This is a genomic window from Sporolactobacillus sp. KGMB 08714, from assembly GCF_036598985.1.
Taxonomy (GTDB): domain Bacteria; phylum Bacillota; class Bacilli; order Bacillales; family Sporolactobacillaceae; genus Sporolactobacillus.
In genome coordinates this window covers 1-57,671 of record NZ_JAUUBW010000001.1, presented here as the reverse complement: position 1 = coordinate 57,671, position 57,671 = coordinate 1, and the positions used below count along the sequence as shown (strand labels likewise).

The window sequence follows — 57,671 nt, the reverse complement described above, 5'->3', positions numbered from 1 at the left end:
TTGTATCTCCAAAAAACTCTCTAATACGATCCGGTATAGGACCGTTATACATTGAATGCTGCGTTATCACTCTGCCTACATCTGAATAATGATTGATTAAATCATGTATCATCGTCCTTTTGAAGCGCTCATTACCCACGATCTTGACGCCGTTTTTAGCGCTTGTGACTATTTGTAAGGAATATTTCTTTAGAAATTGGCGCAGATCTCTCATATCTTCGTCTATAGTACTTTTACTGATTTGAAACTTCTTTTGCTCTTGAACGACGAATACCTTTCGGCTTTCATCAAGAAAATCAAAAATAAGAATGACTAAACGTTCCTCAGGCGCCAAATAATCCAGGTCACTTCTTTTTTTCTTTAACTCAGCAAATAAGTCGCCTTTTTGCCGGGCATTCAAAGCAAATGAAACATCACCTCTTTGCAGGACAGTGTTAGGGAGCGAAAGATCATTCAATGTATGATTAATTGTCTGCAGTTCATTGCGTATGGTTCTTTCAGACACATCAAATGATTTGCTTAAAGCTTCTATAGAAGTTTCACCCGAATTGAGCAACTGGCGAATGATTTGTATCGTACGGCTTTTCATTCTCAACCCCCTGGAACTATTATATGTAATCGGATACATGGCAAAAAGTAGATCTTTTTGCAAAGTGATTTTGCAAGAAGATGGTATACGCTTACATTGTGATCCCCCTATTTATTACTTATACCGTCTATTGTATTGACAGGAGAAAGGATCCTAAGCAGATCAAGGCGGGCATTGATTTTCAACATCAAAGAGTCCTTCTGCAGCGGTTTTGATATCCGGGCTCCACTGCTGAAAGCTTTCTGATCCATAGGGTGTCAAAGCCGAGGAAATGCAGAAAGGCATTCCGCAGCCGTTTAGATTTTATCTAATCATGGGAAACAGGCAGTGTATTTACATTTGAAATGTGAACCTGTCAATTCCAGAGAGCGGAAAACACTCTCATCTAGGCCAGATATTAATTAAATATTCATCTTCCCCTGATAGGGTTGTATTTATAAAGCGTACTTCACGTCTTTACTTAGGAGGGAATTTGAGTGGATTTTCTTCATCGGGCATTTTTAAGTATCCGTTCCAAAAAAGGGAGTTTTTTGTTGCAGGCGTTAATTCTCGCTATCGTCGCGTCTCTTATTCTAACAGGGCTATTGATTCAGACTGCTTCCAATAAAGCGACGGCCCTGACAAAAGCTTCGATAGGCAGCACGGTTACCTTTCAGAACAATCCCAATCAGCAGCTGGCAGCGTCGTCCAGCGGCCAACGGCCCACTTTTAAAACTTCTTCGGTTAGTTTATCCGATGCAAAGAAGCTGGCCTCGATCAGCTATGTCGCCAGTTACAATTTTCTTGTCAACGCACAGGCAAATGCCGGTAATTTTACGGCAATAAAATCAAGCAATGACTCCAGTCAGACGTCGTCAAATAATATAGGCGGCCCTCAGCAGTCTAATTCAAACAGGAGCATGCAGACCGGTGATCTGACGATCGAAGGTGTCAGTAATTTAAGTGCCCTCGATGAATTTAAACAAGGTACAAGTAAAATAACGTCCGGAACATCGATCACCTCTTCCTCCGAAGCGGCAGCCGTCATCAATCAGAAACTCGCACAGGAAGACGGATTGAAGGTCGGCGATACGATCAAAATCAAAAATGTTCAGGGAACAAAAACTCTCGCTTTAAAAATCGCCGGTTTCTATCAAACAAGCTCCAGCGGCAGTAATACGGCCAACATGTTTACGTCGATGAATCCATACAATAGAATCTATGTAAACTATAAAGATGCGAATGAATTAAAAGGGACGACGACGAGTATTGATTCGGCTGTATACACGATGGATGACGCCAGCCACATTCAATCATTTGAAAAAAAAGCAAAAGCTATTTCAAGCATTTCCTGGAAAAAATACACGTTAATCTCCAACGATTCTACATATAAGTCACTTGTCAGCTCAATTTCCGGTATCGGATCTTTCTCGAAAAATTTGGTCTATATAGTGACGATCGCCGGCCTTGCCATCATTTCCCTTGTAGTCATGATGCAAATTAAAAACCGGAAATATGAAGTCGGCGTTCTCATGGGAATCGGCGAAGGAAAGGGGAAAATTATTTCACAGTTTGTGCTGGAGACTGTCATGGCGGCCATTCTCGCATTTGTTGTGGCTCTTTCAGTCGGTCAGCCGATTGCTCATGTCGTCTCCGATAAACTGGCAAGCAGCTATTCAAATACTTCGAGCACGACGCAGATGTCCGGAACGGGCCAGGGCGGCGGGCCGGGAAACGCGCCCGCGATGTCTTCAGGCGGTCCGAGAGGCAGTCAGAATGTAACGGCCGCTAAGACAAAACTGACCGTAACGATGAATTATACCGACGGAATAAAAACGGTGGGCATCGCTACCGGAATTGCCGTTCTTTCGGTCCTGCTTCCGTCCATTGCAATCATGCGATTGAAACCGAAAGAAATTCTGACCCGGCAAGAATAAATGGACAAATAAATTAAGGGAGGATTTTAGCATGAATCCGATCACTGAGTATAAAAATGTCAGTTACTGGTACAAATCAAAAGATCAGAAAGTCCTGAGCAACATCTCTTATTCATTTAATAAGGGAACGTTTTACACGCTCTTAGGACCAAGCGGTTCAGGCAAAACAACGTTTATCTCACTGGCGGCCGGACTGGATAATCCTTCGGAAGGAGAGGTTCTGTATGAAGGGACGAGCATTAAGAAGATCGGCCTCGGCGAATTCAGAAAGAAATATGTCTCTATTATTTTTCAACAGCACAATCTGTTAAACTACATGACCGGCATCGAAAACATTGTGAGCGCCATGTCGATTCGAAAAATTCAATCCGACCAGCCGAAGCAACAAGCGCTTAATTTTCTTAAAAGAATCAATATCACCGAGGAAAAGGCCAAGCAGAAAATTTTGACGCTGAGCGGCGGCGAGCAGCAACGAATCGCTATTGCCCGGGCCTTATGTTCGGGCACGGATTTAATTATTGCCGATGAACCGACAGGAAGTCTTGACCCGCAAACAAGCCGTGAAATCATTAATATTTTTATTGAACTGGCGCATCAGGAAAATAAATGCATCATTATGGTAACCCATGATGACCGAATATCCGAGCTTTCCGACTGTCAGCTCAGGCTGCAGGACGGTCATTTGCAAGAAATGCATGCGGCGGAGAAAATCTGAGACGATTGCCCGGCCCCGCCGGCCGGAGCAAGCTCCGTTCACCCGCATAACCGATCCATTCGGCAGAACAGGCGACGCTGCCGGCCGGCATCATTACAGTTTGTATCAGTACGGCTGCCCCGATTTCCGATGCTTACACACGTTCCGGCTGATTCGTTTTTTAGTGTCAGGCAGGCCTTGAATGCCGGGCAATCAAGACGGGATTGATTATAAATTAAATGGATATCAAGCGGGACGTTCTTTTCGTTCCGCTTTTTTTGATATGCATGTATGAAATAGGGTGTGCCGCGAGGATCCGATGCCGGATATCGGTAAAACTCAGATCGACAACTAAGCGAGAAATAACCCGCTTTACAAAGAGCCTGAAGTTATCCCCGCCTTTATCTTCTCAATAAAGAAAAGCGCCCTCCTGCAGGTATCCTGCAATATTATGGATCAGTTACGTACGAGGCAATACTTTAATTTAAACTTGCCCAAAACATTTTCACTCCGAACACGATCAGGCTGCTGCCTATTGCATAATCTATATATCTTAGTTTGTTGGCTTTGACCAGCCAGGTTAGATATTTTCCCGATAAACTTGTTAATCCTAAAAAGAAAAGCGTGGCGGTGACGCAACCCGACGCATAGATCATGGCTGAAGCAAAACCGGCGAGTTTATTTGCCGATATCAATGAGCCAAATGTCCCCGACCAAAATACGATGGTTAATGGATTCATAAGCGTTATTTTGATCCCATAGCTGAAGCTATTTCCCTTAAAAGCTACTGCTTTGTTTGACTTATTTCGGGCACTCTTTATGAAGGTTACGCCAAAATAGATGAGGACGATCATAGCGAAGAAACTGATCATCATTTTTATGTCCGGCATACGAAGCAGAACGGATATGGAAGTAAAAGACAAACAAATATAAAAAGCATCAACTAAGGCAACGGCGCAGGTCATTTTAATCCCTTCCGTAAATCCCCTTTTGATGGATAAATGCAGCACCGTGAAAAATACCGGTCCGACAGACAGTTGAAGCATCAGCCCCAACGTGAATCCCGCTAGGTAATCCACCTGAATCACTCCTACATCTCTTCTTTAATGCTTGAAAGTGCGATTATTGTGTTCGTTTTTCGGACCCCTTTTATTTTTTTCAGCTGCGAAGAAATGAAAGTTTCCAAATCCTTAGTATCCCTGCAAATCACTTTTAATAAATAGTCATACTCACCTGCCAGATGATGGCAGGTTAAAACATTATCCAAGAGCCTGACTGCCCTTCTGAATCCTTCGATATCCTCCGTTCTTTCAATGTTTACAAAAATAAAAGCCAATAACTTATCATTCATCTTTTCATGATTTAACTTAATGGTGTACTTTTCGATTATTCCCTTGGCTTCCAGTTTTTTTATTCTTTCTGAAACTGCCGGTATTGTTAGATGGATGTGCCTGCTAATCTCAGAGAGTTGTATTCTTGCATTTTTCTGTAACATCGCTAAAATATCTGCATCCAGCTGATCCATCTGATCACCCGTCCCCGTTTTCTTTCAAATTTAAATTAATTATATCATTTTCATAAATATTAAAAGGTAAAAACAATAATATACTAATATTATAAACATAAAAGTTCATTTCGCTTTAAAATATTAAATCATTTGCGATTACTGGAAACCGGAGATTAAAAGAATTAACACGATTCCCTTCTTTTTCCTCCCTGCCGGTTCCCTCCCCTTCTCCTTTTTCCCTGATTTCCAATTTATTTCTGATTCAGTTTTCAGCAATACTTGTCTTTAAGCTCGTCCGCCTCAAGGCAGCTCTTCACATGCTTATGATTTTCAAAATACGGGTTCAGCAATCCCTGCCCGGTTCAATTTGACAAACCTGCCATCATCAATTATAGTTTGATGCGTGAACTGTTCGACAGTCTAACTTTAAGGTATCAGAGGGGGGGTAATTTATTGCATGATCTTGCGGAACAATATATTTCACTGGATTACAACATTCATAAAAAGGGAAGGCTGCTGATGAAAAACGAGCTTTCCGACCAACTGACTTATGATCAATTCTGTGCGCTTCGCTATATCTATAAAGAAAGAAAAATCACAGCGACCGATCTGGTTCACGTTCTTTATGTCAATAAAAGTTCAATCAGCACTTTAATCCGCCGAATGGAAGATAAAAAACTGATTGTTCGCGATCAGACACAAACAGACCGCCGAAAAATCTGCCTTTCTCTTTCCGAAAAAGGCAAACACTTATATGAGGCCTGTGAGCAAAGGATCAACGCCCTGGTCAAGGAAATTATTAATTCTTTCACAGAGGAAGAAATTGAGCAGTTTTTTATCTTTAATAAGCGGCTCAATCATTTTTTTGATGAAAAAATACAGCTGATGAAAGGAACCGCAGAATGAGACTGATTTTAAAAGCAAAATGGTGGATTATCGCCGCTTGGATCGTCGTCATTTCCTTATTAGCGATCACACAGCCTAATATGTCTCAATTAATTCATGACAAAGGGGCCGCATCTATTCCGGATTCATATTCCTCCTCCCAGGCCCGCGACTATTTGGACCAATGGCAAAAACAGGCTGGAACGGGCAACATCTCATCCGCCGTTTTAGTGTTTTATGATAAGCACGGTTTATCGGAGACCGATAAAAAAGAGATTAAAAAAGGGATTCAATCGTTAAAAGATCAAAAAAAGGAACTGGCGATTACCGATATACTCGACGTTTACGATCAGCCAAGCCTGAAAAGTCAATTGATCTCAAAAAATAATAAGGCCATGCTCATTAGTCTGAATTTAGACCTGGAGAACAAGGATCAAAAAGTAATTACGGAAAAGCTGAATCAGGCTGTTCAAAACGTACCGGTCGAACATCATTATACAAGTGACTGGATGATCACAAATGACACCGTCCAGAGTTCACAGGACGGCCTGCACAAAACCGAATACTTAACGATCATTTTTATTTTAGTGGTACTTTTCATCGTATTCCGCTCGGCGATTGCACCGTTTATTCCGCTTGTCGCCGTAGGCCTGTCCTTCCTGGCTTCTCAGTCAGTGGTTGCCTTCTTGTCTAAATGGTTTAATTTCCCGATATCCACTTTTACTCAGATCTTTCTGGTGGCAGTTCTTTTCGGTATCGGAACAGATTATTGCATCCTGCTGATCAATCGCTTTAAAGAAGAGATTCCTCTTCATGAAACAATTGACGAAGCGGTCATTCAAACCATTAAGCACGGCGGACGAACGGTGTTCTTCAGTTCATTAACGGTATTCATCGGGTTTGCGACAATCGGATTTTCCACGTTCAATATTTACAGATCGGCAGTCGGTGTCGCTGTCGGCATCGCCTTTCTTATTTTGTCATTAGTCACCGTCGTTCCTATTTTGATGTCTCTTTTAGGAACCCGGCTATTTTGGCCAATGAATAAGAATATCAGCCATAGCCAAAGCCGCCTTTGGAAAGGGGTGGGACATTTTGCATGGACACGCCCGTTCATTTCCCTGATCATTGTTGCCGTCATTATCGTTCCGCTCTTCCTCATGTATAACGGAACACAGTCGTTCAACTCAGTCGGCGAAATGAGCGATAAGTATGATGCCGTCAAAGGATTTAATCTCATATCCCAGAACTTTAACCCCGGAGAATCGATGCCGACAACCATCGTTTTGAAAAACGATGAAAATATGAATCAGCAGAAATACCTGGGAACCATCCAGGCGATCACACAAAATGTTGAAAAAATGGATCATGTAAAGACAGTCCTCAGCGCGACTCAACCCGAAGGCAGTCTGATTAAAGACTTCCTGGTTCCCAGCCAGGCACAGACACTGAGTCAGGGACTGGATCAGACTAATAATGGCGTGCAGAAAATTGCTTCCGGTCTAAACAGTGCCAGCAGTCAATTGAAAAAATCGCAGCCAAAACTGGAACAGGCCACCGGCGGTATCAATCAACTCGTCTCGGGAACGGAATCGCTGAAGAACGGTGTTATCCGGCTGCAGGCGGGTCTCACACAGATCCAGCAGGGCATGGACAGCGGCCATGCCAATTCCCAGGATATAGCAAGCGGATTGCAGAAACTGAAGACAAGTGCCGAAACACTCCTGCAAAATCAGCAGAAATTATTAAGCGGCTATCAGCAGCTTCAAAGCGGACTGAGTGAGATCAGCACGAACTATCACCGCATTAACAGCGGCGTGCAACAATTAAAATCGATAAGCAGCAATTTATCCGCAGCAATCAGTTCGTTAGAAGCGCTTGGACAAACTGATCCCTCCGTCGTGAAAACCCCTCAATATCAGCAGGCATTGGGAATCTTAAAGGGCACGGACGGCGGATTGAATCAGATGCTGAACGGTCAGGGCGGCCAGCCGGGGCTGCTTTCCGCGATGAGCCAGATGGACAGCGGATTAGCGGTTTTAAACAATAATATGAAAACGGCCAATAGCGGCCTGGCACAATTAGTGGCCGGACAGCAGCAGTACAATAACGGATTGCAGCAAGTCATTGCAGGCATTAATCGGCTCAGCGACGGACTGAAGCAGGCAACCGGGAACATCCCTAAACTGTCCGGCGGATTTGATCAAGTGATTAACGGCCAGACACAATTAAAAAATGGATTTTCAGATCTGGGCGGCCAAATGAAACAGCTGACGGACGGACTGGGTACCTCCGCAAACGGCCTCAACCGGATTTCGGGCGGACTGGATGAGACCAACCAATTTGTGAAACAACTTTCGACGAATAATGGTGAACTGAGCGGTTTCTATATTCCCAATCAGGCGCTGCAAAACCCATCATTCGTGCAGTCAATTAACAATTATATGTCAAAGGATCGCAAAATCACAAAACTGAATGTCGTTTTCGATGTCAGCCCCTATTCGCTGACTGCCATCGACCAAATTGATCCGATCAAGTCGACGGTGGAGCGCACCATCAAAAACACTTCTTTAGAGAACGCAAAAGTGGCAATCGGAGGAACGACGAGCGACTTCAATGATCTCAGTCAGATTTCAAGTAAAGATTATGGGCAAACCGTTCGCTGGATGCTGATCGGCATCGGCATCGTACTTATTGTGCTGCTGCGTTCCTTCGTCATGCCAGCGTACATTATCGGCTCGCTGACAGTCACCTATTACGCGGCCATGAGCATTGCCCAGTTTATTTTCCAGCATGTTCTCGGTTATGCCGGCGTCAACTGGGCCATTCCGTTTTTCGGATTTGTGATTCTTGTCGCGCTCGGTGTCGATTACAGCATATTCCTGATGGACCGGTTTAATGAGAACAGGGGACTTCCGATTCGCGAGGCTATGCTTGATTCCATGACGAATATAGGATCCGTGATCATGTCCGCGGCACTTATTCTAATGGGCACATTCGCCGCTATGATTCCTGCAGGCGTCTCGGAATTGACCGAAATTGCTACAATCATCATCACCGGAATTATTATCTATAATGTTCTCATGCTGCCGCTGTTCATGCCGGTCATGGTCCGGATCTTCGGATCGGCAAACTGGTGGCCTTTTAAAAGAGGAGAAGCAGCCGGAAACACTGAAAACGAATAATGTTCCGTGAATTGACATGTGAGAAACTTAACCTGTATCAGAGTTCAGGCAACCTGCAAGGCCGCAGACTTTGTCCAGGAAAACAGGAACTTTTTTCTTAGTAAACTAAGTCGGTGCGACTTCCCAGTGATTCGGTGCGGCTTGGCCCAGATTCGGTGCGACATTTCGGTGATTCGGTGCGACCTCTCTCGTTCGTGCTACATTTCGGTATTTAGGTGCGACTTGGCCCGCATTTGGTGCGACTTCCCGGCGGTTCGGTGCGGCTTGGCCCGGATTCGGTGCGACCGTTCCCGTTCGGTGCGTCCTTGGCTGTATTCGGTGCGACATTTCGGTATTTAGGTGCGACTTGGCCCGCATTTGGTGCGTCTTCCCGGCGTTTTGGTGCGGCTTGGCCGGATTCGGTGCACCTCTGGCTGCATTCGGTGCGGCTTCCCGGCGTTTTGGTGCACCTCTGGCTGCATTCGGTGCGGCTTGCGACCGCTCTTGTTCGGTGCGTCTTCCCGGCGGTTCGGTGCGACTTTGCCTGGATTCGGTGCGTTTTCCCGGCGTTTCGGTGCAACTTGCATACGGGAAAGTCACAGAACTGATACCGTTTTCAAGTGAGATAATAACCACTGTTTATCGGATGCGGGAGAAAACAGTTTTCATCCAGAAAACATAGAATAGCAAGTTCAACAAATTAGAAGGATACAAAAACGGATGCCTCAGCTAACGGGGTAACCGTTCTTTTGTGTTATAAGCAAAAATTTTTAAAGATAGGAATGTAGGCCGGACATAAGCGCCGCGCCCGCACGATTCGGCATGAGACCGCCCTAGTCGCTGCAATTAAAGCCTGTCAACGTTAAAAGTACGACCAAACCGGTTTTCTGATCATCAAGGGCAGAAGCCGTCGCCAAAGATTGCTGATCAGAAGCGACTGGACCAGGAGCGTCCTGAGCGGCGGGATCATAAGCATGAAAAAAATTGCATTCCCCGGAGCTTTAAAATAATTTGCCGCTTTATTAGGATTTTCAGGCCTTTCTTTAGAACCGGAGCATCCTTGTCTGCAAAGAAAAACTTGACTCAATGCGACAAGTTGACTAAACTTTTTTTGATGAGACGATGAAGGGGCTTAATATATGGAGAATAAAATGTTTCAACGCTGTTCTTTCACGGGCATGCTGGTCGCTCTCGGTATTGTGTACGGCGATATCGGCACCTCGCCTTTGTATACGATGAATGCCATTGTCACCGATGCAGGGATAATGCAGGATGCCGTGCCCGAGTATATTATCGGTTCGGTTTCATTGATATTCTGGACACTGATGATCATTACAACGATCAAATACGTCGGCATCGCGATGCGTGCGGATAACAAACATGAAGGCGGCATTTTTGCCTTATACGCCTTGATTCGCAATCGGGGGCGCTGGCTGGTTATCCCAGCGCTCATCGGCGGTGCGGCATTATTGGCGGACGGCACTTTAACTCCGGCCGTGACCGTGACCTCGGCGGTTGAAGGTTTAAAAGGGCAACGGATCGGTTCGCTGACGTTAAGCAACAGTCAGCTGATCGTCGTTTTTGCGGTCACGATCATTTTGCTGGGCATGTTCTTAATTCAGCGGTTCGGAACAGCGGTCATCGGCCGCTCATTCGGACCTATCATGCTGATCTGGTTTGCTTTTATCGGTTTTGCCGGACTGTTCAATTTACTGCAGCATGTCGAAATTTTAAAGGCATTATCTCCGTATTATGCTATTCATATCTTATTCAGCCCCGTAAATAAAGTCGGTATCTTTATCCTAGGCAGTGTATTTCTGGCCACAACCGGTGCGGAAGCTCTCTATTCCGATATGGGGCATGTCGGCAGGAAAAATATTTACGGCAGCTGGGTGTTTGTCTATCTGATGCTGACACTCAGCTATTTCGGCCAGGGCGCGTGGGTGATCGGCCATTACCGGGACGCCGCCTATCGTCATTTGCAAAATATTAATCCTTTTTATGAAATGCTGCCGGTGCAAATGCGGTTATTTGCCATTATCATCGCTACTTTAGCGGCAATTATTGCTTCTCAGGCGCTCATTACCGGAAGCTACACATTGGTAAATGAAGCGATCGGCTTAAAATTCCTACCGAGATTATTGATTAAACATCCTAGCTCGGTTCGCAGTCAGATCTATATTGGAGCTGTCAACTGGCTGCTGTGCCTGGTTACACTAAGCATTGTCTGGCTGTTTCAGACGTCGCAGCATATGGAGGCCGCTTACGGGCTGGCGATCACGATTACAATGCTGATGACCACGATATTGCTTTTCGAATTTATTAGAATGAAAACGAATCGGATCCTGGCCTTCAGCATGGTTTTATTTTTCGGCCTTATCGAAACACTTTTTCTCATGGCCAGTCTCGTTAAGTTTACCCATGGCGGGTACCTGACGATTTTAATTTCCCTCTTAATCCTGTCCGTTATGGTGGTCTGGTATTACGGCAATAAACAACGTGAGAAATATGAACGGACGAGCGAATACGTTTCATTATTGGATTATCGAAAACAGCTGATCCAGTTGAGCAATGATGAAACGGAGCCTCTTTATACGACGAATTTAGTTTATATGACCAAAATCGGACCGCATTATCGCGTCAAACGGACCGTTCCCTACTCCATTCTGGACAAACGTCCTAAGCGGGCAAAGGTTTACTGGTTTGTTACCGTCAATGAAACGGATGAGCCGTATAAACGCTCATACACGGTGGATATGCTGGGCACGCGCAATGTCATCAGCGTTCAGCTTTATCTCGGATTTAAAAATTCACAGCATGTCAACGTCTATATTCGGCAAATCATTAATGATCTCATTGATCAGGATGTTATCGATACACAATATCCCAAATACACGACACTTAAAAATAGGCGGGTCGGCGATTTCAAATTTGTGATTACCAATCAACAATTGATGGACCTGTCGGCAGAAAATTCGGAGATGAAGCATTTCGACCGGTTGTTAATCGGCGGGCGGATTTTTCTGCAGAATAGGACGACCTCTCCGGCCGTCTGGTATGGGCTGAGATTCAGTGAAGTTGTCGAAGAAGCCGTACCGTTAGTCCTTTACGACCCTGAAGTTCTGCGATTATCTCAGAATGAAGTCCGTCATTCCGTGAAAAACACAGAGAAATAGGAGGCTTTACGACCCCGGCCTGCTTTTTCCGTTCAATGATAAAATGAAAAGCCGGATCCGGAGCAAACAAGCAAACGTTCTGGTCGTTTTCGAACGCTGAATGTCCGCTCAAAAATAAAGGAAACCGGTCTCATCATGCATGTCCCACCATTGTGGGACATTTTTTATTTCTGCAGCCTTAGGGCCGCCGGGCAGTGAATGACCTGCATCTTTTGGGGCATGCTAACGATTGATTAATCAATCTGTACAAACAAACTGTGCAGGAATCTGAACAAGATCAGGAGATGCCCGATGCAGACCGTTTGGCTGATGCTCAGTTACTTTTTCCTCCTCATCCTTTTTTTTATTTTTATATTGCTCAGACTGGACACCTGGTCCGCGATCATGATCTATTGCTTAATTTTTTGGGTCACCCTTGTCCCCCTGACTGTCATTTTTTTAGAAGAAAAGAACGATGAGCTGAACGAAATAAAAGAGAATGAGAAAAAATTGAGCGAACACAATCCGAAATGAGAGGCCTCCCCGTTATGTTCTGGAAAAAGAAAAGGCTGAAAGAAGCCGCTCAACATGTCGAGCCGAAAACCATTGTGGATTTATATAATCAGATAAAAGATAATGTGGATTTTATCCAGTTCGAGCACTGTGGAAATCATTTCAGCTGCTGGATCTCCTTTTTTAAAACATTGGTCGATGTCGACTATGTGCACCGGGATGTCCTTTCCTTCCTGTATGAACAGGATGTCGACAGCCTCAATGACATTCAAAAACGGCTTCCTATCGAAAAGATACTTAAAACAACGGATTTGTCGACGATTCAGTATCGGTTGCTTAAGGGATACATCATTATTCAAAAAAACAAATCGGACGCCGAATGCCTGATTATACCGATGACTAACGTTGAGGGACGCCAGATCGGCGAACCGAAAACAGAAACAAGTGTGATGGGGCCAAAGGAATCGTTTGTCGAATCGATCGACACAAATATTAATTTAATGAGAAAACGCCTCCCCATCCCCCAATTCCGTGTTGAAGAAGTCCGGATCGGCAAAATCAGCAAGACACGTGTCTGCACAATGTATATCAGGGGGATCGCGAATGACGAAAATGTCCATACAGTCAGACAAAGACTGCAGGATCTGGAAGTCTCCGATCTGACCGACACGATCTTGCTGGCACAACTGATCGGAGATAACAGTCAATCTCCCTTTCCGCAATTTATTGATTCCGAGCGTCCTGATCGCACGGCGACCGCTATTTATGAAGGGCAAATCGCTGTTTTTATCGACGGATCGCCGAACGCGATCATTTTACCGTCGAGCATTACTAAATTTTTTTCATCGATTGATGACTACTTTCTGCCCTGGTATCTGGCAACCGCTTACCGTGTTTTAAGAGTCGCGGCCGTCAGTCTGTCCACTTTATCATCATCGATTTATGTCGCGCTTCTTACTTACCATTATCAGCTCATCCCGGAAAATTTACTCGGTCCCCTGATCGCTTCGCGAAGCCTCGTTCCGTTTGACCCGGCCACTGAAGCATTGATCTTAGAGGTTATGATTGAGCTGCTTCGCGAAGCGGGCGCCCGCCTGCCGACAAAAGTCGGGCAGACAATGAGTATAGTCGGCGGTATTGTCATCGGCACGGCCTCCGTTCAGGCGGGCATGACCAGTAATGTCCTGCTGATCATCGTTTCCATATCGGCGCTGGGTTCCTTTATTATACCCAACTACCGGATGGCGACAGCGATCCGCTTTCTCCGCTTCCCTTTCATTCTCAGTGCCCAATTACTGGGCCTGCTTGGAATTGCATTTTGCCTGACTTTTCTTACCGCCCATTTGCTGAAGCTGACCTCGCTTGGCCGTCCCTTTTTAGAACCCTATTATCCCTTAAGAGTGACCGACCTGAAGGATACGATTTTCAGAGCACCCAATAAATATCAGACCACTCGCCCCTTGTTCCTTCGCCCGGGTGACGCGGCAAAAAGAAATCAGAACAGAAGCGCGGAAAAGCGTGGAAAGCCTTCCCGGGATATTGATGAATCATAGGGCTTTCTGTTAAAAAAGGAGGGGCCAGCCCTTGTTGCAGGATAAAATTAACGAGACAAATCAGCTTCCCCCCAACAGTGCATTTTTCATCCCCTATTCGATGCAGATGGGGGTCGGGCTGCTCGCCTTTTTGCGGACCATTCCGGCCGAAGCGGGCCGCGATGCCTGGGTCACAGTGATATTATCGGGATTCATAACACTTGCAATCATGGCAATCATTTTCCGTCTGCTCGAAACGGAGCGGAAATTCGGGAGGCCTGACCTCTTCTCCATTCATCAGCGCCTTTTCGGCAAATGGATCGGCGGCCTGCTTAACTTCCTGGCTCTCGTTTATATAGCCATTCACGGGGTGGCTTTTTTGCGGACCTACTTCCAGGTCATCAATGTATGGATCTTTCCGCAATTGCCCGTCTGGGAATTTTCCATTCTTTTTTGTCTGTTATTGTGGTACATCGTGCTCGGAGGCATCCGAGTCATCGGCGGCATTTGCTTTATGAGTTTCATTATATTAGTCATTATGATGCCCACCAATGCCTTCGCCGTGCAATATGCCCACTTTTCCAATTTATTGCCCCTTTTCGAAACATCACCGTTTATGGTTTTGAAATCTTTCATTACCGCTGCCCAAAGTTTCGGCGGCTTCGAAATGATTCTGTTTTTTTATCCGTTCATTAAAAAGCCGGAAGCAGCCAGAAAGTGGGGATATTTTGCTTTGCTGACATCTACCTATACTTACCTGACCATCATGCTTTTAAGCCTCTTATACTTCAATCAGCCGGAGTTGCAGAAACTCCTCTGGCCCATTACGACTTATTGGAAAAGAATTAATTTTCCTCTGTTTTCACACTTCGATATCATCGGCATTTTTTCTATATTCTGGATCCTGCTGCCGAGTATTGCCTTTTCAGTCTGGGCTATTTCAAGAGGGATCAAGCATCTTTTTCCAGTAAAACAAAAAATTGCGTTAATCTTTGTTTTGATCATCTTCGTCGTTCTCTGCCAGATCCCGAAGAACGGCGGAGATTTGATCCTGCTGAATCAACTTTATACGCAGGCGGCATTCTATTTTATGTATGCCTATATTCCGTGTCTTTTCCTCATTCAATGGATCAGCGGCAAAGTGAGGCAGAAAAGCTCTTGAAAAAAAAACTGATTGCCACAATAATGGTGCTCGTTTTCCTAAGCGGGTGCCTCCCCACCAGCATCATTGACAGGATTCTCATCATCGAAGCGGAAAGTTATGATTACATCGGTCAGAATAAAGTATACGGCACCGTTGTTTTTCAGAATAACTTATCGAACGGCGGCACAAGCGGAGGAGGTACTCCGCCGATGACGACGACCATGCGCTCCGTGTCGGGTATGACTTATGACGGCAAATCCCTGGTTGACAGATTCCAGCAGGCAAGTCAGCGTCCGGCAAGGGTCGGGAAACTCAGAATTATGCTGTGTGATAGGAAAATGGCGGAACACGGGCTTGAAAAAACGCTCGAGAACCGTTTGCGCGATGCCGATACGGGAGGCGATATGTATCTGGCCGTTACAGACGGGGACGCGAATCAAATGCTGACCGGCAGTTATCAGACACAATTGCCCATTTCCGATTATTTAACGAATCTGATCGATCAGAGTGAAGAGCAGAATTATCCATCCAGTTCCTTGCACAGTATTTTATACAGCTATTTCGGATCGTATATGGATCCGTTTATGCCGATGATTAAGAAAAGAGGAAAACATCTTGAGATGGACGGCATCGCTTTATTCAAGAAAGGAAAAATGGCAATGTCTGTTCCCGAAGATGACGCGTATATTTTTAAAATGCTGTATGAACCGTTTAATCAAGGTTTCTTTGACTACCAGTACTCATCGAATCAGCATATCGCGCTTCGGAATATCGGTACCGGACATCAATACTCTGTCAAAAAAGGCAACAGCTTCCGGCCCGAAATTTATGCGACTGTCCAGATCCAGGCGCAGGTCAGACAGGTAGCTCCCGGCCTGCTCAAGGAAGGACCGAATAAGGCCCTTGAGCATAAAATTGAACAGGATCTTGAAAAAAGGGCATGCGCCATGGTGAGACGATTTCAGGAAAAAGGAATCGATCCGTTGGGACTAGGCGATCTGACCAGAAGTTATACACGCTATTTTCACGGGAAATCATGGCCGGACCGCTACAAAAACGCGCAGTTTCATTGTCACGTCTCCCTGACCATCACCCAGAACGGCATTTCCATGTAAGAAGTATCACGGAAATAGCCGGTTTAAAGGAACGAATACCAGCCTTTTTAGAAGCAGGAAATGAAGGCATTGCCATCATATCGCCATCTATTATTCATAATAATTTCATACAGCAGTCTTTCTATACCTATACCCCTATATGTATAATAGATTTGTAAGGGAAATTGATCATACGGGAGGAATTGATTATGACTCAGGAACAACAGAAACCATCTTTAGCGATTATTTTAATGTCAGAAGATCTTGAAAAGCTGCATGCCGGCTCGCTGGTCGGTTCCGTCGCTTCCATGTCGGGGATGAAAGTCAGCTTTTTTATAACGATGAATGCTTTGAAAGCGTTTAAAAAAGAGACAGTGGACAAACAGGATTTTAAAACAGGCACAGTAGGCACAGAAATGCTATCAAAGAAAATACCTTTATTCAACGAACTCATCCAAAACGGGAAAGAATTAGGCGACATGTCTGTTTACGGCTGCGCAATGGCCATGGATTTAATGGGATGGAAGAAAGAAGATATGATCGATGTATTTGATGACGTGATCGGTGTCAACAAATTTCTGGGAATGACTCAGAATGCACAGGTTATTACAATGTAAACAGATTTTTTAAGCCGGATAAGCAAGAAACGTTTCAGGGAGGAAGGAATTTGATTATGGTTAAAGTTACGAAACAAATCGATGCAAGAGGATCTTTTTGTCCCGGCCCGTTAATGGAGCTGATCAAGGGAATCAAAAAAGCGTCTGTCGGTGATGTGATTGAGGTTATTTCGACAGACAGCGGATCTAAAGTTGACATTCCTGAGTGGGTGAAAAAAATGGGTCACGAGATTGCGAACGAAAGAGAAGACGGAGAGGATTACTATATAGCCGTTCGTAAAATGAGATAATTGGCCAAATCCGGGGAGGAATTTTTGTGACAAAAAGAATTATTGTTCTTGGCGGGGGGGCGGGCGGCACAATGGCCGCCAATCGGCTTGCCCGTCAGCTTGGGGATGAGATTAAAGCAAAAAAAGCAGAAGTTGTTTTAATCTCGAATACGGATCAGCACATTTACCAACCGGGCTTTATGTATATAGCCCTTGGTGAAAAAGAGCCCGAGCATTTTATCCGCAGAGAAAACAGCATCGTTCATCGCAATGTTGTACTGATCACCGATCGTATCGAAAAAATCGATGTGAAAAAGAAGGTACTGAAATCCAGGCAAAATCATTATCCCTATGATTATTTAGTCATTTCAACTGGATCACGTCCTGATTTTAACAGCCTTCCGGGATTGGCAGAGGGAGCCAGCAATTTCTATACATTGGATGGTGCGATCAAATTACGTGACCAGCTGGCAAATATAGAAAAAGGACGAATTCTGATAACTGTCGATGTGCCCCATAAATGTCCTGTCGCGCCGTTGGAGCTTGTTTTAATGCTCGATGAGTATTTCAGGAAACGAGGTATCCGGGACAAGATCGAATTAAAATATACCTATCCGATAAACCGATTACATTCCCTGGAACCTGTGTCCAGATGGGCCGAGCCCGAATTTGAAAAACGCCATATCCTGTCCGAAACCTTTTTCAATCTTGAAAAAGTCGACCCTAAAGAAAAAGTCGCAATAACTATGGATGGAGAAGAACATCCGTATGATATTCTGATTTCGGTCCCCGCTCATACGGGCGCACAAGTGATTATCGACTCCGGCTTAGGCGACGAAGACGGTTTTATCCCTACAGATCGTCATACATTGAAAATGGAAAATTCCGATTGTGTGTATGTCATTGGTGACGCAACCAATCTTCCGATCAGCAAAGCCGGTTCAACGGCACACTATGAGACGGAGACAGTTGTTCCGAACCTTATGAATCGGATTAAAGGCCGTCCCGAGACAGCTGTCTATGATGGAAAAGTAGCCTGTTTCCTGGAAAACAGCCTGCACGACGCAAGTATGATTGCATTTGATTATAAGAATCCCCCCAAACCGGCTGCCGCCTCTGAATTTATCCATTGGTTTAAGGCTGTATATAATGAGTTATACTGGCTCAATGCCAGAGGAATTCTATAAAGGAGATGACTTTCGATGGAGAGCGTATCTGAAAGGGAATCTAATGAAACCACGGAAAAAATTCAGGATTTGATTAATGGTGCAATGCAGTCGGTCAGCACACCAATGATCGAGGATACGGCGGCGAAAGTCGTCCGGATGATCGAACTCGCGGACGACGTTGCCCAGCCCAAGACAGTTGATCTGATGAAGAAACTGCCCGAGTTGAGCGAAAGTCTGGAAAAGATACTGGACAAAGCAAAACGCCTTGAACAAAGCGGAGCTCTGGATACTTTGTTCCAGCTCAGCGAAATGATCAACGCTATGAAAAAATCAGTAACCGGTCCAATGATCACCGGAGCTGCCGAAAAAATCATCAGGGGCGTAGAGACAGCAGACGATCTGGCGCAAGAAATTCCATTCGATGGAATGATCGCCGCACTGGATACTGCCAAAAAAAGTCGGACAGGCCAAAAACCAATGAGTCTTTTTAAAATCATACGTGCATTATCCGATCCTAATATAAGGCAAGATCTAAGCTTTCTTCTTGCCTTTTTGGAAGAACTCCCGAAAAGTGCGTGACGATCCGGAAAGAAAGAATTCACGCTTCTCGCCAGGTTTTCTTCCCAGGTCAAATGAATAACAGAAAACAATGGACTAGCTTTCATCCGCCGATTCCCGGCAGGTACCTTCGAAGTTCTCTGTGCAAATTCAGAGACTGCATCTTTCAGTTCTTCCCTATAGATAGCGGACAGCCAGTTCAAAGGGAAAAGGTAGCGAACGACCGGCAATTTGCTAAAAGCTCAAGAACCGGAGAGAAATTTGTAAAAAACTTCTCTCCGGTTCTTCTTTGTGGGAAAATAGCTTTTCCACGGGCAAAATCTCTTTCGGCTTTCTTCATCAGATTATCGGCCAGCGTCAGCAAGCCGAATTTGTGGAACTTTATCCGGCTTCACGGGCAGCAAAAATCTATATTCTGTCTCCAGATGGCCAAAGGAACGGTTCCCCTTCTGGTCTTACGGCCATCCAAATAAGCCTAAATACCAGCAATCGTTGTGAAAGCAATATCCTGACAAAAAAAGTTCTTCACTGGCGACTTCTCAGTAAAGAACTTTTTCATATGGCTGTTGATTAATTGGTTAAAATCATTTTATTCATGAACGGATGGTGCCAGTCCGGATCTGATTTTTTCCTCCTGACCGGCCAGACGCGCGTAATTGAAAAATCTTCTTTCCGCGTCCTTTCTCGTTTTGGCAAAAAGCCGGTCGGCCACGTCTGAATTAACTTGTTTTAAAGCTGAGAAACGGGTCTGCGTCATCATAAAATCAATCATCTGATCGAAAGCAGGTCTTTTAAAGTCAAGCTGCATGGGCGTTTTTCCTTCGTCGGCCAGCTCCGGGTTGTAACGGTAAAGCGACCAATAACCCGTCTTGACAGCCGCGGCAGCTTCTTTCAACGCGTTCGTCAGGCCGCCCTTCAGTCCGTGAGAGATACAGGGGGTATAGGCGATCACAACGGAAGGTCCGTGAAATTTTTCAGCCTCGGTCAGCGCCCTGATTGTCTGCTTCATGTTGGCGCCGGACGCGATCTGGGCCACATAAATATTGCCGTAATTTATCGCCATCATACCCAAGTCTTTCTTGGCCGTCCGCTTCCCGCCGGCAGCGAATTGAGCAATAGCGGCAGCCGGCGTGGCTTTAGAAGACTGACCGCCGGTATTGGCATAAACCTCATTGTCCATCACAAGGATGTTGACATCTTCGCCGCTGGCAAGGACGTGATCGAGACCGCCGAAATCAATATCATAGGCCCAGCCGTCGCCGCCAATCATCCATTGGCTGGTTTTGATGAAAAGATCTTTGTCCTGATAGATCTCTTCTAACAGAGGGACCTGTTCTTTTTCGCGCACCAAATCATGCGCCAGCTGCTCGGCACGTTCACGGGTCCCTTCCCCGTCATTCATATGCTCTAACCATGCTTGCATTGTTTCATTCAAGGCCGTGCCGACCTCGCCGCTTTTCAATGCTTCGCGAATGCGTCCGGCCAGACGCTCACGGCGTGTTCTTAGCGCCAGCTGCATACCGAAACCGAATTCGGCATTATCTTCAAATAAAGAATTGGACCAGGCCGGACCTTGGCCCCTGCTATTTTTAGTATAAGGAGATGCAGGACTCGAAGCGCCCCAAATCGAAGAACAGCCCGTCGCATTGGCAATCATCATCCGGTCTCCGAAAAGTTGTGTCAGCAGTCTGATATAAGGCGTTTCGCCGCAGCCGGAGCAGGCTCCCGAGAATTCAAGCAGCGGCTTTTCAAACTGCGATCCCTGAATGCTTTCTTTTTTTGCCGGATTGGCCTTCGGTTTCAACGTCATGGCAAAGGCCCAATTCGCCGTCTGTTTTTTCTGCGTCTGCACCGGCTGCATCGATAAAGCCTTGCCCGATCGCGGACAAGCCTGAACGCACAGGCCGCATCCTGTACAATCTTCAACGGAAACCTGGAGACGGTAATTCAGACCGTCCGCACCGCGCATCGTACGGACAAGAAAACCTTCAGGCGCCCCCTTCATTTCATCATCATCCGCTAAAAACGGACGGATGGCGGCATGGGGACAAACGAACGCACAGAAATTGCAAGATGTACAATTTTCGGCATTCCACTCCGGCACTTCAACGGCAATATTTCTTTTTTCATAGGCCGATGTGCCGGACGGCAGGGAACCGTCGGCCATGTTTTCCTTCAGCAGGGTACCGACCTTAATACGGTTTCCCTCTTGACGGTTCATCGGTTCCAGTATATTCATAATGAAGCTCGGACGAGTGCCGGCGGCAACGGTTTCTTTCCTCTCGCTTTTTTCCGCATCGGCCCAGGAATCAGGTACGTTCACTTCATGCAGTAATGTCACCGTCTCGTTAATCGCATCGACATTAAGCTGAGCAACGGCCATCGACTTGCGGCCATAAGTTTTCACAGCGGACTGACGCAGCAATTCGATCGCCTGATCAAACGGAATAATATCGGTCAATTTGAAAAAGGCCGTTTGCATGATCGTATTAATGCGCCGGCCCAAGCCAATGCGTCCGGCTAACGACATCGCATTAATTGTATAAAAACGGATCTTGTTTTCAGCTAAATAAGTTTTCATTTCCGCCGGTAAATGGGCGTCCAGCCGGTCATCATCCCAAATCGTGTTCAGCAGAAACGTACCGCCCGGTTTCAAACCCTGCAGCAAATCATAAGAACGCAGGTAAGCCGACGTATGGCAGGCAACAAAATCGGCATGTTGAATCAAATAAGTCGAACGGATCGGCCTTTTGCCGAAACGCAAGTGGGAAACGGTTAAGCCGCCCGATTTCTTCGAGTCATAGGAAAAATACCCCTGAGCATATAAGTCTGTGTGATTGCCGATTAATTTAATCGCTGCCTTGTTTGCACCGACGGTTCCATCCGAACCGAAGCCCCAGAATTTGGCCTGAAAAGTCCCCGCCGGTGTCAGATCCATGTCGGGCAGTTTGGGCAGCGACAAGTGCGTGACATCATCGTCAATCCCTATCGTAAAACGCTTTTTCAGTTTTTTCTGCTCAAGGTGCGCATAAATGCTTAAGATGTCCGACGGTACGATATCCTTTGATCCTAAACCATAGCGCCCGCCGATAATCTCGGGCCGAAGAGCACTTTCATAGAGAGCACTTTGAACATCCAGAAGCAGCGGCTCACCGGTTGCTCCCGGTTCCTTTGTCCGATCCAGAACAGCCACCCTTTTTACGGTCTTCGGAAGCTTTTCCAGAAAAATTTCTGTCGGGAAAGGACGGTACAAATGAATATTGAGCAGTCCGACCTTCTCTCCTTTTTCACGAAGATAATCAATCGTTTGTTCAATGACCGGCGTTACAGAGCCCATGGCAACGACAACACGCGTCGCATCCGGAGAGCCGTAGTAATTGACCAGATCATAGTCTGTTCCGCGCAATTGATTAATTTCATTCATATAATGTTTTACAATTCCGGGAATTTTATCATAATAACTGTTAACGGCTTCCCGCTGCTGGAAAAAGATATCGGGATTCTGACTGGAGCCCGTTGCCACCGGATGATTCGGACTCATCCCTCTTTTTCGAAAAGCGTTCACCGCATCTTTATTCAGGAGTTTCTTTAAATCGCTGTAATCAATCACATCAATCTTTTGAATTTCATGGCTGGTTCGGAACCCGTCGAAGAAATTCACAAAAGGTACGGAAGCTTCAAGAGCTGCCAGATAGACAACAGCCGATAGATCCATGACTTCCTGGACACTGCTTTCCGCAACCATGGCGAAGCCGGTCTGGCGTGTGGCCATCACATCCGAATGATCGCCGAAAATGCATAAAGCATTCGCGGAAACGGCGCGGGCCGCAACATTAAAAACAGCCGGCAGCAGCTCGCCCGCTATTTTATACATGTCCGGGATCATCAATAACAATCCCTGTGAGGACGTATAAGTTGAAGTCAATGTCCCCGTTTTCAAAGAACCGTGCACGGCTCCCGCCGCACCGCCTTCAGACTGTAATTCGACGACTTTCACCGGGCTGCCGAAAAGATTTTCGCGGCCGGCCGCCGACCACTCGTCAACGAGTTCAGCCATAGGCGAACTCGGAGTAATCGGATAAATGGCGGCAACTTCAGTGAATGCGTAAGAAATATGGGCCGCTGCCGTATTACCATCCATCGTTGTTTTTACTTTCATTGTTTACGCACCCCTTACCCAATCGTTATAGTCATGGTCCGTCCCTCTCGCGGATAGACTCCTTTGAAAGACGGACTGTTTGCATGAAAATGACAGGACAATTTTCTAATCCTCCCGAGTCTGATGATCGTTATCTGTCCGGAACAGCTCGTTCCGGTGACCATCTCTATAAGAACAGCGCTTACATTCTATTAGTATATTATAACATGATATATTTCCGTAATCTATTTTTTAATTGAAATCATCCGCGCTTATGCACTAAAGGAGGCATTTGGGCGGACAGCGGATCTGAAGGATGATATTCCCGACGGGGTAAGGGAAATGAGGGCGTGAGAGGACAAATGAAAGAGAAGGTGCGAAAATTATTTTAAACTTTTCACAAAATCTTCAATCATTATTTTCAGAATGATCATCGGGATCCGATGAGTCTCATTTATCATAATGCATCGTTATGAACGACTTTTAACCAGCATTTGCACAGCTTCATCAATTAACTGTTCCGTCGATCCTTCACCGTTTTCAATTTGCCTGCGCAGGCATTCTTCAAGATTTTTCCCGACAATGAGGCCAAGCGCGCGGTCCATCGCCGTTCGTGCCGCCGTCATCTGCATGACAACATTCCGGCAGTCCGCCCCTTCATTCATCATCCGTAAAATTCCCTGAACCTGTCCGTCAATTCGCTTCAAACGATTTTTCATTTGCGGTGTATAGTCCATAAATAGGCTCCTTTCATACTTACGAGGGTATGTTAGCCGATTTTTTTAGGAACGTCAAGTAACGGATATGGAACACCATCGGTAAACTGTTCCGGGAGCCATCCATAATTAGTATCTCGATCGCTGCGGCATGGTCGTGAATGTCATGATCAGCATCCCGATCCTATCTTATCTGCCGGCTCGAATATTTTTATCGTAAACCCGTCCTGTAAGGAAGCCCTCAGTTTCAAAGAAGAACTGTTCTTCTTTCTCATACACAACGCTTCATTTTCTCTCCGCTTAATCAGCAGGATCCTGCCCCACAGTAGCGCCCATCACTTAAATGAAGCTTTCCGAATTAAAGTATGGTATTGAAAATCGATGAGAAAGTGTCCATCAATCATTATACCCCTGTCAGTATATCCGGTACAGGATCCAGCTTTGGAAAAGGGCGAATGGTCTGATAGCAGATACACGCAGCTCATTTTCGGAGGCCTGCGCCACCGTCATAACAGTAGAATCCAATTGAGAGCTGATGATCCCCGACCTGCAGCCCTGTCAGAATTATTAATCCCTCTCACGGGCTGAAGAAAGATTAATCCAAGGTTGTTTTGCTCATGATGCAATTTATGGATTCATTATACCCATGCGGGTATAATGAACATGAACAGACTAATAGAAATGGGGGAACTATATTGAAGAAATGGCTATTTATCATTGTATTTGCCGCTGTATTGCTTTTAGCGGGTATCTGGATTGGCCGGACGGACAGCAGTTATCCTTTCATGCGCTGGTTTTCACAAAATCCATGGGGTTATCGTATGGGAAATATGATGCAGGGGAACCGGCTTTATTTAAATGATCAGGTGACGTCCTCAGAGAACATCGGAAACCAAACAGCACGGTCTTTAAGACAGGCAAAAATAGATAGGGGAAAGAGTACAATCACATATTCCCATAATCAGGTGAACTTAATCATTCAAAGCGGCACCGGAAAAAATGACGGAAAATTTGTCATCGATAATATGGCGAATCCGACGATTTATATTCCTGAAAATGCCTTTGTTACTCTGCAGTTTGACAATCAGGATAAAGATGTCCCTCATGGATTTGAAGTCACTACAGCCGTTCCGCCCTATGACCAAATGGCAATGATGGATGGGGCGGCAGTCGGAAATTCGATAATACCCCCTCTTCCCGAAGCTCATAATCAGCAATATCCTGTCGGACAAACCGCGTTTCGGTTTAACCGGCCCGGACAGTATTATTATATCTGCCAGTATCCTGGCCACGCCGCCAAGGGAATGTACGGGAAAATGATCGTTGAATAAATAATACAATTGATTATTAAAAGGGGGCGACCTCGCTCACTCATGATCCGCCCGGTTTCCCCGGCCGTGCATCCGGCAAGCATAGAAAAGTTCTCTACTTCCTGAGAGCTCAAAGATTATCTTCCTAAGATGAGGAAACTCGTTTTTTAGAAATAGAATGTTTGGCAAACCATTCGATCTGCTATTAAAACAGGCTGTACAGACAAATGATCCGTATCCCGTCAAGTCGGCGGGATACGGATCCGCTTTGAGCAGTCTGTTTACCCTTGATGAATCACTACTGAAGGCCTCATCCGATGCCCGGTCTCTCCGTTTAAACCTTTAGCAAAACGGGATTGGCTTTCTAAAACAGGGCCGGCCATGCAGATACTTATGCCTGGACATATCTCATGACCCTGTCCGGATCATAGCCGACCACCCACTGGCCGTTAACCTGGGTTTGAGGCACGCCCAATTGTCCGGTTGCGGAAACGATTCTCTGCATTGCCGCCGGATCCAATTGAACGTTCACCTCTTTAAAGGGCAAACCTTGCTTGCTTAGAAAATTTTTCATCATATGGCAGTAGGGACAAGTACTTGTGGTATACACGGTGATCTCGTTCATGTGTCTGTATCTCCTTTAAAAAATTTTTTTATTTTTATGAGTATCTCTTTAACTCATTCTCCTGCTGTGCCATCAAATGATGATCGACTTTTCCTGACCGTCAATCTCTCGAAAGACGAAGGGCGTTTCCGCGATCCATAAACTTCCGCGACGGTCGGTAAACTCCTGGCGACGGTTGATAAACCGACGCCACGACCGATAAACTCTCTGCACCGACCGATAAATCGCCTGCAATGACCGATAAACTGCCTTTGTCGATCGATAAATCGCCTGTAATGACCGATAAGCCGAGGGCACCGGTCGATAAGCGGAGTGCCACACCGATAAACTCCCGGTGACAGTTGAACCGAGCGCCACGACCGATAAACTCTCTGCACCGACCGATAAATCGCTGCAATGACCGATAAACTGCCTTTGTCGACCGATAAATCGCCTGCAATGACCGATAAGCCGGGGGTACCGGTCGATAAGCGGAGTACCATCTTTCTAAATGATACACTCTTTTCTTTTACCAGGCGTTCATGCCGCCTTTAACATTTGTGATTTTTTCAAAACCGTTTCGTTTTAGAATTTTACTGGCTCTGGCACTTCTCATCCCGCTTTGGCAAATAACGACAATTTCCTTATCCTTTGAAAACTGATCCAGTTTCTGCGGCAATTGATTCAATGGAACATTCCTAAATTCACGAATATGGTTCCCCTTATATTCAGCAGGCGTTCTGACATCTATAAATTGTTTCCCTTTATTTTTTAATTCACGTCTCAGTTCTTCCGTCGTTATATTTCTTACACCTTTAATGGGCCCTGTACGTTTGAAGATAAGCCATACAATAATTAAGCCCAAAATAATAGAGATAACCCAGTCAGGCATTTCGACACCTCTTAAATTAAGCCGTCAAAGAAGCTTTTTACAGGCTGCTTTGAATACAGCGGACCAGCCGATTTTCAATATCGGCCGCAATATCTTTTAAATGATCATCCTCGGTCATCGTTATCAGAGCCGTCGGTTTCGGCATGCCTACCTTGACTTTTCCGCTTTTATCCGAATAGACGACAATCTTACAGGGCAGAAAATAACTGGCCAGCGGATTCCGGCTCAATACCCGATGGGCTTCTTTAGGGTTACAGACTTCCAGTATTCTGTATTGCGACCCAAGTTCGAAACCTTTTGCTGATAATTTCTCATTGACATTAAACACCCATTGTACGCCAAACTGCTCTTCTTTCAGTTTTTCAGTAACGGATTCGATGGTCTCCTTAAGTCCCTTTGAAGAATCCATTGTTATGTGGAACATGATTCTCCCCGCCTCGCTTATCATTTTAAATGGACATCATTAGAGCATAAACATCTGAGTTAATCATTTGTTTTTTTACAGAGAAATTATTTTTTTCAAAAAAGGATTTTAACTTCTCTGAAGGAATTCTGACACTTAAGGGCGGACCTTCATGCCCTTCTTTCGCTTCCCAGTCTAATATGAGAATCTTACAATCAGCTCTGGCAATTCTTTTCATTTCTCTCATCATGGCGTCCAAATCGGAAACTTCATGCATCACTAAAGAACTGAAAATTTTATCAACAGAGCCGTCAGGCAATGCGATTTGGACCAAATCGGACCTGATCGTCCGGATCGTGTGTACGTTTTCTCTTTTAGCATAATCCCTTAATCCTTCGAGCATCATCGGTTCAATGTCAATGGCATAAACCGTGGTCCCGGTTTTTTTAGCAATCGGAACTGTGAAAAAACCGTTGCCCGAACCCAAATCGGCGACCACATCCCCTTCCCGCAGTTCTAATAGCGCTAAAATTTTCTCCGGCGGGTACTTTTCTTTCCGGCGCGGATCTAATAATTGATCCGCTTTTTCCGGATGAAAACGGCGTCCGCAGCTCATGGAAAACCTCCTTTTTTGATCGAAGCCATTTATTGAAAAAACACGGCAATCGTGACGTGACGGAAACTTATGAAGGCAAAATAAGGCATCAGAAAGCCCGGCGCTTTCTCACATTTTTATTTCAATAGCCTGCCTGGTACCCGTCTCCTTCCGTATTTTCTGATGCCGCCCCGTATACGTATAACTGAAAATGAAAAGCGCTGGCTATCCCTCAACAGCTATTATACCCATATGGGTATACGAAATCCACAAAAATGACTGCCCGGAATGTTATGGCCGTCTCCTTCCCGAAGCCGGCCCAGCGGCAGTAAAACTCAGGCATTACTGTCACATGTACCGATCCGGGCAGCGACACAGCCTGATAAATGTTTGCATGGTTGAGGTCAGGTATTTGTCTTTATGGTAAATGGTTTTAAAATAACGATTGAAATGAAGGCCGTCAATTTTCTTAGCGCATAAAGTGCCGGAAGCGACTTCATTTTCTACAGAGAACTTTGAGACAACCGAAATGCCGAGGCCCGCAGCGACGGCCATTTTAATGGAATCGACATTATTGCATGTCCAGGAAGCATGCCAGGACAGATTTGCGTCAGACATCATTGCTTCAAACCTTTGGCGCGTTCCGCTCTCCTTCTCGCGAACAATGAATGGTTCGATCTCAAGCTCATGCGGAGAAACCGAAGGCATCGCGGCAAATCGATGGCGGGCGCCGCAGATGAGCAGCAGCTCATCCTTCATAAAAGATGATTTGACGATGTCCGGCGACGCGGTTTCTCCCTCGACAAGTGCCAGATCCAGCTGATCCCTCAGTATGAGCCTCTCAATTTTCGGGGTGTTGTCTTCAATCACTTCGATTGTGCTATCCGGATTCTTCTCTTTGAATTTCACAATCAGTTTCGGCAATATACAGGCACCGATCGTGACACTGGCGCCGATGCGGATGTAACTTCTCTTGCTGATGGAACGCATTTCTTTCTCTGCTTCGCTGTTCATTTGAATAATATGACGCGCATAGTACAAGAGATTGTCTCCGGCTTTTGTCAAATAAAGCTTCTTGGACAGCCTTTCAAAAAGCCTGACACCGAAATGCCTTTCAAGTTCGGATATCGCCTGGCTGACAGCTGGCTGCGACATGAAAAGCGATTCGGCGGCGGCAGTCATATTCAATTTTTCACAAACAGCAACGAAGATTTGCAGCAATCTGAATGTCATTTTATCCTCCATAACCGATTGCTTATGATAATAATAAAATAATAATATTTCCGTTATTAATAGGCAAGTCATAAACTTGTAAACGTTGGGGGACCATTCATGTCAATCCAACGGCCAGGATGACCGCCGGCAATGGTCAGGAAGTCATTGAAAAAAATTGCCAACGGAGATGATCTTTTGTCATTACTCGTCATCACCTTGATTCTCGTTGCCGTGTTCGCCGGAATGTTCGGATCCATTTTGGGACTTGGCGGCGGAACCATTATCACCCCGATTCTGACCCTGCTGCTCGGCATTGATATCAACCATGCGATCGGCGCCAGTCTGATCGCCGTGATTGCCACATCAAGCGGAGCGGCGATCGCCTATATTAAAGACGGGATTACCAACCTGCGGATCGGCATGTTTCTGGAAATTGCGACAACGATCGGCGCGATTTCCGGAGCTTTTATCGGCGGATTGATCCCGTCCAGCTTTTTGTATATCATTTTCGGGCTCTTCCTGCTCTATTCGGCACTGGCTATGCTGCAGAAGAAGAAACCGGCAAAGCCGAAAGCGAATGCCCAGAAAACAATCGCAGATAAATTCAAGTTGAACGGCAGTTATTTCGATCAGCGGTTCGGACGGGAAGTTGCCTATCATGCGGCCCATGTCCCCGCCGGATTCGGCGTAATGTACGGGGCGGGCGTTGCTTCCGGATTGCTCGGAATCGGCAGCGGCAGTTTCAAGGTCATGGCGATGGATTTGTTCATGAAGCTTCCTTTAAAAGTTTCCAGTGCGACGAGCAATTTTATGATGGGCGTCACCGCGGCGGCAAGCGCGGGCGTTTATCTAATGAGAGGCGATATCGATCCGGGAATCTCGGGACCGATTGCGATCGGTGTGCTGGCAGGTGCGGTCGTCGGTACGAAGCTCATGCAAAAAATGAAAAGCAAGACGATCCGGATTATTTTTGTCCCGGTCATTGCTTATATTGCCATTCAAATGATCCTTGAAGGATTGGGGTGGAAATGGTGAATCGTCCCCGGATGCAGGAACAAGAGAAAAAGACAGATATTGTGGAAATAATGATCGGCCGGACGCTAAGAATCGGCATAACGTTCAGCAGTGTGCTGATTATCTGCGGATTGCTGCTGTTTTTTGTTACAGGCGATACAGGATATGCGAAAAATGACTACCCGACACATGTTCAAGATATTCTGCTTGGTTTTATCTCGTTCAGGCCTTACGGTGTTACGCTGACCGGGCTGCTGCTCCTGATGCTCACGCCGGTTTTTCGTGTGGGCGTTTCCATTATTGCCTTTCTGCTTAAAAAAGATTACCTTTATACCTTGATTACGCTCATTGTCTTCTCAATCCTGATCATCAGTTTTACGATTGGCAAAGCGGGGTAACCGCTGCTCCTTAGGCTTAGGTCTCTTTAAGATAAACAGAACGAATTGAAAATGAACATCGCAAACGGAGGAATCGTATCATGAATCTATCTATTCAGCCGCTGAACCGGGTCGCTGTCGGACTCGGTCCGATCCACATTTACTGGTATGGGATCATTATTGCCTGCGGCGCCCTGCTGGGGCTTTTACTGGCCATGAAAGAGGGACGGAAACGCGGATTGCCAAAGGACCTGTTTGTGGATCTGATTCTTTTTGCGGCGCCGATTGCAATTCTATGCGCCCGAATCTATTATGTCGCTTTTGAATGGAACTATTACTCAGGACATCCTTCTGAAATCATTGCCGTTTGGGATGGCGGCATTGCCATCCACGGTGCGCTCATCGGGGCGGTCGCCACAGCACTTGTCTTCTGCAAAGTACGCCGTGTGCCGTTCTGGAAAGTGGCGGATATTGCGGCACCCAGTGTGATACTGGGCCAGGCAATCGGACGATGGGGCAATTTTATGAATCAGGAAGCCCACGGCGGCCCGACCACACGACTTTTTCTTGAAAATCTTCATCTGCCGAATTTTATAATCAATCAAATGTACATAAACGGAACTTATTACGTTCCGACTTTTCTCTATGAATCCGTCTGGGATTTTCTCGGCTTCATTCTCTTAATCATACTAAGAAGAGCCAACCTTGGACGCGGAGAACTTTTTTTAACTTATCTTATCTGGTATTCAGTCGGCCGCTTTTATATTGAAGGGCTGCGCACCGACAGTCTGATGCTGACCGGCAGCCTGCGGATCGCACAAGTCGTTTCTATTCTGCTGATCGTTTTATGCATAATATTGATCGTTTACAGGCGAATAAGAAACGATGCAAAAGTTCGCTATTTTGACTGACTATCTGTTTTTCGAACTGATTTCAAATCATAGAGTGCCTGGTCCAGACTTTATATGCTTCTAGAATTCTAGTCCTGTCTTCCGGCAGTCCTGTTTTTTCCCCGGCGCTGATTATTTTGTCTGTTTATCTGTTTTGTTTATAAAGAAACTGCTTCACCCTGTTATAGGAATCTTCCTCGCCGATAACAAACAAAGTATCCCCTTTTTTAAATATGTTGTAAGGATCCGGAGACAGCATTAATTTGCCATTCCTTTTTATACCCACTATGATGGCATTTGTATTTTTCCGGAAATTGCTTTCGGATATCGTTTTTCCAACAATATCAAAATCTTCATATATTTTAAATTCAAACGGCATAAACGGGCTGGTATTAGCAAATCTGTCCGAATAATCGACAATCTCATTAATTTTGGTCTCAATTTTTTTGTCCAATAATGTTTTTTCATCCAGTAGATCTAAAATTTCACTCTTGGATGAATTAATAACATCTATATTCTTAAACTTATTTATAAATTTTAAACAGTTATCCACGGATTTAATAATGATGCCGCTGCCCTTGACGACTTCTACGATACCCATCTCATTTAAAAGCATAACGGCCTTTCTCACGGTTTCAGGTGAAACTTTATAAAGACTTGAAAGAGACGACCTCCCGTGCAGCTTATCACCGACCGAAAAATCACCGTTTAATATTCTATTGGCGATATCAATGGCTATCTTCTGATAGACAGATTTCATTGTGTATTGTGCTGACATGTTAAATTTACTTCAGGAGTTGCCTGAAGAAAATACCCCTCCGCTTTATTAAAAATCAAAAGATGATTTCTTAATCAACAACCAGTATAAATGATATTTTGTGCGATGTAAATCAGCAAAGATCGCTGAAATAGCCCCATATTATTCAAAGTGAACGGCATGCAACAATTTATATGATATACTTAAGTTGTTACTTATCAAACCAGTAAATATTGGAGGTCTTTAGATTGATTAGAGTTGCGTTAATAGGATTGGGCAAAACTGGAAAATATCTTGCAAGCGGTATATTAAATCAAAGGAATATGGAAATCGTAGCGGCAATATGCAGCCCAAACAGTCCAAAAAAGGGAATGCGCTTAGGCGATCTGCTTAAAACTAAGAAAACCGATGTAATAATCAGTACTTCCGATGACATAGAATCTATTATTTTTCAGACCCGCCCCGATGTAGTCGTTGATTTTTCAAGCCCGTCATCGACCATGAAAAATATCGCAATATTGTCTGAGATGAAAACGAATATGGTCATAGGCACAACGGGTTTTTCTGAAGAAGATATCAATAGGATCCAGGATACGTGCTACCGATACAAAAACGGAATCGTTTATGCCCCGAATATTACGTTAGGTGTCAATGTCATCATGATCTTAAGCAACATTGCAGCCGCAATACTCAATAACTACGATTTTCAAGTCGTAGAAATGCATTATAAAGATAAAAAAGATTCACCCTCGGGTACTGCGATAAAAATTTCGGACGAAATAGAAGATGGGTTTACTTCGTCAGGATTACCCCCAAAAATAATTCCAATAAGTGCGATTCGTGCCGGCGGTGTCATTGGTAAACATACGGTTCTGGCAGTCGGAAAACATGATCGAATAGAAATCAGTCACGAGTCCTCCTCAAGGAAAGTTTTTGCTGAGGGAGCCATTAAAGCAATCAATTTTATTAATCACAAAACCGGATACTATGAAATGAAAGATGTTCTTAATTTGAAAAAAATCCTTCACGAATACAACGATAAAAGCAGCGAACTCGCCAGTGAAAGCTGACAGCTGCAGCCAATCAGGCGGCAATCCTAGAAGAGCCGAGGCTGTTAGCATAAAATAGCGATCAAATAACTCACACCCAGTTAAAAGGATATGAGTTATTTGACCCTTATGAAGCTCACTTATGAAACTTTTGCCGATCTCCGGCGAAACGCTTATTTCCCGAATAATTCAGGGAACAGCGCTACCGTACCGCCGAGGTGAGAGGCAAACGAGATAATCGCGATGCAAACAACGGCACCGACAATGTAAACGGTTTTTCCTTTAAGCAGGTCTTTCGCTTCAAAGTGAAAATGGAAGTATGAACGGACTGCACTGAGAATAATGAAGGCGATCATCGATATGACACCCCAGGTTTCATGGAGCTCAAGGGCGGCCCGATTATACTTTACAGGATTCACAGCGGCATGGGCCAGAGCCGGCATTTCTGCAGCTCTCATGTAGCCGGTAATGACAGTTGCAATAATCGCAACCGTACCGAGAATAAGAAAGCTGTAGCCGATGTCCTGAAAACTCTTCGCCCAGCTCTTTGCTTTCCAGATCACTGCAGACAGATCGGCAAGGAAGCCGATAATAATCAGCGGAACGGTGAACTGCAGAACGCCCCAGTGCGGATAACGATAAACTTTAAAAAGCGTGAACGCCAAAATGGCACCGATCAGCGAGAAGATCAGATAGAACAAATTGTCGCCGAAATCTTTCTTCGTTGATTTGAAAAAAACGATTCTGATAACCGCCAATAGCGTGACATAAATAGTAAAAATAATAGCCTTCGTCGCATGCGCTCCGATTTGCGCCATCAAGCCAAGCGATTCCGCGGCAACCAGTCCTGCAAGACAGGTTACAATGCCCATTACCGACGTCGCAATCAGTGTCATGAATCCTGCTCTCTTCAGAGTTGCGTTCCATTTCGACTTTTTAACGAACGATGCAACCAGATCGCAAAGAAAGCTGACGACAATCAGAGCGATCGGGAAATGCAGTACCAGAAAATGAAATGTGTTGAAAACATTAGGTGTTGCCAATTTCTTACCCCCGCTTTCCGGATAAATTCTTAGTAACTTACTTTTTTATCTTAGAACGGACGGCAGAAAATAGCTGGGCTAATTTACCAAGGAAGTTTACTTATCTGCTATATAATAGTTAGTATTTGACGGAAAAATGTACAATGATAAATGTTATTAGACAAAAGCGCTACGATCAGAAGCTGTGAGATGCTTTCGATAGACCAAGGGGGAAAGGCCCTCAAAGTGCTTGAACACCCGATCAAAATTGCTGACATTGCTGAAACCGACTTTCGCAGAAATCATCATAATCGTCAAGTCTGTTGTGATCAGCAAATCTTTGGCCGCCTGAATACGTTCCTTATTGCGATACTCAATAAACGAAAGACCGGTTACTCTCTTAAAATTGCGTGTAAACGCCGATTGACTCATTCCGCAATAAGTACACACTTGTTCCAGAGTGATCGGATTCATATAATGCTGCTTGATATACTTGCAAACCTCCTGATATAAATCCTGCTTCATGATGACCGGATCTCCCGGCTGATGAGATCCGGCATTTGTCCATCTGCTGAGATAGACAAACAGTTCCATTAACTGCAGGCGGATCAAACAGTGATACCCCCACTTTTTCTTGTCGTATTCGCTGTACATCTTTTCCAGCAGCATCAGCAGTTCAAATCGTTGACTCGGAGTCAGGGTAAAATATGAGATGAAATCCTTTTTTCCTACAATGGAGGGGTCAATAAAAAAGGGATCAATATAGCTCAGCGCATGATCTAAAGCCGGCCATTCACCGCCCAGCAGATCCTGGCAAAATGCAACCTGATAAATTCTCAGATACGAACCCTTTGCTACTTGATAGGAATGTTCCACCCCGGGCTGAATGATCAGCACACATCCCCGCCCAAGATAAGTCTCCCGATCCTTATAGCGGTGTACGCCCTCACCGCCTGCTACATAAAACAGTTCAGTAAAATCATGATCGTGCAATCTGCAGGATTCACCGCTCCTGTACTTATCGATACCGATATGGAACGGAAATTCCGTATCGGCAATCATTTGCTTTTTTAAATAGTGTATCATCGAGAAGATCATCCTTTTTTTGTCTGCAGTTTAATCGATAAATGACGGCCGTTAATCGCATGTCCGGCTCACGTTGAACAGATCCAAAATTTATCTTTCGGAATATTACCCAATATGTTTTTTGATCATTTTGCTTTTCGATGGTTCATCTGTCATTTTACATGATCCTTCTACACTCCAGAGAGAAATATTGTTACAAGCCTTTATATTTTTACGTTTAAGTTGGGAATGCCAGTATCCGAACCCTTACTCTTTCTCACTCAGTCTTTTGCAGAACATCATAGGGGACCTGAATAATACTTTTATAATCGGGAGGATGCCCAGCACTCGCGCCCCAGTTGTGAAAGGGCCGGAGCGGGACCTGGCGCTTCAGCTATTTTATCCAATTAATATTTGCAGAGGACGTTTCGCTTTATTGAATTGAGTCCGGAATTCAGGCTGCGCCGTCTTTGGTAGTTGCAGGTCCTGGAAATGGCTGCGCCGTCTTCTCCTTGCCATTTACTGTTTGAGGTCGGCAATACTCATTCCGCTTCCTTACACATGCAATAAAAACCGAATCCAATTAATTTCTGCGGACATGGCGGTAATGTGCGGTTTGAGTACCCCTCCTGCATTGCGGCGAAAAGTTGAAGACATCAAACTAAAATATCCAGAAAATTTGCTTATTAAGTAACGTGTCCCGAACGTTGACTGGACTATATCCATGAGTCATTCCCTTCCCATAGCTAACTCTAAGTGTTTCCCGATCAATACGCAATAAGAATATATGATGATCCCTCCTGCTCATCCCAAAGTTGTTGAATCTTTGAACGCTGCTGATGATAAACGGCGATCTGCTGTTTATATGCCCATGTTTACCGGCAATTTTCAGCACTTTTCATGTGGATACACGGCGGATCAAAAAACGAGCGGCACTTGCGCATGTCATACCCGTCCCTGAGCATGTGGCCTTTCAGAAAAATTGACGATGTTCACTACATGGCACGTCTGTATACATAAATTGAGCAGACACTCATTTCTCATAGGTATAAAAAAACTGTTGGAAAATTATTTCCATTTAGTTCACGGACAGAAACAATTCTTTTGACGCCTGCTGCTTTTTTGGGTATACCAAAAGAGGTAAGTAAAATGAAACGTTAGAGCTCCATCAATAAGAGAATTGAATCGGAGGGTGAATGATGGCGAAGAAAACAGCGCTCGTTGCAGGAGCAACCGGAGTCATTGGCAGATACTTTGTCTCTCATCTGAAAAATCTGGAGGACTGGGACGTCATCGGCGTTTCGAGAAGAAAGCCGGAAAAATCCGACGGGGTCCGTTATATTGAAGCAGATTTGCTGCAGCCGGAGGAACTGAGCAAAAAATTCAGCGGCCTGGATCAGGTAACCCATATCATCTACGCGGCTTATCAGGATTATGAATCGGATCCGGAACAGCAGGTTTCGATCAATCTGGCCATGTTCAGAAATGTGCTGAACGCAGTCGAACAAGCCTCGCCGGCTTTGGAACGCGTGCTTCTAATGCAGGGTGTCAAGGCGTACGGCGTTCACCTCGGTCCATTTAAGACCCCTGCTCAAGAAACAGATCCCCGCCATATGCCGCCGAATTTTTATTATGATCAGGAAGATTATATGCGGGAAGAACAAAAGGGAAAATCCTGGTCCTGGACGATCCTGCGCCCCGATGTCGTCTGCGGATTCTCGCTCGGAAATCCGATGAATATTGCCATGGTCATCGGCACCTATGCATCAATCTCGAAAGAGCTGGGGCTGCCGCTCCGCTTCCCCGGAAAAGCCTATCCATACCTGGCTCAGGTCACCGATGCCGGGCTGCTCGCCCGCTGCACGGCGTGGGCAGCCACGGAAGAAAAATGTGCGTTTGAAATCTTCAATGTGACCAACGGCGATTTTTTCCGCTGGAAGAATCTCTGGCCAATCATTGCGGACCGCTTTCAGATGCGAATCACTTCGCCTCAGCCGATACCGCTTGCGCAGATCATGGCCGACAAACAGCCGCTCTGGTCGCGCATAGTCGATAAATATCGCCTCCGCCCGATTCCATATAAGAAACTGGCATCCTGGGGATTCGGCGATTTCATTTTTAACTGCGATTACGATGTCATGTCGGACACGACCAAACTGCGGAAATTCGGATTTCACGAAGTGGAGAGCAGTGAAGAGATGTTTCTCCGGCTCTTTGACGAATTCAAGGAAGAAAAAGTTTTGCCGTTCTGATCGATCTGCCCGACGATCAGCCGTATGCGAAAAATCAACACTTCATCCGTCATGTTTCCACTAATGAGAACAAACAGACAGACCAGTAAACAAAGAATCCTGTGAACAATGGGCGGCACGGTTTTCTTTCGTTGGACAGTTCCGTTAGAGATAAAGAAACAAGAAAAGCACTCAAAATGTCACCGGCTTTTGCGGGATCATCCTCCAATTAATCGTAGCGCCCGCCTTGAAGCGGTTGAGTTTCAGGTACCCGATAATCCGGCGGGAGGCCTGAGCAATCGGGCTTCCTGCAGACACAAACAAGGCGCCCTCCGCAGCATTTTCGACGGATTCGATACCGGGCCGAATCCGATTCCTTTTTTTCTTCCCCGCATGCCGAATAATGAGCACCATCCTTGCGGCCAGAAAAGGCGCTTCCGCCCAAATGCGGAAGCGCCTTTTCTAATCTCTGCCGCCATGGCGGCAGCAATCATCAGACAGTCTTGAAGTTTCGATCAATCAAGTCGTATTCTTCTTTTGTGAGTTTGACTTCCAGCGATTGCACAATACCCGGAATCTGAGCGGCATTGCGGGCACCGGGAATCACGGCGGTCAAGTCAGGATTGGCCAGATACCACGCCAGCACGATCTGGAGCACGCCCACTTGATGCTGTTCGGCAATCGGGCGCAGCGTATCCACCGCTTCCATCGTTTTTTGGAACAATGCGCCGTTGAATCTTTTATCCCTGCTGTGCGGATTACCTTCGGCAAACGTCGTATCTTTTCTGTACTTGCCGCTGAGCAGCCCCGATTCGAGCGGAAAGTACGGTACAAAAGAAATGTGCTCGTCTCTCAAATAGGGAAACAGCCTTTCTTCCTCATCGCGGTGAATCAGGCTGTAGTAATTCTCGACAATATCGACATATCCGTCCCGGTTCGCTTCCTTCGCCTGTTCAGGCGTGAAATTGGAAATGCCGACTGCCCGTATTTTCCCCGCCTCGCGCATTTCCTGAAGAGCGCCGACCGCTTCGCTTTTCGGCGTCTCTTCATCCGGAAAATGAATATAGAAGATATCGATATAATCTGTTTTCAGTCGTTTGAGTGCATCGTCCACCGATTTTTTCAGAAATTGCGGGTCATTATTCATAACTTCTTCGCCGCTTGAGAGATCGTGGGCCGCTTTATCGGCAATGATCACCTGATATCTCGGAAAATCGGCAATGACTTCGCCGATTAATTCTTCGGAGCGCCCTTTGCCGTATATAAACGCCGTATCAAGCAGTTGAATACCCGATTCAAGCGCGGCGCGGACCGCTTCCCGGCCGTCTGCTTCCGACAGATTGGCAAACAGATTGTGCCCGCCTACTTTGTTCGTGCCCAGTCCAAGCGGTACCGTCTTGACCCGGCTTTTTCCAATCGTCACCTTGTCCATCATTATGCCCCCTCGCTAACATGTCTATCGCCATTAATATAGCACAGCGGCTGATAAAAATCCGTTTTTATGCCTGTCAGCGGTACAAAGTGCTTTGATTGAGAAAAAGAAAGGCCGATGAACGATCCGCGGGTGGTCGGTCCCTTAATGGATCAACTTTCTTTAGACGAAATGAAAGCAGATAAGCCTTTGTTTTTTCCGCGCGGATACCGGAGCAGCATAAATTGAAAGCGCACAATGTCGCCGTCTCATTGCCGTTGCAGCTGTGCGCTTCTTTCAATATCTTTTTCTGTGATTCGATTGGCCGTGAAAGACGCTGCCGGTCAATAAGGTGCGTCAGGCATAGGCTTTATGCGGGGCGTCCTGAAATTTGCTGTGAAAACGTTTTTCATATTCTTCGATCAAATCCGGACGGAAATCGGGATGGGCAATCTCAATCAGTGCCCGCGCGCGATCGCGCAAGGTTTTCCCTTTTAATTTGGCGATGCCGTATTCGGTAATCACATAATCCACTTCATCCCTGCTGGTTGTCACCGCCGCACCCTCAGTGATTAATGGAACGATCTTGGAAATTGTGCCCCGTTTCGTTTTCGTCGTTGACGGCATCGCCATGATCGATCTGCCGCCCCGGCTCATTTGCGCGCCGCGGACAAAATCGACCTGTCCGCCCACGCCGCTGAACTGCGTTAAGCCAATGTTTGTGGAAACAACTTGCCCCGTAAGATCAACCTCTATACAGGAGTTGATGGCAACGAGATTGTCGTTTTCGGCGATGATGTACGGATTATTGACAAAATCCACCGGATACATCTCCACCGACGGGTTGTTATTGACATAGTCATAGAGCCGTTTTGTACCCATTAAGAAGGTAACGACACTTTTGCCCGGATGAAAATTCTTGCGTTTGTTAGTAATCACTCCGGCTTCCATCAATTCAACGGTGCCGTCTGAAAACATTTCCGAATGAATGCCCAGGTCTTTTTTGTCCTTCAGAAACAGCATAACCGCGTCAGGTATCGCACCGATCCCAAGCTGGAGGGTGTCGCCGTCGTTGATCAGAGATGCACAGTTCTTGCCAATGGCCCGCTGAACGTCGCCGATCTTTCCCTGCGGAAGTTCGATGATCGGATCATCCGCCTCAACGATACAGTCCAGTTCGCTTATATGAATAAAACTGTCACCGAACGTACGGGGCATATTGGCATTTACCTGGGCAATCACCAATTTTGCCGCCTCAGCCGCAGGTTTCGAGTAATCAACCGATACGCCGAAACTGCAATAGCCGTGCTCATCCGGCAGCGAGAGATTCACCAGAGCAACGTCGACCGGCAGAGTAGTGCGAAAAAGTTCCGGAACTTCCGAAAAGAATACCGGTGTGACATCCGCCCTGCCATCGGCAACCGCCTGGCGCGTGGATGCGCCGACAAACAGGCTATTGTGGCGGAAATGTTTTTCCATCTCCGGCCGGCAGTACGGAGAATTTCCCATCGCAACCATGTGCACAATTTCCACGCCCTTATATTGATCAGCATTTTCGACCATGGCGCTGATCAGTGTTCTGGGTTCGCCGACCGCGTGGCTCACAACCACTCGATCTCCGGATTTTATCCGTTTGACAGCTTCGCCGGCCGTCATCAGTTTGTCTTTATACTGCGTTTTCCAATCCATAGGGCTCACACTCCTTTGAGTGAAATAAGCAGGCGGCGGAGTCCTGCATAATCCTCCGCCCGTACAAGTATTATTTTCCCAAGTCTGCCGTGCAGGGCGGCATGATCGGCACAGGCCACTTCGCAGCCGCAGATGACCACGACCAGATCCGCCTCTGCTTCCCCGGAAAATACAACATCAATATCGGGGAAATCCGTGCGGAGCTGCCGGACAATTTCTCCGCGGTCATAACGAGGATTGCAGCCTCCGCAAAACTTGACGCGTATCTTCATTGCGCACGCCGAAATTCCATGAGGAAACGTGCCTGTTTTATCAGGCTGTCGCTGACTCCGCTCTCAAATTCAACCTTCCTTATTTTCGGAAGCGCGGTCCGTACCTCATCTTCAATCAAGGATTCAAGCGTCAGCGTGGCGGAGGGACAGCCGCGGCACGCGCCCAGCATCCTCATCCGCAAAACGTTTCCTTTCAGGTTAACGATCTTCACATTTCCTTTATGCAGTGCCAGCGCCGGCCGGATTTTCTCGTCCAGGGTTCTTTCGATTTTCTCGATCATTTCGTTTTCCATCATTTGTCACCCCCGATGAAGTGATTGACTTTTTACGCATGCGCATATTCCTTGACATGCGCGATTTTTTTCGCCAGCTCCTTCTTCATCGGCAGATTGCCTTGACGCGCAATCATGATCCGCTGGGCTTGAGGAGACCCCGCACCGTGCATCGATTCTGTCCTGTATCCTACGGCTGCCGTGCCGAGAGTCAAGTTTTCGATCAGTCTCAGAATGCGGATCCGGTTTTCGGTGGAAACCTCCGGATTTGCTTTAAAATATTTTTTAACGTATGGGCCCAGTTTTGCGTCGCGCAAATCTTTTTCGGAAGGTGCAGTGACCATCAGTCCGCCGGCAATGTCTTCCGCAAGGCGGGCAATTTCATACGGGAATCGGGTCACATTCTGTTTGCAGACATTGGCCAGCAGCAAATTGATCAGATAGTTGCCCGAAGCGGTCGGGCTGCCTTCGGCCGAACAAGCAATCCCGCAGCAGTACAGTGTCTCGTTGAGATGTGTCATTTCAATAAGCTTGTCTTTAATATGGCTGGCCTTAGGTACGCCGTTGTAATCGGCCGCAGTGGCCGCCGCACCAATCAGCACATCGCCGACTCCGACTTTGCAGCCTCCATAGCTCTGGCGATGGTAACCGGCAAAGCGCTCTACCAGTACACCCGCAAATTCAGCCTCGCCGTTTAGGAAAATCCGGTCGTTGGGCACGAACACATTGTCGAACACGACCAGCGCCTCCACTCCGCCGAATTCACTGTTTCCGACATCGATTTCCGTGTTTTCCATTTTCCGTGTGTCGCACGACTGACGCCCGATAACCATAAAGATACCTTGAGTATCGATCGGAACGGCGAAAGCTACCGCATAGTCCTTATCCTCAGGTTTCATTGCAATCGTCGGCATGACAATGATTTCGTGAGAGTTGAGCGCCCCGGTCTGGTGCGCCTTGGCACCTCTTACGACAATGCCGTCTGGACGGCGTTCTACAACATGAAGATACATGTCCGGATCAGGCTGGGCATGCGGCGCCAATGAACGGTCGCCTTTAGGATCCGTCATGGCGCCGTCAACGGTCAAATCGTTTTCCTGTACATAAACCATGAATTTTTTAAAATTTTCAAAATAACTGGTGCCATATTTTTTATCTATTTCATAGTCCGTGCTGTAAACCGCGTTAAATGCATCCATCCCCACGCAGCGCTGAAAACAAGCCGCCGTCTGCTGGCCGAGCAGCCGCTGCATTTTTACCTTTTTCACTAGGTCTTCGGTATTGCGATGAATGTGGGTGAAACGATTGATCCGATGGCCGGTCTCCGGTGATATCGCCGTCATTAAGTCTTCATATTCCGGTTTCTGTGCGAGATCGTACGTCATCCTGACAGAATTCAACGAAGGGCGCAGAATGGGGTTGTCCACCGGAACCTCCACTTTTTTCCCGAATAAATAAACCTGTGTTTTTAATCTGCGAATACTTTCAATGTATTCTTCCCCGGTTTTCAGTGTCATGACAATTTTCTCCTTTCATTCCTGTTATTTTTAACATCAGGGAAAACATCAAACAGCTTTCTGACGGGACTCCCGCTTACTCCCTCCTCCTCCGAAAATTAGTCCCACCTGTGTTCTCCCTCCAACACTACATAAGCAAGCATTATGCCAAATGAGGCACAGCACTAAAAAAGTGCCGAATCACGGCCTAAACCCGGCATATCCTCTTTTTTATCTCCCAAAAGCAGTGTGTTCCCCGTTGCGAATTTAAAATGGATGTAAAAATAAAAAGGCCGCCATAAACAGGATTAACCGTGTTTAAGCGGTGTTTCATTTTTAAATCATTGTTTTATTTTTAAAACAGTGACAACGGCAGCAATCCCGCAGTCACAAGACGGTTTCCTTTCTGTGAAATCAAAAAAGGATCGAGCCTTCATAAGCGGAGAGAAGAAGAACCCCTGCTGTTCACCGTTCAGCCGCTCTTCTCAGCCCACACGTACTGAATGGCTTTTCCGTATGTCTATCCGAATCACAAACATCGGCCGGACATCCGTGAAAAAGACAGGTTGACGGTCGGCCGCCGGGCGGCTGACTCCCATATCCCGCCCTTGCCGCGCTGAGATATCAGAAACCCCAAGCCGACCGGCGATTTTAACGCGTTTTCACGATCGCTTTTTTCTCTCTTGTACTGTTGCGTTTTATTCTACAACACGCTTTTTTCCCGAGCCGGAACTTTTCCTGAATATTTTTTCCGCTTGCGGGTGTATGTGGCAGGATCCATCCGAAGGCTTCTGGCAGCGGCACGTACATTATGATATTTTTCATAGGCGTGATCAATGTATTCGCTTTCAATTTCTTCAAGTATCTTTTTTAAATCGATCCCTTCACCGTTATCAGCCGGCCGGGGTATTCTCGGCGTGCGAAGCGACAGCGATGCGGCAGTGATTGTGTCTTCCTCACTCATAATAAAAGCCCGTTCAACCACATTTTTCAGTTCCCGTACGTTACCGGTCCAGTGATATTCTTTAAGTCTCGCCATTGCGGTTTTCGTAAGCTTCTTGCTTTTCCCGTATTTCTTATTAAAAGACTCAAGCATGCTCTCTGCCAGGGCGGGAATATCTTCTTTCCGCTCGCGCAGCGGCGGTATAACGACCGGAAACACATTCAACCGATAATAGAGGTCGGATCGAAAGGTCCCCGCCGCAACCATTTTCTTCAAATTACGGTTGGTGGACGCCAGAATCCGCACATTAATTTTGACCGGTTTGCTGGAACCTACCCTGAGTATTTCCTGTTCCTGAAGCACGCGCAACAGCTTGACCTGCATATTCAGCGGCAGATCGCCCACCTCATCCAGGAAAATCGTGCCCTTGTCGGCCACTTCAAACAGTCCGGGTTTTCCCTCTTTGTTCGCGCCGGTAAATGCGCCGCCTTCATACCCGAAAAGTTCACTTTCGATCAGACTTTTGGAGATCGCTCCGCAGTTTACTTTAATAAAATGTTCTTTACAGCGCGGGCTGTTCCGGTGTATATAATTAGCAATGACTTCTTTGCCGACCCCGGTCTCCCCGAGAATCAGCACTTCCGTATCAAGCATGGCCACCCGCTTGACCACACGCAGCAAATCCAGCATTTTCCTGTCCTTCGCTACCAGGTTCGTATCGCCGAGAATCTGTTTCCAGATCATCTTGATTTCGGTCTGATAGTGCTGATTAAGCTTAACGTTTTGAGCCAGCTTTTCCTTCAGACGATAGAGTTCGGAAACATCGCGGACATTTGTAACAACCATGACGATCCGCTTATTATGATTAAAAATCGGTGTGCTGGTCACGACCGCTTGTTTTCCTGTCTTGAACTCCTGATCCAGCGTGGCGGCTCTGCCGCTCTTGAGCGCAATCAGGCTTGCCGACTTTGAGATGACGCCGGCCCGTTCAAGATCCCGCATATTTTTCCCCATAACTTCTTCTTTTGTAAGGCCTGATATAATCTCATAAGAATAGTTTATCAGGATGGTATTGGCATTCCCGTCGGTTATATAGATTCCATCGAAAGAATTTTCAAGTATGGCTATCAATTTGGCAGGATCGTCTTTAAAATTTTTAAAAAAATCAAGTTCCGCCGCGCCGGGCGGACAAGCAAATTCTCCCTTCATGATATGGCCTCCCTCAAATGCCTTTTGCTCAATCACAAGGCCCGGAGCCAAAAATGTTTATGAATCTGCTTTCTCAAGCACCCTGCGTTTTCTTTTCCTTCAGCCCCGAACTGTTTTTTCAAAGTTCAGCGAGCCGCCAATCCGGCTGTTCAAACGCTCGATGCCGCTGCGCGATCATAACGCCATTCCACTTATAGCTGTCCCGGGCAATGGATGTGTACCTCTGTTCGCATGGTTGACAAAAGCTTGAACGACCGGACAAAACAGTGCGTCATTGATCTTAAAATTTTTAGCAGACATACTTGTTCTCTTTTTCACAAATTGTATTATAAAACCTTTCAGTCTTTCTTTTGCAATATACAATTCCTCTGTTAATAAGATTTACCTACTTCCTGTTATATAATAGCACCGACAATAATCAGAACAATTTAGTTTTTTTTACGAATGGATTTTTTATATAGCCAATATTAATAATAGCCACAAAACAGCCAGTCCGTGGCTGTTACCCTTTGATATCTGCTGATCAGCCTGTTTTTGCTTGTAAGTTTGTCATCTTCATGATTGTCTCCGGGCCAAAAACAAAATTGTCCGGGAACGGGCGTATGAATGCTCGTAAACCTGGCTCCGGCTGATAAAGATAAATACGAATAAAGTTGTTCAATCGGAGCAATGTAAGCCGCATGCTTCCGTTGAATTTAATCTCCATGTCAAAATAGTTATTTACGCATTGTTCCTGGATTCAGTCTGGTTTTCATAACAAAAGGGTTCTCTCCTGTCCCGACATTATAAACTGTAAGAAAAAGATTTATTGCTTAGTTGACGAATTCCATGCACAGTCCGATCGGATTTAGAGAACTGCACCCGATCAAAAAAGGTAGAGTCGGAACTGAGAAAAACTATCAGTCGCACCGAATCGGGTTTGAGTCGCACCGAAATGGGAGAAAGCCGCACCGAATGCAGCTGAACTTGCACCGAAACGTTAAACAGCCTGTTTCAGGAATGTGTATCGGTCAACATACCTCGTTTATCGGTCGGCACAGCAACTTTATCGGTCAGCGCACCTCGTTTATCGATCGGCGCAGCAACTTTATCGGTCAGCGCACCTCGTTTATCGGTCGGCACAGCAACTTTATCGGTCGGCGCACCCCGTCTATCGGTCGGCGCAGTAACTTTATCGGTTGTTGTGCCCCAATGGCGCCGGAACCACCTCCTAATCCGGCTGAATCAGTGTAGCAAAAATTCGATATTCCATATTTTCACAGCCTTTCACTTCATTCCTATTGATGCCGCACAGTGCGACGCTACTGCGCAACACCGCCTGTCCTGAATAAGCAGCAAAGGCTTTATTTGCATGCTTTCGCCGAGCCATAAGTGCAGACAAGGCCCTGCGCATGCCTAACAGGCGCAGTACTCGTAATCATCGGCCGCTTATACAACCAAAAGCAAAATAAAGCGGGCCGGTGCCGCCTCAGAACCGGCATCAGTCCGCTATAAACATAGAAATTAAAAATTATTTCAACGTGCGCTAATTGTACTGACGGATCATTGAGCTTTGCGGGACGGCTGCACGGTGTCCTCATGATTTCCCCAGTTCAGTTTCTCGCGCGCGAAACGGCGAATATACGGGATGACCCAGTAATCCCCGCCGATTTTGCCGCTATTGAAGCCGCTGTACAGCAAAATCGATCCGAGCAAGATGTAGAGCGGGTTGACTGAAACCGTGCCGCCAAACAGATAGATAAAATTCAGGAACAGAGCAAAGAAGGTAGCCGCCGTCGTCAGGACGCCGATGATTAATCCGATTCCGATCAGAAATTCACCCCAGGACACAAGAAAACTGAACAATTGCGCATGAGGCAGCGCAATGTTTTTGATGAATCCGTTATAGACCGGATACAAAACCGTTTTCTCAGGACTAAGAACAGGATTCTTAAGGATGCCTTGCATAAATCCCGCTGCACTGAATGGGCTTTCATTTCCCCACAGCTTAGCAAATCCGTCAAGAAGCCATTCGTAGCCAAGATACAGACGGATCAGCAGCAGAACAATAGATGCATACTTATTCGTTCTTAACCAATGTACCATAATTAGTTCACTCCTCAGCATAGTCTGCAATTTTGCGGCAATCGCGGCTTCGTTAAAGCGGATTATCCAAAATTGCTTTCCATGGAATGTAATTATTACGAACTTAATTATAGTGTCGTTCCTTCAAACAAAATAGCCTCAAAACATTTCTTCTTTAAAATGTCACGCACGTTTCGTTTAAATTTCACAAAAGGGTAACAGATTGTTCAACAGATCGTGGAAGGAAGCCTGAGTGTGCAGGCCAAAAAAGGGGAAAGCAGCTGGATGGAAGGGAAGCACCTTAATATTTCTTCAGTTCCACTTGCAGGATTCTGTCAAGAAATTTCTTAATAATCCTCAATTCATCCGCAGAAAATTCTAATAGCATGTCCTCCAGACGGGCATCTTTTATTTTATGCAGCCCTTCGTGAACCGTGGAGACCTCATTGCCGCGCGCCGTTGCCCGATAGACGCGCCCTCTCTTATCATTCATTTCCTGTGCAATGTCCACCAGTTTTTCCTCTTTGAGCCGATTCGTAATTTTCGAAAGTGTGCCCGGCAGAATGTTCAAGGCGCAGCAGATGGATTTGCCATTGGTGTCCGGGTGCGTATAAATATAAGCAAGCACATGCATATGCAGCGTCGTCAGCCGGGGCCATTTAAAAGAAACATGCTCCGCCATCCACCGTTTTTCTTTATCACTGTCGCTGTCTAAATTAAGCAGCTGATAATAGGTCTCTATTATTTCCATCAGGTTTTGATCATTTTTCATAGTCACAGAATCCCCAAAGTAAAAATATTCATTCAGGCAAGGAACGCTCAACAAAGTACTTTTTGCTTTATTTGCAGTATATCATATGGGTACCCGTCCATGGCTGAAACACCCGAAAAATTTGTAAATATTGCTTAAACGGGAAGCGTAAAATCCGGTAACGCTTAAGATTGAACTCGTCGCGAATTTTCACCCCTGAAAAACCAGAAAAAGCCGCGTCCGGTGCGGCAGAATCAAGGTACAGGGCCGTGCGGGCAGCGAACCGTTTTAGCAAGCCCGCCTCGCCGGTAAACATTCGGAACAGACACCGGCGTGATCGACGCCTTCTCCCGGCGGCTCCTCGCCTAGTTCCTCCGGCAGCTCCGCTCGCGCATCTTAAGTGAACGGCCGTACTGCTGGTCGCCTGCTCAGAAATGCTGAATGAAAAAGATCCCCGCCACCATCAGAATCATTCCGACAACACGCATCACGTTAACCCGACGTTTCGGAACATGGAACCATCCGAAGTGATCGATAATCAATGCGATGACCATCTGGCCGCAGAAAGTCAGCACGACGGTGAGCGCAGCACCGACGACAGGCAGGAGAAATATATTTGCCGATACAAAAATAGCGCCTAATAATCCGCCGATCCAAATCCATTTCGGACTCTTCGAGATGATTTCCTTTCCTTTGCGGATCACATCTTTGCGGAATAATCGGCGCCGTTCCAGAATAGAGATCAAAAGAATCAGCACAATCGTTCCCACAAAAAAAGAATTGAACGCCGCGGCAAGCGGTGCGTGAATCGCGTCTCTCAGTTCCGCATTAATCGATGTCTGAACAGGCGACAGCGTCCCTGCCAGTACTCCCAAAAACATAAAGAGCAAGATATGAACGGACGATGTTTTTTTTCTCACAAGACAGACTCCCTAATCATCAGAATCTTTCCACCACAAAAACGCCGGCCAACATGAGCAAAATACCCAGAAGCCTCGGACCGTTCAACTCATGAACCGGAACACGGAACCAGCCGAATTGATCAATGGCAAGCGCCATGATCATTTGGCCCAGCAAGGTTACAACGACCGTTAATGCCGAACCCAGATGCGGCAGCAAAAGGATGTTCGCAGTCAAATAGACAACGCCGATGCATCCGCCCCCGATAAGCATCCATAAAGGAAGGGAAAAAAGGCGCGCGCCCTCGGAAAAAAAATACGGTTCGGCGATTAAAGAAACGATGAACAGGAAAACCATACCGACAAAGAACGAGACAGCCGATGAAATAAACGGAGATTTTAATCGTAAACCAAGCCGTGAATTAATCGATGTTTGAAGCGGAATGACCATCCCGGCAAAAAGGCCGAAAAGCAATAATAAAATCAACATCAGCAGTCAATACTCCTTGTGAACCAATGATTGGAAATCTTACTTTTAAAATTATTTGGACCCTGTATTTCTCCCCAAGCCCTCCGTCTTCAGGCGGACAGAGCCGTGCATTTCTTATCGAAATACCGGGCCGATTCCATCCAGCTACATGAATAATGAAACACATCTGCTGAGCAGTTCTTATGAAGATAATTTTAAAAACAACAATACACACTACTCATCGCACAAACCGCCGAGTGCGACTCACCGGCAAGTCGATCGCTTCATAAGCAGCCTTAAATATAAGACCTTCCATTTAATCCGCATTCAGCTTGATAACCTCAAAGGGACGGGACATATCCGAACCATCCCCGCCAATACTGATTCATGCTGCCATATTTCAGAACGGTACGTAATACCCCGAATACTAGCACAAATAATCGAGGTTGGGAATTGATGATTTTGCTGCGCCGTTCAAACGACTGCGTCATCATTGATGAATGTTACCTCAAAAGAGGCGGCTCGTATACATGGTTTCATGCATCTGAGTCGTCTCTTCTTAACTTCGGTTCCGGGACTGAAAGTCGAGCCTCGTTCCCGTCCTGTCTAACTTAATAATTATAAAATATCGGAAGAAAACCGTCCGCTTCTACATGACCAATATTAAATAATCCGAAATGCGAAGGCACCATCGATTCATGATACCCCTTCGGTCTTTGCCCGTCCATGAATCACTAAACAGCGTTCTTAGATCCTTATAAAAAAAGGCAAAAAAATATGATATATCTTTTATCTATATGAATAATAGACCCTATTCCGGAGCCTGCCTAATTGATATCGTGCATACTGGATATAGTTAAAACGCATAGCTTGTAAAAGAGGATGTTATGACCGGCTTTGAACAAATACGATATTTTCTGGAAAACTGTCTGCTTAACAAGGAGTGTTTTCAATTCTGTTTCCGTGCGTCCTTCGATAAGATCAAATCTGACCAGTGGCACGATTAAATTTCTCCCTTTTATCTGCGTCTCAATAGTGCCACAACATGATCATCACATTACCATTCTGACGGATCTTTTACCGGTTATTTATAAAAAGGAGAACAACGATCAACTGTACTCACGGGTTCCGGACAGATGAATAACGGCATCATCAAGCCTTTTCTCCGACATTTTTTTATTTTAAACGTCCGCAGAAGTCGATTTATTTATCCTCTGCTTCTTCTTCGGCAAGCGCCTGATATACATTAATATCGTGTTCCTTGCAATAAATAGCGTACTCATTCTTCAGCGGTGCCCCGGTAATCAGGGCATCAACGCGATCCAATTCCGCGTAAGTGAGCAATGTATACTTATCGAATTTTGAGTGATCGGCCAAAACGTATAGTACATGAGACTTTTTAACAATCTCTTTCTTGATCGAATACTCAAGTATATCCGTATTCGTTAATCCTCTCGAGATCGACAAACCTGTTGTAGCCATAAATGCTTTATCAATATTAAATTTCTCCAGCACGTCCCAACCATCTAAACCGATAAAAGAATTGGTGTCCCTTTTATAAACATTTCCGACAACAATAATACGAAGATTGGGCAGCTGGGACGCACTGTTGATAACATCCAGATTATTGGTCACAATCGTTGCATTCCGGGTAGAGGGAATAAACTCTACAATGTGACGCGTCGTCGTACCGGAATCGATAAAGACGATATCATTTTCTTCTATAAATTGCGCGGCGCAGCGCGATATCGCTATCTTTTCATTCTGATTGCTCGTATCGCGGTCCGAAAAAGGAATGAGCCCGGGATCTGCAATCGTAACACCGCCGTAGACTTTCTTAATCGTTCCCTTTTTCAGGATTGTATTTATATCTCTCCGGATTGTATTCTTGGAGACGTCAAAATGTTTGCACAATTCATCCAGCGTTACTGTTTCATGCCTGACAACATAATCCTCGATTTCCTGTAACCGTTTTGTTTTCATATAACCACCTATACAATTTAATCTATCTATGGTAAATATATCACTTATTATTTTATTAATCAAAATATATTCATTATATATCCATTTATATTATTAAAACTTTTGAAATGATAATAAAATCATTCATCCTTGTATGCAGGTATTCCCATTTTATTCGACTGAAATGGGAGTCCTCTCCGTCGGCCATAAAACAGACCCTAAGCCCTATGACAGGCCGGATCAAGAACTTCCATTTGAGAACATTGACTCTGAAGTCCGCTTTCCCGCCCATGAGTATCTATCTGTGACATGTTCCGGTATAAAGGAGAGCCCGGGACCGCGACATGCATGAAGCCCGTAAGGATTCAGATGAAAAAGTCGCTGAAAGGCTGGCACTGAAAAATGCCGGAATCAACTGCATGGATAAACTTGCAGCAGAAGTCCTATTTTTTTTATAAAAACCTCGAGGCCCGGGATATATACACTTTATGATATCATCTACAGTCATGCCTCCCACCTTTCACTGCGTGTCGAAAAATGGAAGAGTAAAATTAAGATTTCCCGGATGATTCGATTCATACAAAAAAGCCGCAATGTTGACATTTCTATCCTCTCATCGGCAGCGGACCTGGAAATGAACAAGCGGCTCTTCTTCTTATTTTTTATATGTGATGATTTGATTTTAATTTAACGAAAGAATACCGGCATTTTTTCAGGCTCTATCGTTTTTTTTCAATGGTTCCGAGCGCGGAGAACATATACGGCCGCTGCCGTAATATATGTCCCAAGACGAAGGGAGGGCAGGCCAGTCGAAATAGCTGATCGCGCCACCATCAACAATTCTGATCCGGCAAGTATCACAGTAATTGAAAAAAAACAATCGCTCAATTACTTACGGTTGAGGATCCATTCATGATCCGGATCATTGTGAAACTTCCAAATACGTGTCGGACCGGCCATTACATTTAAATAATACGATGTATAGCCGTCGGGCACGCCGACCGGGTGATAGCCTCTCGGCACTGCTACCACATCGCCGTTTTCAACTGCCATCGTTTCATCGAGGCTGCGGTCATCCGTGTAGACCCGTTGAAAAACAAAGCCCTGTTTCGGATTGATCTCATGGTAATAGCTTTCTTCCAGGAAAGATTCCTGCGGCAGATTGTCCTGATCATGTTTATGCGGCGGATAGCTTGAAAAATTGCCTGGTTCTGTATACACTTCTACGACAAGCAGGCTGTTTGCCGAAGGGTCATTATCGGGAAGAATATTTTGTACAAGACGTTTATTATTATATTTACCGCGCCGCTCAATTGAATTATCTTTGGCTGTAATCAGCCGCGTAGGCAGCTGCTTTTCCGAAGGAGAGTAGCACAGAGCCAGATGGCAATCGCTATCCGCCGTTACGCTGAATGTCTTATCATTTGTAATATACACGCTGTCTGTCGGTATTTTATCAAATACAGATTGCCGTTTGCCGATTCCGAAAAAAGTCCGGCGGCCGTCGTTCACGGTTGCCCGGCCGGTCAGGACAACGATACATACTTCTTTTTTATCCAATTTTTCTTCATACCGGGCGTTTTTCTTTAAATCAAGCAATTTGAATGAAACATATCTGAGCTCGGAGTTTGTCTCATTGACATCCTGAATCAGAGTGACACCCGGCGCCAATTCTTTTGACGAAGGTTTATACTGCAATTTCCCCACAGTTAAGACTCCCTTTTATTTATGATTTTTTCAGCCGTAAATAAAAATGCAAAAATAGTGTACGCGTTTTCATTTAACACCCATTTGACTGCTTACATGCTTACAGGATGATAGAAATGCCATTAATCCTCATCTTAGTGCAGAAATATTATTATATGTTGAATATATCTTGATTATATTTATATCTTATTCTAGCCTATTCAAAATATCAAGAGATTTAAATCAAAAAGCAGATAAATTCATTCGGGGCAAAAACGTCTTTGAAGAGGCGGTTCACCTGATTTTCGGGTTCCCGTCCCACAAAGCACACTTGATACAATCAATAGTTATCAAATATCAATCACAAAATGACCATTAATTGCTTTTTTCTGGTACTATTAATGGGCGGTTGCGTTATAAAGTTATGAATCATTCCATGGATTCCGGAGGCATTCTTAATGATGAAAACGAACACTCGGATGAATATTCTCATAAGCGGTCTTGCTTTAGCCATTTTTATGTCTTCACTTGATACCAGTGTCGTCAACATCGTTTTGCCAACATTGGTGAAAGCGTTTGACAGTACATTTTCAGAAGTTCGAAAGCCCCTGATTCAAAAAGGGGGCTGTACTCCTCCATGCTCGGACTTGGGCGTAATCTCGGACTGACCGTCGGTGCTTCGGTAATGAGTTCGCTGTTCGCCATGCTTGCTTATGCATACACGCCGGCAAAAGAGGCGATGAGCATGCCCCGCCCTTTAATCTTTGCCTATCATCAGATGTTCCTATTGCTCATCGCCATCACGGCTGTATCTTTTTTCATCCTTTGCGCAGGATTTTACAAAAAGCGGGGACGCGATTTCGAGAGCTCAAGAACGGAATAAGATTGCGGACCGCTCCTTGTGTCTAACGCCGGATCATCAAAAGACGGGGCGGATATCTTACTGACACGGCTGCTCCACACTCTGCGCCTATTCGGCTGTCCGGAAAACAGCATGATTCCGCAAGGGGGCATCTTGATCGGATCGCGCGTCTGATCTTAATGGATCAGCCGATCGGCTCAAGGGCCGGCAAGCATGAAAAGTAACGATTTGAGTAAAAAAATTTTAAAAGTGATAAACTGAACTTGAGTTTTCTACTATATTTTGGAGGCGAATTCTATGGCAGGTAAAAATATCGGCGTTCTGGTCGGCAGCCTGAGAAAAGATTCCTACAACAGGCTGGTGGCAAAAACATTAGCCCCTCTTTTCCCAAAAGATTATCACGTTAATTTTATTAAGTTGGACGATCTGTCTTTTTATAATCAGGATTTTGACGATGAAAACCGTGTACCCGAATCCTGGCAGACATTTCGCAAAACGATGCAATCAATCGACGCGGTGCTGTTTGTCACGCCTGAATATAATCGATCCGTTCCTGCCGTTTTAAAAAATGCGCTGGATGTTGGTTCCCGTCCGTACGGACAAAGTGTATGGGATAAAAAACCGGCTGCAATTGTCAGCGTGTCCATCGGCGGAATAAGCGGCTTCGGTGCGAACCATCATCTGCGCCAGTCTTTAACATTCCTCAATATGCCGACACTGCAGCAGCCGGAAGCCTATATCGGCCATGTCGCTTCATTAATTGATGAGAACGGAAAAATTACCAATGAAAACACGCTGAAATTCTTCCAGACAATCGTTGATGCTTTTGTAGAACTGATCAGGAGATATAATTAAGGCTAATCAACGGCTTGTATTATAAAACGGACCCCTGTGCTGTTCAAGGCACGGGGGTCCGTTTCTGTCCGGTTTCAAATAGTAAAGGAAAGTATTACAAAAAATGATCGCACAAAACCAATAATCACCTAATCGCCAGAACATAGCGAAACACACAGAAAATGATACAAAAATCCCCCTGGTCAGAGCTGTGCAGCCGCCAAAAGCAAACGAGGCAACGGAGGGGGGACGCGATTTCAGGAAAACATTAGTGACCTTCTTTAAAAAACAGGATGATGACAAGAATACAGGCAAATAGGATGATTGACCAGTTTACTTTTAATCTTAACAGCGACACAGCAATTGCAGCTGCTCCTATCCCCATTAACCGTGCGATCAATTTGGTTACTGCCGAGCGAGATCTGAACATAGACTTTCTCTCCCGTTTATGAGTCGTATTTGTACGATTGAGCGAGAATTTTCTTACACTGCATCATCACGGGCGTCCTGCAGCGATCTTTTTTCTCTAATCAAAATCAAAAGAAATTTACTGGTCTGATAGCCGAGCGAGCAGGCAAAAAAACCTCCGATACTGCTGATCATCAGATAAGAAAAAGCCAGCAGATAGCTTCCCGCCTGAAATAAATGAAAGGTTTCGAAGGCAAAGGTGGAAAAAGTCGTAAACGAGCCGACAAATCCGGTGCCGATGGCTGATACGACACGTGTCGATAATTGCGGCAGCCAGCTTAAAAAGCGCGTTACAAAAGCCAGCAAAAAACAGCCGAGCAGATTAATCAGCAATGTTGCCAGTGGAAAGGATTGTGAATGGATGAGTAATTCAAGCGAATATCTTGAAAGTGCACCTAGAATGCTAAAAACAACCAGTAAAATATAATACATAAATATCCTCCTCAGGCATGGCCTATTTACTTACAATCAACTGGACAGGTGTTGTAAAAATCGCCCCATTTTTAACCAATTTCCGCAGTCCGGACAATAATTCAGGCAGGTGATCGGCAGGGACAACGGTTTCAACGACAATCGGCGTTTTTTTACTGAATGAAAATATACTTTGTTTACGAATCACCCGGTCTCTGCCATAGCCGACCAATCCTTGAGTGACCGATGTCCAGCAAGCTTTTCTTTCTTGAAAAAAGCTCAGCACTTTTTCATATTCTTCTTTTCTGAACCATGAATTCTCTTCTTTCGTATAAACCTTGACGGTAAAATATTGATGTCCGTCCATGTCCTTTCCTTCCCCCCCCTTTTGTCAGACTCGCCTGATTCTGCCTGATAGGTTTTTATCCGGACGAAACTTTTAAATTTCTCTATCATCTGCCCTTGCGATGATAGATGCCCACTTGTTTCATGCCTGGATCTCCAAAATGTGGATAAATGAAAGCAAAGCGCTGATCAACAGTCGGTTCTGTGTCTGCGCGATCATTTAAAATCATTCTTTTGAGGCGGGGGCGCCCATCCCGGATCCCTCTGCCGAAAAAAATGCGGCAGCCGCTGCATTGATAAGAATTCAGCATCCGGACATTTTCTGATCGCCCGCCGGCAACAATCCTGAGCCGCTTATCATCTCAGGCACCTCCTCAAGTAAAAAAAGCACTTGTTGAATGTCTCAACGAGTGCCGACATACAAACCGATTATTTTTTAAAAGGAAAGGGAGTCATCACGGCGTCCTGCCCCAGTTCTTCCTCAATCCTTAGAAATTGATTATATTTAGCGATCCGTTCGGTCCGGGCCATGGCACCCGTTTTAATCTGCCCGGCTGCCAAGCCAACGGCAAAATCGGCAATGAAGGTATCTTCCGTTTCTCCGGAACGATGTGAGATCATCGTTGTATACCCTGCACGGCGTGCCATATTAATCGTTTCAATGGTTTCTGTCACGGTTCCGATTTGATTCAGTTTGATCAAAATCGAGTTTGCAATTTTCTTTTCGATTCCTTCCTTAAAAATAGCCGGATTCGTAACAAAAATGTCATCGCCGATTAATTGAACGCTCCCCCCCAGACGTTGTGTAAACGCGGGCCAATTTCCCCAGTCGTGTTCAGAGAGCCCGTCTTCAATGGAAACAATAGGATATCGCTGAATCAGATTTGCATAGTAGCCGATCATATCATCGGCACTTAAATGTTTGCCTTCAAAGTGATAGGTCCCATCTTTATAAAATTCGCTCGAGGCCGGGTCAATGGCTATCGCGATATCTTTTCCCGGCGTGTACCCGGCGGTTGTTATCGCTTCAATCAGCGTCTCAATTGCTGCCTCACTGGACTCGAGATGCGGTGCAAAACCGCCCTCATCTCCAACCGAAGTGGCGAGCCCCTTCTTCGCCAATATGCTCTTTAAAGTATGATACGTATCAGCGATGCTCTCAACACCTTCACGGAAATGATTGAAGCCAATCGGCGTGATCAGAAACTCCTGGATATCAATCCCCGAATCTGCGTGCTTGCCGCCGTTAATCACATTGAAAAAAGGACGGGGAAGCTGAATATCGATGCCTCCTAAATAACGGTAAAGCGGAATACCTTCTGATAATGCCGCGGCCCGGCAAACCGCCAGCGAGACGCCAAGCATGGCATTGGCGCCTAGTTTCTTTTTTGTTTTCGTTCCGTCAATCTGCAAAAGCAGCTGATCAATCTTTTTCTGATCAAACGGTGAATGGCCGATTATGGCGTCCTTAATGGTGCCATTTACATTCCCGACCGCCTGAAGAACGCCCTTGCCGCCCAGGCGCTTTCCGCCGTCTCGGAGCTCGACGGCTTCTTTATCGCCCGTTGACGCTCCGGACGGAACACTTGCACGTCCCAGTGTTCCGTCATTCAGGCGAATGTCCACTTCAACCGTTGGATTGCCTCTTGAATCGAAAATTTCCCTTGCCTTAACAGATTCAATTTTTGCAGTCATCACAATATCCTCCTTGAAAATAAAATAAAACGTCTACCTTAATCCTTCCCGGGAAGAACTTAAGGTAGACGTTATTAGCTGTTAGTATGAACAACACTTCACGGCGAACGCCATCGCCTCTTTATTTATGACGTCATTGTATCACAACGGCTGGAGAAAGCAAGTGCAATTAAATGAGACACTTCCGCACTGTATCTCTTCTCCCTCTTCATGCCCTGCGTCCCGGTGAGAAAGTTCCAGGCCTGGGAGCGGATACTGTCAGCTTCCCGCCTGTGCTGCGCTTATAGCAACTGTTCCATGATGTTAGCGCATGTTGCCTGCCCGCGGATATGTTGACTTCTGCCCAATGGGTCCGTGCATTCCTTTCTGCCTCCGGGGACTCCCCAAAAAACAAATTCTTAAAAATAAAAATGAGTATCCTCTCAACTCATGCATCCAGTCAAGCTGCGGCGTGGAAGCGCCGTCTATTCCTCTGAAAAGCGATCGGTTTGTACAAGCGGCGGTCTATGGCACTCTGAATTTTCATGCGAACAGCGATTCTTTCTTTTTTCGGGGCGATAAACTCATGACGGGGCGATACTCCGCCAGAATAGGGCGAATGGCGACCATTTTAGGGCGATTGTCCGCTGCTTTAGGGCGATTCTTTCTTTTTTCGGGGCGACAAACTCTTGACGGGGCGATACTCCGCCAGAATAGGGTGAATGGCGACCATTTTAGGGCGATTGTCCGCTGCTTTAGGGCGATTCTTTCTTTTTTCGGGGCGATAAACTCCTGACGGGGCGATACTCCGCCAGAATAGGGCGAATGGCGACCATTTTAGGGCGATTGTCCGCTGCTTTAGGGCGATTC

Annotated in this window: 53 protein-coding genes, 1 pseudogene and 1 riboswitch (1 of these 55 running past the window's edge); of the genes and pseudogenes, 21 read left to right on the top strand and 33 right to left on the bottom strand. The window is 45.7% G+C overall.

Features of this window, described 5'->3' with window-relative positions; translation table 11 throughout:
* Window positions 1-589: the beginning of a BglG family transcription antiterminator gene (locus tag Q6A92_RS00270; RefSeq protein WP_332236653.1), read on the bottom strand. It extends 1,535 nt beyond the left edge of the window; the window shows 589 of its 2,124 coding nt (coding positions 1-589); it begins with the start codon at window positions 587-589; its stop codon lies off the left edge, out of view.
* Between the two features lie 476 nt (window positions 590-1,065).
* Between Q6A92_RS00270 and Q6A92_RS00265 the strand changes: the two genes are divergently transcribed.
* Both Q6A92_RS00265 and Q6A92_RS00260 read left to right on the top strand, forming a co-directional pair.
* Window positions 1,066-2,505, top strand: a complete 1,440-nt coding sequence (locus tag Q6A92_RS00265) for an ABC transporter permease (RefSeq protein WP_332236652.1) — start codon at window positions 1,066-1,068, stop codon at window positions 2,503-2,505.
* A 31-nt stretch (window positions 2,506-2,536) separates the two neighbouring features.
* Window positions 2,537-3,220: an ABC transporter ATP-binding protein gene (locus Q6A92_RS00260; RefSeq protein WP_332236651.1), complete on the top strand. Its 684-nt coding sequence runs from the start codon at window positions 2,537-2,539 to the stop codon at window positions 3,218-3,220.
* 458 nt (window positions 3,221-3,678) lie between these two features.
* On the opposite strand, the gene Q6A92_RS00255 is transcribed toward Q6A92_RS00260, so the two are convergent.
* On the bottom strand, window positions 3,679-4,278 hold the full coding sequence (locus Q6A92_RS00255) for a LysE family transporter (protein WP_332236650.1): 600 nt from the start codon (window positions 4,276-4,278) through the stop codon (window positions 3,679-3,681).
* An 11-nt stretch (window positions 4,279-4,289) separates the two neighbouring features.
* Window positions 4,290-4,724, bottom strand: a complete 435-nt coding sequence (locus Q6A92_RS00250) for an Lrp/AsnC family transcriptional regulator (protein WP_332236649.1) — start codon at window positions 4,722-4,724, stop codon at window positions 4,290-4,292.
* 435 nt (window positions 4,725-5,159) lie between these two features.
* On the opposite strand from Q6A92_RS00250, the gene Q6A92_RS00245 reads away from it, so the two are divergent.
* From Q6A92_RS00245 to Q6A92_RS00195, 11 genes are all read left to right on the top strand, one after another.
* Window positions 5,160-5,612, top strand: coding sequence for a MarR family winged helix-turn-helix transcriptional regulator (locus Q6A92_RS00245; RefSeq protein ID WP_274401587.1), 453 nt, complete (start codon window positions 5,160-5,162; stop codon window positions 5,610-5,612).
* Window positions 5,609-8,776 (top strand): MMPL family transporter, encoded by a 3,168-nt coding sequence (locus Q6A92_RS00240; RefSeq protein ID WP_332236648.1) that lies wholly within the window; start codon window positions 5,609-5,611, stop codon window positions 8,774-8,776. The genes Q6A92_RS00245 and Q6A92_RS00240 overlap by 4 nt, the downstream gene beginning before the upstream one ends.
* A 1,118-nt stretch (window positions 8,777-9,894) precedes the next feature.
* Window positions 9,895-11,931, top strand: a complete 2,037-nt coding sequence (locus Q6A92_RS00235) for a KUP/HAK/KT family potassium transporter (protein WP_332236647.1) — start codon at window positions 9,895-9,897, stop codon at window positions 11,929-11,931.
* A 291-nt stretch (window positions 11,932-12,222) separates the two neighbouring features.
* On the top strand, window positions 12,223-12,444 hold the full coding sequence (locus Q6A92_RS00230; protein ID WP_274401583.1) for a hypothetical protein: 222 nt from the start codon (window positions 12,223-12,225) through the stop codon (window positions 12,442-12,444).
* A gap of 14 nt (window positions 12,445-12,458) precedes the next feature.
* The gene (locus Q6A92_RS00225; protein WP_332236646.1) at window positions 12,459-13,976 is read left to right on the top strand and encodes a spore germination protein; all 1,518 of its coding nucleotides are present in this window, start codon (window positions 12,459-12,461) and stop codon (window positions 13,974-13,976) included.
* A 31-nt stretch (window positions 13,977-14,007) separates the two neighbouring features.
* A complete protein-coding gene (locus Q6A92_RS00220; RefSeq protein WP_332236645.1) occupies window positions 14,008-15,117 on the top strand; it encodes a GerAB/ArcD/ProY family transporter in 1,110 nt (369 codons plus the stop codon).
* Entirely contained in the window at window positions 15,114-16,214 is a 1,101-nt protein-coding gene (locus tag Q6A92_RS00215; protein ID WP_332236644.1) for a Ger(x)C family spore germination protein, read from the top strand. The genes Q6A92_RS00220 and Q6A92_RS00215 overlap by 4 nt, the downstream gene beginning before the upstream one ends.
* Before the next feature lie 188 nt (window positions 16,215-16,402).
* Window positions 16,403-16,810, top strand: a complete 408-nt coding sequence (locus Q6A92_RS00210; protein ID WP_332236643.1) for a DsrE/DsrF/DrsH-like family protein — start codon at window positions 16,403-16,405, stop codon at window positions 16,808-16,810.
* Window positions 16,811-16,866: 56 nt separating this feature from the next.
* Window positions 16,867-17,100 carry a sulfurtransferase TusA family protein gene (locus tag Q6A92_RS00205; RefSeq protein WP_274401578.1) on the top strand — a complete coding sequence of 78 codons (234 nt, stop codon included), beginning with the start codon at window positions 16,867-16,869 and terminating at the stop codon, window positions 17,098-17,100.
* 26 nt (window positions 17,101-17,126) lie between these two features.
* Complete coding sequence (locus Q6A92_RS00200; protein WP_332236642.1) at window positions 17,127-18,266, top strand: NAD(P)/FAD-dependent oxidoreductase; 1,140 nt, start codon at window positions 17,127-17,129, stop codon at window positions 18,264-18,266.
* Window positions 18,267-18,281: 15 nt separating this feature from the next.
* A complete protein-coding gene (locus Q6A92_RS00195) occupies window positions 18,282-18,827 on the top strand; it encodes a DUF1641 domain-containing protein (protein ID WP_332236641.1) in 546 nt (181 codons plus the stop codon).
* Between the two features lie 601 nt (window positions 18,828-19,428).
* Here Q6A92_RS00195 and nifJ read toward each other — a convergent pair.
* Both nifJ and Q6A92_RS00185 read right to left on the bottom strand, forming a co-directional pair.
* Window positions 19,429-22,965, bottom strand: a pseudogene (nifJ, locus tag Q6A92_RS00190) (pyruvate:ferredoxin (flavodoxin) oxidoreductase); the annotation flags it as partial.
* A 449-nt stretch (window positions 22,966-23,414) separates the two neighbouring features.
* Complete coding sequence (locus Q6A92_RS00185) at window positions 23,415-23,681, bottom strand: metal-sensitive transcriptional regulator (RefSeq protein ID WP_274401575.1); 267 nt, start codon at window positions 23,679-23,681, stop codon at window positions 23,415-23,417.
* 674 nt (window positions 23,682-24,355) lie between these two features.
* Here Q6A92_RS00185 and Q6A92_RS00180 point away from each other — a divergent pair.
* A complete protein-coding gene (locus Q6A92_RS00180; protein WP_274401574.1) occupies window positions 24,356-24,991 on the top strand; it encodes a plastocyanin/azurin family copper-binding protein in 636 nt (211 codons plus the stop codon).
* Between the two features lie 370 nt (window positions 24,992-25,361).
* Here the strand turns inward: Q6A92_RS00180 and Q6A92_RS00175 are convergent, their stop codons facing one another.
* From Q6A92_RS00175 to Q6A92_RS00150, 6 genes are all read right to left on the bottom strand, one after another.
* Window positions 25,362-25,595 (bottom strand): glutaredoxin family protein, encoded by a 234-nt coding sequence (locus tag Q6A92_RS00175; protein WP_332236640.1) that lies wholly within the window; start codon window positions 25,593-25,595, stop codon window positions 25,362-25,364.
* Between the two features lie 100 nt (window positions 25,596-25,695).
* Window positions 25,696-25,914, bottom strand: a complete 219-nt coding sequence (locus Q6A92_RS00170; protein ID WP_332236639.1) for a hypothetical protein — start codon at window positions 25,912-25,914, stop codon at window positions 25,696-25,698.
* Window positions 25,915-26,103: 189 nt separating this feature from the next.
* On the bottom strand, window positions 26,104-26,466 hold the full coding sequence (locus Q6A92_RS00165) for a rhodanese-like domain-containing protein (protein ID WP_274401571.1): 363 nt from the start codon (window positions 26,464-26,466) through the stop codon (window positions 26,104-26,106).
* 37 nt (window positions 26,467-26,503) lie between these two features.
* Window positions 26,504-26,890 carry a DUF302 domain-containing protein gene (locus tag Q6A92_RS00160; protein ID WP_274401570.1) on the bottom strand — a complete coding sequence of 129 codons (387 nt, stop codon included), beginning with the start codon at window positions 26,888-26,890 and terminating at the stop codon, window positions 26,504-26,506.
* 25 nt (window positions 26,891-26,915) lie between these two features.
* The gene (locus tag Q6A92_RS00155) at window positions 26,916-27,485 is read right to left on the bottom strand and encodes a class I SAM-dependent methyltransferase (protein ID WP_332236638.1); all 570 of its coding nucleotides are present in this window, start codon (window positions 27,483-27,485) and stop codon (window positions 26,916-26,918) included.
* A 327-nt stretch (window positions 27,486-27,812) separates the two neighbouring features.
* Window positions 27,813-28,697, bottom strand: coding sequence for a LysR family transcriptional regulator (locus Q6A92_RS00150; protein WP_332236637.1), 885 nt, complete (start codon window positions 28,695-28,697; stop codon window positions 27,813-27,815).
* Between the two features lie 225 nt (window positions 28,698-28,922).
* On the opposite strand from Q6A92_RS00150, the gene Q6A92_RS00145 reads away from it, so the two are divergent.
* The 3 genes from Q6A92_RS00145 (at window position 28,923) to lgt (ending at window position 30,981) form a co-directional block, all read left to right on the top strand.
* A complete protein-coding gene (locus Q6A92_RS00145; protein WP_443029667.1) occupies window positions 28,923-29,714 on the top strand; it encodes a sulfite exporter TauE/SafE family protein in 792 nt (263 codons plus the stop codon).
* The gene (locus Q6A92_RS00140) at window positions 29,708-30,091 is read left to right on the top strand and encodes a DUF1634 domain-containing protein (protein ID WP_274401643.1); all 384 of its coding nucleotides are present in this window, start codon (window positions 29,708-29,710) and stop codon (window positions 30,089-30,091) included. Before Q6A92_RS00145 ends, Q6A92_RS00140 begins: the two co-directional genes overlap by 7 nt.
* Window positions 30,092-30,171: 80 nt before the next feature.
* Window positions 30,172-30,981, top strand: a complete 810-nt coding sequence (lgt, locus tag Q6A92_RS00135) for a prolipoprotein diacylglyceryl transferase (protein ID WP_332236635.1) — start codon at window positions 30,172-30,174, stop codon at window positions 30,979-30,981.
* A gap of 124 nt (window positions 30,982-31,105) precedes the next feature.
* Here lgt and Q6A92_RS00130 read toward each other — a convergent pair whose 3' ends face one another.
* Complete coding sequence (locus Q6A92_RS00130) at window positions 31,106-31,738, bottom strand: TrkA C-terminal domain-containing protein (protein ID WP_274401565.1); 633 nt, start codon at window positions 31,736-31,738, stop codon at window positions 31,106-31,108.
* A 227-nt stretch (window positions 31,739-31,965) separates the two neighbouring features.
* Here Q6A92_RS00130 and dapB point away from each other — a divergent pair, with 227 nt between their 5' ends.
* The gene (gene dapB, locus Q6A92_RS00125; RefSeq protein WP_332236634.1) at window positions 31,966-32,787 is read left to right on the top strand and encodes a 4-hydroxy-tetrahydrodipicolinate reductase; all 822 of its coding nucleotides are present in this window, start codon (window positions 31,966-31,968) and stop codon (window positions 32,785-32,787) included.
* Window positions 32,788-32,939: 152 nt separating this feature from the next.
* Here dapB and Q6A92_RS00120 read toward each other — a convergent pair whose 3' ends face one another.
* Both Q6A92_RS00120 and Q6A92_RS00115 read right to left on the bottom strand, forming a co-directional pair.
* A complete protein-coding gene (locus tag Q6A92_RS00120) occupies window positions 32,940-33,809 on the bottom strand; it encodes a DUF2231 domain-containing protein (protein WP_274401563.1) in 870 nt (289 codons plus the stop codon).
* Between the two features lie 156 nt (window positions 33,810-33,965).
* On the bottom strand, window positions 33,966-34,874 hold the full coding sequence (locus Q6A92_RS00115; RefSeq protein WP_332236633.1) for an AraC family transcriptional regulator: 909 nt from the start codon (window positions 34,872-34,874) through the stop codon (window positions 33,966-33,968).
* A gap of 1,178 nt (window positions 34,875-36,052) precedes the next feature.
* On the opposite strand from Q6A92_RS00115, the gene Q6A92_RS00110 reads away from it, so the two are divergent.
* Window positions 36,053-37,105, top strand: a complete 1,053-nt coding sequence (locus Q6A92_RS00110; protein ID WP_332236632.1) for an SDR family oxidoreductase — start codon at window positions 36,053-36,055, stop codon at window positions 37,103-37,105.
* Between the two features lie 472 nt (window positions 37,106-37,577).
* Here the strand turns inward: Q6A92_RS00110 and Q6A92_RS00105 are convergent, their stop codons facing one another.
* From Q6A92_RS00105 to iolB, 14 genes are all read right to left on the bottom strand, one after another.
* A complete protein-coding gene (locus tag Q6A92_RS00105; protein WP_332236631.1) occupies window positions 37,578-38,516 on the bottom strand; it encodes an aldo/keto reductase in 939 nt (312 codons plus the stop codon).
* A gap of 336 nt (window positions 38,517-38,852) precedes the next feature.
* A complete protein-coding gene (locus tag Q6A92_RS00100) occupies window positions 38,853-40,184 on the bottom strand; it encodes an acetyl-CoA hydrolase/transferase family protein (protein WP_332236630.1) in 1,332 nt (443 codons plus the stop codon).
* A gap of 5 nt (window positions 40,185-40,189) precedes the next feature.
* Window positions 40,190-40,456 carry a hypothetical protein gene (locus Q6A92_RS00095; protein ID WP_332236629.1) on the bottom strand — a complete coding sequence of 89 codons (267 nt, stop codon included), beginning with the start codon at window positions 40,454-40,456 and terminating at the stop codon, window positions 40,190-40,192.
* Window positions 40,453-40,752 (bottom strand): NifU family protein, encoded by a 300-nt coding sequence (locus Q6A92_RS00090; RefSeq protein ID WP_332236628.1) that lies wholly within the window; start codon window positions 40,750-40,752, stop codon window positions 40,453-40,455. The genes Q6A92_RS00095 and Q6A92_RS00090 overlap by 4 nt, the downstream gene beginning before the upstream one ends.
* A 29-nt stretch (window positions 40,753-40,781) precedes the next feature.
* Window positions 40,782-42,245 carry a 4-hydroxyphenylacetate 3-hydroxylase family protein gene (locus Q6A92_RS00085; protein WP_274401556.1) on the bottom strand — a complete coding sequence of 488 codons (1,464 nt, stop codon included), beginning with the start codon at window positions 42,243-42,245 and terminating at the stop codon, window positions 40,782-40,784.
* A 682-nt stretch (window positions 42,246-42,927) separates the two neighbouring features.
* Entirely contained in the window at window positions 42,928-44,376 is a 1,449-nt protein-coding gene (locus tag Q6A92_RS00080; RefSeq protein ID WP_274401555.1) for a sigma-54 interaction domain-containing protein, read from the bottom strand.
* Between the two features lie 993 nt (window positions 44,377-45,369).
* Window positions 45,370-45,498, bottom strand: a complete 129-nt coding sequence (locus tag Q6A92_RS00075; protein WP_332236627.1) for a hypothetical protein — start codon at window positions 45,496-45,498, stop codon at window positions 45,370-45,372.
* Between the two features lie 420 nt (window positions 45,499-45,918).
* On the bottom strand, window positions 45,919-46,461 hold the full coding sequence (locus Q6A92_RS00070; RefSeq protein WP_274401554.1) for a DoxX family protein: 543 nt from the start codon (window positions 46,459-46,461) through the stop codon (window positions 45,919-45,921).
* Between the two features lie 280 nt (window positions 46,462-46,741).
* Window positions 46,742-47,212, bottom strand: a complete 471-nt coding sequence (locus Q6A92_RS00065) for a MarR family winged helix-turn-helix transcriptional regulator (protein ID WP_332236625.1) — start codon at window positions 47,210-47,212, stop codon at window positions 46,742-46,744.
* Between the two features lie 67 nt (window positions 47,213-47,279).
* Entirely contained in the window at window positions 47,280-47,507 is a 228-nt protein-coding gene (locus Q6A92_RS00060; protein WP_332236624.1) for a hypothetical protein, read from the bottom strand.
* Window positions 47,508-47,619: 112 nt separating this feature from the next.
* On the bottom strand, window positions 47,620-48,072 hold the full coding sequence (locus Q6A92_RS00055; protein WP_274401642.1) for a DMT family transporter: 453 nt from the start codon (window positions 48,070-48,072) through the stop codon (window positions 47,620-47,622).
* A 58-nt stretch (window positions 48,073-48,130) separates the two neighbouring features.
* Complete coding sequence (locus Q6A92_RS00050) at window positions 48,131-48,580, bottom strand: DMT family transporter (RefSeq protein ID WP_332236623.1); 450 nt, start codon at window positions 48,578-48,580, stop codon at window positions 48,131-48,133.
* Window positions 48,581-49,762: 1,182 nt separating this feature from the next.
* Complete coding sequence (locus tag Q6A92_RS00045; RefSeq protein ID WP_274401551.1) at window positions 49,763-50,542, bottom strand: DeoR/GlpR family DNA-binding transcription regulator; 780 nt, start codon at window positions 50,540-50,542, stop codon at window positions 49,763-49,765.
* 867 nt (window positions 50,543-51,409) lie between these two features.
* Complete coding sequence (gene iolB / locus Q6A92_RS00040; protein WP_332236622.1) at window positions 51,410-52,228, bottom strand: 5-deoxy-glucuronate isomerase; 819 nt, start codon at window positions 52,226-52,228, stop codon at window positions 51,410-51,412.
* Window positions 52,229-52,844: 616 nt separating this feature from the next.
* Between iolB and Q6A92_RS00035 the strand changes: the two genes are divergently transcribed.
* Window positions 52,845-53,090 (top strand): hypothetical protein, encoded by a 246-nt coding sequence (locus Q6A92_RS00035; RefSeq protein ID WP_332236621.1) that lies wholly within the window; start codon window positions 52,845-52,847, stop codon window positions 53,088-53,090.
* 276 nt (window positions 53,091-53,366) lie between these two features.
* The gene (locus Q6A92_RS00030) at window positions 53,367-53,924 is read left to right on the top strand and encodes an NADPH-dependent FMN reductase (protein ID WP_332236620.1); all 558 of its coding nucleotides are present in this window, start codon (window positions 53,367-53,369) and stop codon (window positions 53,922-53,924) included.
* Window positions 53,925-54,171: 247 nt separating this feature from the next.
* Here the strand turns inward: Q6A92_RS00030 and Q6A92_RS00025 are convergent, their stop codons facing one another.
* From Q6A92_RS00025 to Q6A92_RS00005, 5 genes are all read right to left on the bottom strand, one after another.
* Window positions 54,172-54,333 carry a hypothetical protein gene (locus tag Q6A92_RS00025; RefSeq protein ID WP_274401547.1) on the bottom strand — a complete coding sequence of 54 codons (162 nt, stop codon included), beginning with the start codon at window positions 54,331-54,333 and terminating at the stop codon, window positions 54,172-54,174.
* A 53-nt stretch (window positions 54,334-54,386) separates the two neighbouring features.
* The gene (locus tag Q6A92_RS00020; RefSeq protein WP_274401546.1) at window positions 54,387-54,803 is read right to left on the bottom strand and encodes a fluoride efflux transporter FluC; all 417 of its coding nucleotides are present in this window, start codon (window positions 54,801-54,803) and stop codon (window positions 54,387-54,389) included.
* A 22-nt stretch (window positions 54,804-54,825) separates the two neighbouring features.
* Window positions 54,826-55,149, bottom strand: coding sequence for a DUF190 domain-containing protein (locus Q6A92_RS00015; protein WP_274401545.1), 324 nt, complete (start codon window positions 55,147-55,149; stop codon window positions 54,826-54,828).
* A gap of 407 nt (window positions 55,150-55,556) precedes the next feature.
* Window positions 55,557-56,822 (bottom strand): phosphopyruvate hydratase, encoded by a 1,266-nt coding sequence (gene eno / locus Q6A92_RS00010; protein WP_332236619.1) that lies wholly within the window; start codon window positions 56,820-56,822, stop codon window positions 55,557-55,559.
* A 58-nt stretch (window positions 56,823-56,880) separates the two neighbouring features.
* A riboswitch (Fluoride riboswitch) is annotated at window positions 56,881-56,949 on the bottom strand.
* Between the two features lie 504 nt (window positions 56,950-57,453).
* Window positions 57,454-57,671 (bottom strand): hypothetical protein (locus Q6A92_RS00005; protein ID WP_332236618.1); only part of this gene is annotated, 218 nt, incomplete at its 5' end.

What these genes read in the sequence shown, in the direction of transcription:
- Q6A92_RS00260 (WP_332236651.1), top strand. Translation starts at nt 2,537, where the DNA reads ATGAATCCGATCACTGAGTATAAAAATGTCAGTTACTGGTACAAATCA.
- Q6A92_RS00250 (WP_332236649.1), bottom strand. Translation starts at nt 4,724, where the DNA reads ATGGATCAGCTGGATGCAGATATTTTAGCGATGTTACAGAAAAATGCA.
- Q6A92_RS00240 (WP_332236648.1), top strand. Translation starts at nt 5,609, where the DNA reads ATGAGACTGATTTTAAAAGCAAAATGGTGGATTATCGCCGCTTGGATC.
- Q6A92_RS00235 (WP_332236647.1), top strand. Translation starts at nt 9,895, where the DNA reads ATGGAGAATAAAATGTTTCAACGCTGTTCTTTCACGGGCATGCTGGTC.
- Q6A92_RS00230 (WP_274401583.1), top strand. Translation starts at nt 12,223, where the DNA reads ATGCAGACCGTTTGGCTGATGCTCAGTTACTTTTTCCTCCTCATCCTT.
- Q6A92_RS00225 (WP_332236646.1), top strand. Translation starts at nt 12,459, where the DNA reads ATGTTCTGGAAAAAGAAAAGGCTGAAAGAAGCCGCTCAACATGTCGAG.
- Q6A92_RS00210 (WP_332236643.1), top strand. Translation starts at nt 16,403, where the DNA reads ATGACTCAGGAACAACAGAAACCATCTTTAGCGATTATTTTAATGTCA.
- Q6A92_RS00205 (WP_274401578.1), top strand. Translation starts at nt 16,867, where the DNA reads ATGGTTAAAGTTACGAAACAAATCGATGCAAGAGGATCTTTTTGTCCC.
- Q6A92_RS00195 (WP_332236641.1), top strand. Translation starts at nt 18,282, where the DNA reads ATGGAGAGCGTATCTGAAAGGGAATCTAATGAAACCACGGAAAAAATT.
- Q6A92_RS00185 (WP_274401575.1), bottom strand. Translation starts at nt 23,681, where the DNA reads ATGGACTATACACCGCAAATGAAAAATCGTTTGAAGCGAATTGACGGA.
- Q6A92_RS00175 (WP_332236640.1), bottom strand. Translation starts at nt 25,595, where the DNA reads ATGAACGAGATCACCGTGTATACCACAAGTACTTGTCCCTACTGCCAT.
- Q6A92_RS00165 (WP_274401571.1), bottom strand. Translation starts at nt 26,466, where the DNA reads ATGCCTGACTGGGTTATCTCTATTATTTTGGGCTTAATTATTGTATGG.
- Q6A92_RS00160 (WP_274401570.1), bottom strand. Translation starts at nt 26,890, where the DNA reads ATGTTCCACATAACAATGGATTCTTCAAAGGGACTTAAGGAGACCATC.
- Q6A92_RS00155 (WP_332236638.1), bottom strand. Translation starts at nt 27,485, where the DNA reads ATGAGCTGCGGACGCCGTTTTCATCCGGAAAAAGCGGATCAATTATTA.
- Q6A92_RS00150 (WP_332236637.1), bottom strand. Translation starts at nt 28,697, where the DNA reads ATGACATTCAGATTGCTGCAAATCTTCGTTGCTGTTTGTGAAAAATTG.
- Q6A92_RS00145 (WP_443029667.1), top strand. Translation starts at nt 28,923, where the DNA reads ATGTTCGGATCCATTTTGGGACTTGGCGGCGGAACCATTATCACCCCG.
- Q6A92_RS00140 (WP_274401643.1), top strand. Translation starts at nt 29,708, where the DNA reads ATGGTGAATCGTCCCCGGATGCAGGAACAAGAGAAAAAGACAGATATT.
- lgt (WP_332236635.1), top strand. Translation starts at nt 30,172, where the DNA reads ATGAATCTATCTATTCAGCCGCTGAACCGGGTCGCTGTCGGACTCGGT.
- Q6A92_RS00130 (WP_274401565.1), bottom strand. Translation starts at nt 31,738, where the DNA reads ATGTCAGCACAATACACAATGAAATCTGTCTATCAGAAGATAGCCATT.
- Q6A92_RS00115 (WP_332236633.1), bottom strand. Translation starts at nt 34,874, where the DNA reads ATGATACACTATTTAAAAAAGCAAATGATTGCCGATACGGAATTTCCG.
- Q6A92_RS00110 (WP_332236632.1), top strand. Translation starts at nt 36,053, where the DNA reads ATGGCGAAGAAAACAGCGCTCGTTGCAGGAGCAACCGGAGTCATTGGC.
- Q6A92_RS00105 (WP_332236631.1), bottom strand. Translation starts at nt 38,516, where the DNA reads ATGGACAAGGTGACGATTGGAAAAAGCCGGGTCAAGACGGTACCGCTT.
- Q6A92_RS00100 (WP_332236630.1), bottom strand. Translation starts at nt 40,184, where the DNA reads ATGGATTGGAAAACGCAGTATAAAGACAAACTGATGACGGCCGGCGAA.
- Q6A92_RS00095 (WP_332236629.1), bottom strand. Translation starts at nt 40,456, where the DNA reads ATGAAGATACGCGTCAAGTTTTGCGGAGGCTGCAATCCTCGTTATGAC.
- Q6A92_RS00090 (WP_332236628.1), bottom strand. Translation starts at nt 40,752, where the DNA reads ATGATGGAAAACGAAATGATCGAGAAAATCGAAAGAACCCTGGACGAG.
- Q6A92_RS00085 (WP_274401556.1), bottom strand. Translation starts at nt 42,245, where the DNA reads ATGACACTGAAAACCGGGGAAGAATACATTGAAAGTATTCGCAGATTA.
- Q6A92_RS00080 (WP_274401555.1), bottom strand. Translation starts at nt 44,376, where the DNA reads ATGAAGGGAGAATTTGCTTGTCCGCCCGGCGCGGCGGAACTTGATTTT.
- Q6A92_RS00070 (WP_274401554.1), bottom strand. Translation starts at nt 46,461, where the DNA reads ATGGTACATTGGTTAAGAACGAATAAGTATGCATCTATTGTTCTGCTG.
- Q6A92_RS00065 (WP_332236625.1), bottom strand. Translation starts at nt 47,212, where the DNA reads ATGAAAAATGATCAAAACCTGATGGAAATAATAGAGACCTATTATCAG.
- Q6A92_RS00060 (WP_332236624.1), bottom strand. Translation starts at nt 47,507, where the DNA reads ATGTTTACCGGCGAGGCGGGCTTGCTAAAACGGTTCGCTGCCCGCACG.
- Q6A92_RS00055 (WP_274401642.1), bottom strand. Translation starts at nt 48,072, where the DNA reads ATGTTTTTGGGAGTACTGGCAGGGACGCTGTCGCCTGTTCAGACATCG.
- Q6A92_RS00050 (WP_332236623.1), bottom strand. Translation starts at nt 48,580, where the DNA reads ATGTTGATTTTATTATTGCTTTTCGGCCTTTTTGCCGGGATGGTCATT.
- Q6A92_RS00045 (WP_274401551.1), bottom strand. Translation starts at nt 50,542, where the DNA reads ATGAAAACAAAACGGTTACAGGAAATCGAGGATTATGTTGTCAGGCAT.
- Q6A92_RS00035 (WP_332236621.1), top strand. Translation starts at nt 52,845, where the DNA reads ATGCTCGGACTTGGGCGTAATCTCGGACTGACCGTCGGTGCTTCGGTA.
- Q6A92_RS00030 (WP_332236620.1), top strand. Translation starts at nt 53,367, where the DNA reads ATGGCAGGTAAAAATATCGGCGTTCTGGTCGGCAGCCTGAGAAAAGAT.
- Q6A92_RS00025 (WP_274401547.1), bottom strand. Translation starts at nt 54,333, where the DNA reads ATGTTCAGATCTCGCTCGGCAGTAACCAAATTGATCGCACGGTTAATG.
- Q6A92_RS00020 (WP_274401546.1), bottom strand. Translation starts at nt 54,803, where the DNA reads ATGTATTATATTTTACTGGTTGTTTTTAGCATTCTAGGTGCACTTTCA.
- Q6A92_RS00015 (WP_274401545.1), bottom strand. Translation starts at nt 55,149, where the DNA reads ATGGACGGACATCAATATTTTACCGTCAAGGTTTATACGAAAGAAGAG.
- eno (WP_332236619.1), bottom strand. Translation starts at nt 56,822, where the DNA reads ATGACTGCAAAAATTGAATCTGTTAAGGCAAGGGAAATTTTCGATTCA.